Source organism: Streptomyces sp. NPDC001668 (genome assembly GCF_042893155.1).
GTDB lineage: Bacteria > Actinomycetota > Actinomycetes > Streptomycetales > Streptomycetaceae > Streptomyces.
The window spans coordinates 608211-664300 of record NZ_JBIAUQ010000003.1; the positions used below are offsets into that span (position 1 = coordinate 608211).

The following is a 56090-nucleotide window of genomic DNA, read 5'->3' on the forward strand; positions in this document are numbered from 1 at the left end:
AGCCATTATCCCGCATCTCAGGACCCGATGACCAACATCAGTCGGCATCGCTTGGGCAACGCGCGCGAGCAAAACCACTCAATTCGCCGATGTGGCTGCGATACTCCGCCACCGCGCGGATCCCGGTCGCCCATAAACCCTTCAGAATTCTTTGACGCAGGTCACACGTCCGGTCCGGCCCCCGGACGGCGATCTCCGCCATGCTGTCCTTCGGACATCGATACGGACATCAATACAGGCAGCGATACAGGCATCGCATGCAGCGGACACACCGGAGGGGATACGCCATGGCCGACACCGTGCTCTACGAGGTGCACGACGGGCTCGCGACGATCACGCTGAACCGGCCGGAGGCGATGAACGCGCTCGACATCGCCACGAAGGTCGCGCTGCGGGAGGCCGTGGAATCGGCGGCCTCCGACGACGCCGTACGGGCGGTGCTGCTCACCGCCGCCGGGGAGCGGGCGTTCTGTGTGGGGCAGGACCTCAAGGAGCACATCGGGCTGCTCGCCGAGGGCTCGGCGAAGGTCATGAGCACGGTCAAGGAGCACTACAACCCGGTCGTGCGCGCGCTGACGGAGATGCCGAAGCCGGTGGTGGCCGGGGTGAACGGGGTCGCGGCGGGCGCCGGCTTCGGCATCGCGCTGGCTGCGGACTACCGGGTGGCGGCGGACACGGCAGCGTTCAACACGTCGTTCGCGGGGGTGGCGCTGTCCGCGGACTCCGGGATCTCGTGGACGCTGCCGCGGGTGGTGGGGCCGGCGCGCGCCGCCGATCTGCTCCTCTTCCCGCGGACCATGTCGGCTCGGGACGCGCATGAGCTCGGCATCGTGAACCGTCTCGTGCCGTCGACCGAGCTGCCCGCCGAGGCGGAGAAGGTGGCGCGGGCGCTGGCCTCGGGGCCGACGGTGGCGTACGGGGCGATCAAGGAGTCCCTCGCGTACGCGCTGTCGCACAGTCTGGCGGAGACGCTGGAGAAGGAGGACGAGCTGCAGGCGCGGGCGGGGGCCTCCGAGGACCACGCGATCGCCGTACAGGCGTTCGTGAACAAGCAGGCGCCCGAGTACCTGGGCCGGTAGGCCTCAGCCCGTTCTCGCGACGCAGGTCTCCAGGTGGTCGTTCACCAGTCCGCAGGCCTGCATCAGGGCGTACGCCGTCGTCGGGCCCACGAAGCGCAGGCCGCGCTTCTTCAGGGCCTTGGACAGCGCCGTCGACTCCGGGGTGACCGCGGGAACGTCCGCCAGGGTCCTCGGGACCGCGGGCGCGGTCGGGGCGTGGGACCAGATCAGCTCGTCCAGCTCGCCCGGGGACCATTCGGCCAGCACGCGCGCGTTGGCCAGCGTCGCGTCGATCTTGGCGCGGTTGCGGATGATCCCCGGGTCGAGGAGCAGGCGGTCGCGGTCGGCCTCGCCGAAGGTCGCCACCTTGGCGATCTCGAAGCCCGCGAAGGCCGCCCGGAAGCCCTCGCGGCGGCGGAGGATGGTGATCCAGGACAGGCCGGACTGGAAGGCCTCCAGGCTGAGCCGCTCGTAGAGGGCGTCGTCGCCGTGGACCGGGCGGCCCCACTCCTCGTCGTGGTAGGTCACGTAGTCCGGCGTGGACAGGGCCCAGGGGCAGCGCGCGGCGCCGTCCGGGCCGGCCAGGGCGGTGCCGTCGCTCACTGCTGCTCCCCGTGGCCGTGGTCCGGCTTCTCCATGGAGACGTGGGCCGCCTGGGCGCCGGCCAGCGCGGACTCCAGGTCGGCGATCCTCGCGTCCCGCTCGGCCAGCTCCGCGCCGAGGCGGCTGAGCGCGTCGTCGACGTCCGCCATGCGGTAGCCGCGGGCGGTCAGCGGGAAGCGCAGGGCGTCGATGTCCGCGCGGTTCACGGGACGGTCCAGCGGCAGAGGGTCCTGGAGCCGCTCGGGGGCGACGTCCGGCAGCGGGCCGTCGCTCTCCCCGCCGCCCACCACGGCGAGCGTCACCGCGGCGACCACGACCGCGAGCGCGATGACCAGGAACAAGAACATAACCATCGCTGAGGTCCCCATGGTCCCTGCCGGCGGCCGGCCGCCGGCGTCGAATGTGTCAGGGTCCGATCGTGCCATGCGAGTCTGACAGTTAGGGTCGCAGGCGGCCGCAGACGCCGAACACATGGACGTACGAAGTGAGGTCACAGGGGATGCTCAGGCTGGGCAGGCGTGAATTCGACGCGCACGAGCCGGTGATCATGGCGATCGTGAACCGGACCCCCGACTCCTTCTACGACCAGGGCGCCACGTTCCTCGACGAGCCCGCCCTCGCGCGCGTGGAGCAGGCGGTCGCCGAAGGGGCCGCCATCATCGACATCGGCGGGGTCAAGGCCGGTCCCGGCGAAGAGGTGTCGGCGGCGGAGGAGGCACGGCGGACCGTCGGGTTCGTCGCGGAGGTGCGGCGGCGGTTCCCGGACGTGGTCATCAGCGTCGACACCTGGCGGGCGTCGGTCGGCGAGGCGGTGTGCGAGGCGGGGGCGGATCTGCTGAACGACGCGTGGGGCGGGGTGGATCCCGGGCTCGCCGAGGTCGCCGCGCGGTACGGGGTGGGGCTGGTGTGTACACACGCCGGGGGCGCGGAGCCTCGTACCCGGCCGCACCGGGTGACGTACGACGACGTCATGGCGGACATCCTGCGGGTGACCGTGGGGCTGGCCGAGCGGGCGGTCGCGCTGGGGGTGCCCCGGGAGTCCGTGTTGATCGATCCCGGGCACGACTTCGGGAAGAACACCCGGCACAGTCTCGAGGCGACCCGGCGGCTCGGGGAGATGGTGGAGACGGGCTGGCCGGTGCTGGTGTCGTTGTCCAACAAGGACTTCGTGGGCGAGACCCTGGACAAGCCGGTGAAGGAGCGGGTGGTGGGGACGCTGGCGACGACGGCGGTCTCCGCCTGGCTGGGGGCTCAGGTGTACCGGGTGCACGAGGTCGCGGAGACGCGGCAGGTGCTGGACATGGTGGCGTCGATCGCCGGGCACCGGCCGCCGGCGGTCGCTCGCCGGGGGCTGGCGTAGGGAGTCCTTCGCCCCCGCCGCCCGCCGCCCCTACCCGTCCCGTCCCGTCCCGTCCCCAGGGGGCTCCGCCCCCTTCGACCCCCGCTCCTCAAACGCCGGAGGGGCTGGATGACCAGCCCCTCCGAAGTCCCGTTCGAGCCCAGCGCTAGCGTCCCGCCTCCTTGGACACCAGTGCCACGGCCTCGTCCACGTCGTCCGTCACGTGGAACAGCAGCAGGTCCTTCTCCGACGCCTTGCCCTGGGCGATCAGGGTGTTCTTGAGCCAGTCGACCAGGCCGCCCCAGTACTCCCTGCCGAAGAGGACGATCGGGAAGCGGGTGACCTTCTGGGTCTGGACCAGCGTCAGCGCCTCGAACAGCTCGTCCAGCGTGCCGAGGCCGCCCGGCAGGACCACGAAACCCTGCGCGTACTTCACGAACATCATCTTGCGGACGAAGAAGTAGCGGAAGTTGAGGCCGATGTCGACGTAGGGGTTGAGCCCCTGCTCGAAGGGGAGCTCGATGCCGAGGCCGACGGAGGTGCCGCCCGCCTCGCAGGCGCCCTTGTTGGCCGCCTCCATGGCGCCGGGGCCGCCGCCGGTGATCACGGCGAAGCCGGCCTCCACCAGGCCCCGGCCCAGCCGCACGCCCGCCTCGTACTCCGGTGAGTCCGCCGGTGTCCGTGCCGAGCCGAACACGCTGATCGCGGGCGGGAGTTCGGCGAGCGTGCCGAAGCCCTCGATGAACTCCGACTGGATGCGCAGGACGCGCCAGGGGTCGGTGTGGACCCAGTCCGAGGGGCCGCCCGCGTCCAGCAGGCGCTGGTCGGTCGTGCTCGACGTGACCTGCCCCCGCCTGCGGAGGACAGGTCCCAGGCGCTGCTCCTCCGGCGGCTGCTTCTTGCCCTCGGGGTTCCCGGTAGCCATGTGCGCTCCCTCCGCTTGCCTGGTTTTCCGTCTCAGCGTAGATCTACGCGGGTTACGGAGGGGGGACGTAGGCGTGTCCGCCATGAAGCGCCACGGCACAAACCGCCGTCACGCCGTCAGCCACGCCCGCAGCTTCTCCTCCGCCTCCGGGATCAGCGACGCCTTCACCCGCTCGTCGACCTTGTGCGCGAGCAGCGGCTGACCGGGGCTGTAGTTCACCGCGGGCACGCCCAGCGCGCTGAAGCGGGACACGTCCGTCCAGCCGAACTTGGGGCGGGCGACGCCCCCGACCGCGGCCATGAAGGCCTGGGCGACGGGGTGGTTGAGGCCGGGGCGGGCGCCGCCGGTGTGGTCGTCGACGGTGAACTCGTCGACCCCGCAGTCCGCGAAGAAGTCCCGCACGAAGGCCTCCGCCTCGGCCTCGCTGCGGTCCGGGGCGTAACGGAAGTTGACCGTGAGCGTGCAGGAGTCGGGGATGACGTTCGTCGCCACGCCGCCCTCCACCCGCACCGCGTTGAGGCCCTCGTGGAACTCGAGACCGTCCACCACCGGCTTGCGCGGCTCGTAGGCCGCCAGCTTCGCGAGGGCGGGCGCGGCCTTGTGGATCGCGTTGGACCCCATCCACGCGCGCGCGGAGTGCGCACGCTCTCCCTTGAACGTCAGCAGCACCCGCAGGGTTCCCTGGCAGCCGCCCTCGACCTGGTTGTCCGTCGGCTCCAAAAGGACCGCGAAGTCGCCCTCCAGCCACTCGGGGTGGGCCTCGGCCACATGTCCCAGGCCGTTGAGGTGGGCCGCGACCTCTTCGTTGTCGTAGAAGATGAAGGTGAGGTCGCGGTTGGGCTCGGGTAGGGTCGCCGCGATCCGCAGCTGTACCGCGACCCCGGACTTCATGTCGCAGGTGCCGCAGCCCCACAGGTAGCCCTCGTCGTCGAGCCGGGAGGGCACGTTGCCCGCGATGGGCACGGTGTCGATGTGGCCGGCGAGGATGACGCGTTCCGGACGGCCGAGGTTCGTGCGGGCGACGACGTTGTTGCCGTGACGGTCGACCGTCAGGTGCGGCAGGGCACGCAGGGCGGCCTCGATCGCGTCCGCGAGGGGCTTCTCGGTACCGCTCTCGGAGGGGAAGTCGACGAGCTGCGCGGTGAGCTGGGCTGCGTCCAGCGAAAGGTCAAGAGGGGTGTCGGCCATGCTCCCGACCCTAGCGCCCCCGCCGGAAGCGCTCACTGTCCCCATCGGGCGCGGACGTCTCAGTACTCTCCAGTATCTTGTCCGGATGCCAGAGCCGTTGCCCCCTACTCGCAAGCGCCGTGGCCGCCTCCTCCGTTTCGCGGCGGCCCTCGTGGTCCTGTGCGCGGTCGCCGGTTACCTCGTGGTGCAGTACGTCACCGGAGGCTCGGGCGGTCCGGTCTGCAGAGTCGTCTCGGGCAAGGCGGACGGGCCGTCGTACGAGTTCACGCCCGAGCAGGCGGTGAACGCGGCGACGATCACCGCCGTCGGCACCGGACGCGGGCTGCCGGAGCGGGCCGTGACGATCGCGCTCGCCACCGCGCTCCAGGAGTCGGGGCTGCGCAACATCTCGCACGGCGACCGTGACTCCCTCGGCCTGTTCCAGCAGCGGCCCTCGCAGGGCTGGGGCACCCCGAAGGAGATCCTGGACCCGGCGTACGCGGCGGGCGAGTTCTACAAGCACCTGGTCAAGGTGAAGGGCTACCAGGACCTCCCGCTGACCGTCGCCGCCCAGCGCGTGCAGCGCAGCGGCTACCCGGAGGCGTACGCCAAGCACGAGCCGGACGCCACCGTGCTCGCCGCCGCCCTCACCGGCGCCTCCGCGGCCTCCCTGACCTGTGACGGCCGCCAGGACACCGCCCGGACCGCCCAGGCCGCCACTGCGGGCACGCAGCCCACCGCCACCGGCCCCGACGCGGTGCGGTCGGCCCTGGTACGGGACTTCGGACGGGACGCGCTGGAGACCACCGCCGCGGAGGTGGGCGGCAAGGCCGAGCCGAGCCCGACGCCCACCGAGGGCGACGCGCGCACCGTGACCCTGCCCGTGCGCGAGGCCACCGGCCCGGGTTCCGGCCGCAGCGTCACCGAACGCGGCTGGCAGCTCGCGCACTGGGCCGTCGCCAACTCCTCGGCCCTGCGCATCGAGCAGGTCTCGTACGCCGGGCGGCGGTGGACGGCCGGGACCACGGACAGCGAGTGGCGGACGGTGGAGGGCGAGGGCGGCACGGGCTCGGTGCGGATACGGACGGCACGGTAGTTCGGAAGATCACCTGGAAGGGTCACGTCCGGCCACCGCGGGAGCGGGTGTGCGCAGGTTTTCGCCGCGTCACCCCCGTATCCGCCAAAACCCTTGAGAACAAAGGGCCGCGAGGATTCGACGGACTTTCGCACCGGAAGCCTTTTGCCCGTTTTTATCCGCAGGCGATAATGCGACGCATTGCCAACTCTTTACGTTGCGCGTCCGCAACCTTCGTCGGCTTCGAGCGGTAGTCACGGCGTCCTAGCAACGTTTCCTCCGTCGAAGGAGCAACATGTCCCTCCCCCTGACCCGCAGGATCGCCCGTGCCGCGCTGCTCGTCGCTGCCGGAGCGGCCGCCGGGGTCGGTGCGGCCGGCTCGGCCGGTGCGGCCCCCGCCGCGCTGCCCGCCACTCCGAACCTCGGCGGTCTGACCGCTCTGGACGGGGCGCACGTCGGCAACACGGTGGACGGCGCGGCGCAGAACCTGGCCGGGACCGCGGGCAAGACCGGTGGCAAGACGGTCGAGAAGGCCGTGCCGTCCGCGGGCAAGGTCGGCGGCAAGGCCGTGAAGAAGGCGACGCCGGTCGCGCAGAAGACGGCCGGCGAGGCCGCGGGCTCCGCCGGGGGCCTCCTCGGCGACACGACGTCCACGGCGACGAAGGGCGGCCTGCCGACCGGCTCCCTCGCCAAGGGCGGCGGCCTGCCGTCGGCGGACACCCTGCCGGTGAAGAGCCTCCCGCTCGGCTAGTACCTCGCGGACGCGGCGAAGGGGCCCGGGGAGTTCCCCGGGCCCCTTCGCCCTGTCCGCAGCGGGTCACGCCAGGCGCTCGACCGCCGCCCGCACCCGCTCGTCCGTCGCCGTCAGCGCCACGCGCACGAACCGCTCGCCCGCCACGCCGTAGAAGTCGCCCGGCGCCACCAGGATGCCCAGGTCGGCCAGGTGGGCGACGGTCGCCCAGCAGGACTCGTCCCGCGTGGCCCACAGATAGAGGCTGGCCTCGCTGTGCTCGATGCGGAAGCCGTGCTTCACCAGGGCCTCGCGCAGCAGCGTCCGGCGGGCCGCGTACCGCTCGCGCTGCTCACACACGTGCGTGTCGTCGCCCAGGGCCGCCACCACCGCGGCCTGGGTCGGCGCCGACGTCATCATGCCGCCGTGCTTGCGGATCTCCAGCAGGGGCGCCAGGACCGCCGGGTCGCCCGCCAGGAAGGCCGCGCGGTAGCCCGCGAGGTTGGACCGCTTCGACAGGGAGTGGACGGCCACGATGCCGTCGTAGGAGCCGCCGTTGACGTCCGGGTGCAGGACGGAGACCGGGTCGGCCTCCCAGCCCAGCTCCAGGTAGCACTCGTCGGAGAAGACCAGGATGCCGTGCGACCTGGCCCAGGCGACGATCCTCGTCAGCTCGTCCTTGGCCAGCACCTTGCCGGTCGGGTTCGACGGGGAGTTGAGCCACAGCAGCTTCAGGCCCGCCGGGTCCAGCTCGGTCGGGTCGTCGTACACCTCGTAGTCGGCGCGGGCGAGGCGGGCGCCGACCTCGTACGTCGGGTAGGCCAGGCGCGGGTACGCCACCCTGTCCCCCGGGCCCAGGCCCAGCTGGGTCGGGAGCCAGGCGACGAGTTCCTTGGAGCCGACGATCGGCAGGACGTGGCGGTGGGTGACCTCGCGGGCGCCGAGACGGCGTTCGACCCAGCCGGTGATCGCGTCGCGCAGCGCCGGGGTGCCCCAGACCGTCGGGTAGCCCGGGGAGTCCGCCGCGCCGATCAGGGCCTTCTGGATCAGGTCCGGCACCGGGTCGACCGGGGTGCCGACGGACAGGTCGACGATGCCTCCGGGGTGCGCGGCGGCCGTCTTCTTGTACGGCTCCAGCTTGTCCCAGGGGAAGGTGGGAAGGCGGTCGGAGACTGCGGACACGGCTTTCGGGCTCACTTTCGGGTCGTACGGCAAACGCCTCGGTCCCGTACGGCCGCGATCGGAGGTGATCAGGCCGTACGGGACCGAGGCGGCACGAGGTGCGGGCCGCTGATGCGGACGACTATGCCTGCGGCGGCAACGCGGCGATGAACGGGTGGTCCCGCTCGATCAGCCCCAGCTTGCTGGCGCCGCCGGGCGAGCCGAGCTCGTCGAAGAACTCGACGTTCGCCTTGTAGTAGTCCTTCCACTCGTCCGGAGTGTCGTCCTCGTAGAAGATCGCCTCGACCGGGCAGACCGGCTCACAGGCACCGCAGTCGACGCATTCGTCCGGGTGGATGTACAAGGACCGGGAGCCCTCGTAGATGCAGTCGACCGGGCACTCCTCGATGCAGGCCTTGTCCTTCACGTCGACACAAGGCTGCGCGATGACGTAGGTCACGCTGTCGTTCCTCCTCCATAGGGCGCTGGCGGGCCTCCTCAGGCTCCGCCGCCTGGCGCGCGGGAGCGCGGCGTCGTCGATGCCCGCCCCTAGTATCTCCGTTCCTGGGCATGATCCGAACAGGAGGGGTGAACTGACCTGTGGAAATCTCCGCCGCGGGACGTCTCGTCGTCCGTATCTCCGCAGCTGACGTGGGAAAACGGGTATCCGTACGGCACCTGAACGAAACCGGCGTCACGCAGGAGAAGTTCACCGACACGGTGGGTGTTCTCACATCATGGGACGGCGGTGTGCTGATGATCACGCGCCGGGACGGCGAGAGCGTCCGCATTCCGGAATCCGCGCTGGTCGCGGGCAAGCTGGTGCCCGCCGAGCCGGCCCGTCGGCGGGGCCCGGCCGCCTCGTACGAGGAACTGGCCCGGATCACCGCGCGCGGCTGGCAGCCCGTGGAGAGCGAGCGGCTCGGCGAGTGGGAGCTGCGCGCCGCCGCCGGCTTCACCCGCCGCGCCAACTCCGTCCTCCCGCTCGGCGACCCCGGCCTGCCGCTCGACGAGGCCCTGGCCGCCGTACGACGCTGGTACGGCGAGCGCGGTCTGCCGGCGTACGTCCAGACCGCGACCGGCGCCGCGGGCACCCAGGAGGTGCTGTGCGCTCAGCTGGAGGCGCGCGGGTGGACGCGGGAGGTGACGGCGGAGTTGTGGACCGGGGCGCTGGCACCGGTCGCGGACGCTTCCCAGGAAGGCGTGGCCCTGTCCCGGGAGGCCGACGAGGGCTGGCTGGCGCGTTATCAGCGCAAGGGGGTGAGCGAAGTGGCCCTGCGGGTGCTGGGCAGCGGCCCTTCGGTGTGGTTCGCGACCGTCCCCGGTGAGGGAGCGCCCGCCGCGATCGGGCGGTGTGTCGTCGACGGGCGGTGGGCCGGGTTCGCGGCGGTCGAGGTGGATCCCGCGCTACGGCGACGGGGGCTCGCCTCGGCCGTGATGGCCGCGCTGGCCCAGCGCGCCCTCGACGAGGGGGCGTCGGCCGCGTGGCTCCAGGTCGAGTCGGACAACACCGGTGCGCGGGCGCTGTACGGCCGGATGGGGTTCACCGCGCACCACGCCTACCACCACTACCGCGAGCCGGACGTCTCCGGCGGGGCGCGGTAGTAGCGATCGCCGCGAAAGGGCACGAGCCAGCTATGCGTCCCCCGAATCCTCCTTGTCCGCCCTCGCCCGAGCGTTCCGCCGAGCTCCGGAGGCGGTTCGCCGAAGAGGCGCGGTCCGAGCGGCCCGATCTGTCCGCGCTGTGCCTGCTCGTGGGCGCGCAGGCCGACGGGACGCTCGACGAGGCCGGCATCGACGCGGCCCAGATCGAACTGGACGAACTCGCCGGGCAGTTGCCGTTCCGGCCGGGCGGCCCGCGGTCATGGGCGGTGTCGCTGAGGGAACTGCTGGGCGACCGGCGGGGGTTCCGGGGTGCGGCTGTCGACTACCAGCGGCTGGAGTCCTCGTTGCTGCACGAGGTGCTGGGGCGGCGGCGTGGGCTGCCGATCCTGCTGTCCGTGGTGTGGATGGAGGTGGCCCGGCGGGCGGGAGCTCCGGTGTACGGGGTCGCTCTGCCGGGGCACTTCGTGGTCGGGTTCGGGCCGCCCGAGGAGCAGGTGCTGGCCGATCCGTTCGACGGGGGGCGGGTGCTGGCGGGGGCCGACGCCGAGCTGCTGGTGGCCGGGGCCACGGGAGGCTCGTTGGAGCCGTCGATGCTGGTGCCCGCGCGGACCCTGGACGTGGTGCAGCGGATCCTGAACAACGTGCGGGCGTGGGCGGCGGCCCGGCCGGAGCGGTCGGATGTGGGGCTGTGGGCTGTGGAGCTGGCCTTGCTGTTGCCTTCACATCCGGCGCGACTGCGGTACGAGCGGGCGCAGTTGCTGGTGCAGCGGGGGGACTTCGTCGAGGGGGCCGGGGAGTTGGAGGCGTATGCGGGGGTGGTGGCTGCGGTGGATGAGGCGGCGGCGGGGCGTCTGCGACAGCAGGCGCGGGCCGCGCGAGCGAGGTTGAACTGACCGCTGCACGGCGCCTGCGGCCGGGTGGGGGCTTGCCGCGCCCGCGCGGCGGAGCCGCATATTGACACAGCCCCGCGCCCCTGAAGGCCCTTACAGCCAGCCCTTCTCTCTCGCGATCCGGACTGCCTCCGCCCTGTTCCGTACCGCCAGTTTTTGAATCGCCGTCGAGAGGTAGTTGCGGACCGTGCCCTGGGAAAGGTGGAGGGTCTGCGCCAACTCCGCGTTCGTGGAACCGTCCGCCGCTGCCCGCAGGACCTCTTTCTCCCGGTCCGTCAGCGGGTTCGCGCCCTCCGCCAGTGCCGCTGCCGCCAGCGTGGGGTCGATGACCCGCTCCCCCGCGAGCACCTTGCGTACCGCGTCCGCGAGTTGGGCCGCGGGGGCGTCCTTGACCAGGAAGGCGTCCGCGCCGGACTCCATGGCACTGCGGAGGTAGCCGGGGCGGCCGAAGGTCGTGAGGATGACCAGCTTGACGGCCGGGAGTTCCTTGTGGAGCTGTGCCGCCGCCTCTATGCCCGTGGCGCCCGGCATCTCGATGTCCATGAGGGCCACGTCGATGTCGTGGGCGCGGGCCGCCGCCAGAACCTCGTCGCCGCGCGCCACTTGGGCGACGACCTCGATGTCGTCCTCCAGGCCGAGCAGGGCGGCCAGGGCCTCGCGGACCATCGACTGGTCCTCGGCGAGCAGGACCTTGATCGTGCGGCTCGTCATGAGGCGGATCCTACGTCGGCCGCGGAACCGGCGGGCACACGGGCGACCAGCCGGAAGCCGTGCCGGGTGCCGCCGGCCTCCAGGGTGCCGCCGGCCTTCTCCAGGCGTTCGGTGAGACCGGTCAGGCCGTTGCCGGGGGCGTTGCCCGCGCCGCCCGAGCCGTCGTCCTCGACGGTGAGTTCGAGCCGCGGCCCGTCGAGGGTCTGGCGGCGCAGCAGCTCGACCGTGCAGCCGCGGGCGCCGCTGTGCCGTACGACGTTGGTGACCGCCTCGCGCAGGGCCCAGGCGAGGGCCGCCTCGCTCTCCTCGGAAACGCCGGTGAGGTCGGGTTCGGCGGGCAGCGTGGCGGTGACTCCGGCGGCCGTCAAGGCGACCTGGGCGCCCGCGAGTTCCGCGGCGAGCCGGGGGCGCCGGTAGCCGGAGACGGCCTCGCGGACGTCCACCAGGGCCTGGCGGCTGACCTGTTCGATGTCGGCGACCTGCTGGGCCGCCTTGTCGGGGTGGGCGGGGAGCATCCGGCCCGCCAGCTCGCTCTTCAGGGTGATGAGGGACAGGGAGTGGCCGAGGAGGTCGTGCAGGTCGCGGGCCAGCCGCAGCCGCTCCTCGTTGGCGGCGAGCTGGGCGACCCGTGCCCGCGCCTCGCGCAACTCGATGGCCGTACGGACGAGTTCACGTACCCCGGTCATCGCGAAGCCGCCGAGCAGGGCCGGGATGAGCAGGGCGCCGATGTAGTCCGAGCCGTCGGCGACGACCAGGGCGAGGCCCGCCATCAGGGCGGACGCGGCCGGGATGCTCCAGCGGGCGAGCCGCAGCGGCAGGGCCGCGCCGGACGCGATCGACACGTACACGAACAGGACGAGCCACTCGCGGCCCAGGGTGAGGACGAGCAGGGTCGACTCGGCGGAGAGGACCGCGAGGGAGACGAGCACGAAGTCCTGGGCGTTGCGGCGGCCGGTCCTGAACAGCAGGGCCAGGTACCAGGCGACGAATCCCGCGAGGCCGAGCCATCCCAGCACCACGGCCGTGACGCCGTGGCCGCCGTGCAGGAGGTCCGAGACGGGCGCGCTCAGATAGACCAGCCAGATGCCCGTCCACAGCATCTTGACCATCATCTGCTTGCGGGTCTCCGGGCGCTGCCCGATCCCGACGCCGGTGCCGCTCACGCCTTCAACGTGTCCTTCCGGTACAGCCAGGCCGCGCCGCCCGCGAACAGGGCGAAGGAGACGGCCAGGATGGCGATGTCCTGTGCGTGCGGGGCGCGGCTCTGTTCGATGGCCTGCCCGAGGGCAGCGTACGCGTGCGTGGGCAGCCACTTGGCGATGTCCTGGAGCCACTGCGGGAAGGTCGTCGCCGGCATCCACAGGCCGCCCAGCATCGAGAGCCCGAAGTAGGTGATCATCGTGATCGGGCGGACCGCGTCCCCGGTGGCGAGGTAGCCGATGGCCACGCCGAGCGCGGCGAACACGAGGCTTCCGGCCCAGATCGCGCCGGTGAGGGCGAGCCACTGCCAGGCGTCCAGGCGTACGTCCTTCACGACCGCGGCGACGACGAACACGACCACGATCGAGGGCAGGCTCACCACGGCCGCGCTCGCGGTCTTGGCGAGGACGTAGCCGCGGCCCGGGAGCGGGGTCAGCCTCAACTGCCGTACCCAGCCGCCTTCCCGTTCCTTCGCGATGCGCTCGCTGTTGCCCATCAGGACGGCGGTCAGGGCGCCGAAGGAGGCCATCGAGACCATCATGTAGGTCGCGACCGTCAGGCCGGTCCCGTCGACCTTGTCGGTGGTCCCGGAGCCGCCCGCGATGATCAGGAACAGCAGCGACGGGTACAGCACCGAGAAGAACAGGAACTTGCGGTTGCGCAGGGCGCGGACGAGTTCCAGCTTGATCAGGCTGTTCATGACTGCTTGGCCTCCTCGGCCTCGGTGATGGCGACGAAGGCCTGCTCCAGGCCGAGCCCGGCGACTTCGAGGTTGCGGGGGTAGACGCCGAGGCCGTAGAGGGCGTGGACGGTCGCGTCGGCGTCGGTGGACTGGATGCGGACGGTCTGGCCGGAGATGTCCACGGAGGTGAGGAAGGGGAGGTCGCGCAGCGGCCCCTCGTCGATCGTGCCCTCCAGGTCGAAGGCGATCCTGCGGGCGCCCGCCTTGGCCTTGATCTCGGCGGCGGTGCCGTCGGCGAGCAGGCGGCCCCGGTGCAGCACCAGCACCCGGTCGGCGATCGCGTCCGCTTCCTCCAGGTAGTGGGTGGCGAAGAGGACCGTACGGCCCTGGTCGGCCTGTTCGCGCATGGTGGCCCAGAATGCCTGGCGGGTGGTGACGTCCATGCCGGTCGTCGGCTCGTCCAGGACGATCAGGTCGCTGTCGCCCGCGGTCGCGAGGGCGAAGCGGACCCGCTGGGCCTGGCCGCCGGAGAGCTTGTTGACCTTGCGGTCGGCGATCTGGGCGATCCCGGCGCGGGCGAGGACGTCGTTCGGCTTGTACGGCTTCGGGTGCAGATCGCAGGCGAGGCGGACCAGCTCGGCGACCGTGACCTCGTCCATCAGTCCGCCGCTCTGCAGCATCGCGCCCACGCGTCCGGCGACGATCGCCTCACGCGGGGTGGTGCCGAAGAGCCGGACGCTGCCGCTGTCGGGCTGCTTGAGGCCGAGCAGCAGATCGAGGGTGGTGGACTTGCCGGCGCCGTTGGGGCCGAGCAGCGCCACGGTCTCCCCCGGGCGCAGGGTCAGGGCCAGTCCGTCCACGGCGCGTACCTCGCCGTATGCCTTGCTCACCTGGTCGAAGGCGACCACCGGGGCTGTCGTTGTCATGCGCCCATGGTGGCTTCGCGCGCACGGTGGCGGGCAGTGTCGGCCGTCCGGAGTGCCGCATGACAGATGTCATGTCTGCGGCACTCCGGGGCGCGGTGCTCCGAGCGGTCAGCTCGGGTTCGTGTCGATGGCCACGATGCGCTCGGCCGGCGTCTTGCCGCGCAGGGCCTTGCGCAGGGCGGAGGCCACGTCCTCGGGCAGGACGTCGCGCTTGCCGCTCGCGCCGTTGATCTGCACGCCCGCGAAGGTGGTGCCGTACGCCTCCTTGAGCGCTTCGAGGTTGTACGTCTCCACGAGCTTGCCGTCGACCGCCTTGAAGCCCAGGATCTTCGGCAGGGACAGCGAGCCGAACTTGATGCTGTGCGTCGCGTCGGTCTTGATGATGACGATCTCGGACATCGCGGGCTCCGCGAAGTCCTTCATCATCCGGTCGACCTCGGCGTTCGAGATCGTCGGCTGCTTGGTCGTCGTCGGGAGCGTGACCGAGCCGGCGGTGCCGGTCTCCACCTGGGTGCGGTACGCCTCCTCGACCGCGGTGGTCGACCTGGCGACGTCGATGCCCTTGCCGGCCTTGCCGTACACGGCGACGGCCTTGCCGCCCACGAACTTGATCGTGCCGTCGGTCGCCGAGCCGGTGCCGCCCGAGGCGTTCTGCAGGGCCGCCTGGAGCTTCTCCTCGTCGACCGGCATGACCGGGTCGACGACCCGGTGGTTGCCGAAGAGGGAGCCGATGACGGAGACCGGGTTGTAGTCGCTCTTCGCGGCCGCGGCGACCGTGGCCTGGTCGTCGAGCTGGAGCCCCGCCTGGTCCGGCCTGAGCGAGACGGTGTCACCGCCGACCGACAGCTTCAGCGGCGCGTCGATCCGCTTGCCGAGGGCGTCGTCGAGCTTCTTGACGGCGTCGTCGCGGGTCCCGCCGCCGATGTCCACGCCGAGCACGGTGGTGCCCTTGGGGACGTCGGAGCGGTTCATCAGCAGACCGGCTCCGTAGGCGCAGGCGCCGAGGAGGACCACGGTGCCGCCGACCATCGCCAGCTTGCTGCGGCCCTTCTTTTTCTTCTTCTTCGACGAGGCGGCCGGAGCCTCCTGCGACCCGGTGTCGGGCAGCTTCGGGGGCGTACGGCCTTCGGTGCCCGGCCCGGGGGCGTTCTGGGTGCCTGACGGGACGACCGGCATACCGCTGGTGACGGTGTGCCCGGAGACGTTGTCCGGGGTGCCGTAGCCGGGAGCGCCCGGTCCGGGGGCCGGCTTCTGCGGGGTGAGGATCGCGGTGTCGTCGCTCAGACCGCCGCCGGGCCCGAAGCCCGCGCCGGGAGCGCCGCCGAGTGTGCCGCCGGGGGTGGCGGCGCCGGGGCCGCCGAGGGTGCGGGGGCCGCGCTGAGCGGACCGGCCGGGCTGACCGCCAGGGCCTCCGGGGGCACCGGGGGCACCGGGGGCACCGGGGGCACCGGAGCCTGCGAGGCCGCCGGAGATTCCGGGGCCGCCCGGGCCGCCGAGGGTGCCGGGAGCGCCGGAACCGCCGGGGCCACCCGGGCCGCCGCCCGGGCCGCGGGAGCCGCCCGGGCCGCCGGGGCCGCCCGCGCCGCGTGTGCCGTTGCCCGGGCCGCCGGGACCGCCCTGGCCGCCGAAGCCGTCGGGACCGTTGAACGATTCGCCGCCGAAGGACTCGGCCCTGGCGAAGGGGTCCGCGGGCGGCACGACCGGGCCGTCGCCGGTGACCGGGCCGCCGGTCGGGCCCGCGGGCCCCTGGGGCCCACCCGGGCCGCCGGGGCCCTGCGGTCCGCCGTAGCCACCGCCGTAGTCGATCTGGCCGCCGCCCTGGCCGCCGTAGTCGATCTGGCCGTTCTGCCCGCCGGGACCGCCGAGGTCGCCCTGCGTGCCGAAGCCGCCGTGCGTGTTCGGGCCGTCCTGGCCGCCGAAGCCGCTCTGACCGTTCGGACCGCCGGGGTCGCCGTAGCCGGCCTGGCCGTCCGGCCCGGCGGTGCCGTTGCCGTTCTCCGCGAAGTACGGGAGGTCGTCGCGGCGGGGTTCGGTGCCGCGCTGGCCGGCGTTCAGGGCCTCGGTGACGTCGAAGGAGCCCGTGCCGCCGCCGTGGCCGGGGGCGACCGGACCGCCGGTGGCGCCCGGGAGCCCGGCGCCGTTGGTGCCGCCGCCGGAGCGGGAACCGCCCGGCACGCTCATCGAGCCGACCACACCACCGGGCCGGCCGGCCCCGTGACGCCCCCCACCAGAAGCGGCCGCACCGGGACCAACGGCACCCGGACGCGCACCGCCCGCGCCGCCGTCCGCACCCGGCGTCCCTGCTGATGAACCGCCCGGCAGACCTGCCCCGTTGGTCGCGCCGCCACCCGGACCGCCCTTGGCGGGGCCGGACTTGCGTGGCGCGAACCAGTCGCTCGCCTTCTCCTCGGCGGCGGGCGCCGCGGGGTCGGCGGGCAGTTCGACGGTGCCGGTGGTCGAGGAGGGACTCGGCGTCGGCGCCTCGGGCTCGGGACCGCTGTCGGCGGAACTCTCCGTCTCCGCGACGGGCTGGCGCACGACGACCGGCGGAATGGGCCGCGATCCGGGGATGTTGATCCGGATCCGGGTCGTCAGCGTGGTCTCGGTCTTGCGCTCCTCCGGCCGCGCGGCCGAACGGCCCGCGTCCGGACCGCCGTCGGAAGCCATGGGCGTCCCGTACGGCGGCGTGCCCGAGGGGTAGGCGGCTCCGCCGCGCCCGTTGGGCCCGGAGGACGGACTGTCAGTTTCACGACTCAAGGCAGGTTCTCCCGGTTGGCTCCGCCGCCCGTTTCGACCTCACTGCTTCGGGCGTCGGCGGCGCGCACCACCATACTGGCCACTTCTGGCCTGTATCCCACGACCGCTGGGGAAACCCACACGGGACTCGCACGCGCGCGATGCGGAGAAGTGGTACGTCACTTGCCAAGTCGGACGGCGTCGCCGCCCGGTTGCCGCCCCTGCCCAAGGGTGGCGCAGATCACAGCCAGAGCCATGCCACCGAGCAGGAAGAGATAGGAGCCGCTTCCTGCGGCGAAGACGAAGTCGCCTTCCGGACGGCTGGTGGTGAGGAAGATGACGGCGATCATCCAGCCGCCGGCGGGCGCCACGGCTCCGGCGCGGCTGCCGGCGGCGCGTGCTCCCCCGAGCAGCAGTCCGGCCTCGCCGAGCAGCGCCAGCAGCAGTCCGCCCGGGAACCAGCCGCCCTGCACCAGCGCTCCGGCGGCTCCCACCACCGCGCCGAGCAGGAAAAGGCCGAGGTAGGCGGCGGCCCGCCCGGCCGAGGGGCGCTGCAGGGGCTGGGCCAGCATCGACGTACGGTCGCTCATGACGCGCCCTCGATCCCGGAGAACAGGTCGCTCTCCCTCGTATCCCCGTGTTCCCCTCTCACCAATTCGTAGTACTCGGTGGTGAAGAGGGGTTGCGCGAGTTCGTTGGAGAGCGCGAAGTACGCCCCCGACACGTCGATCTGGGTCGCGTGCGCGGTCATCGCGGCGCTCTTGGCGGCGGCGTACGCCGTGCCGTCGATCTGCGTGGTGATCCGCTCGTCGTCCACCACTCCCGGTACGTCGCCGAGGGCGGCGGCCTTGGCGAAGGGGAGTCCGGACAGGTCGTCGTGGAGGCGCGCGAAGGCCCGCTCGCCGACCGTGCGCGGTACGCGGTTCCAGTAGACCTTCCGGATCTCCCACCCGGCGTCCGCGGCGAGCTCGACGGCCCGCATGGCGACGCGGTGGGCCTGGATGTGGTCGGGGTGGCCGTAACCGCCGTGGTCGTCGTAGGTGACGAGGACCTGGGGGCGGACATCGAGGATCACCTCGACGAGATGGCGGGCCGCCTCGTCGACGTCGGCCTGCCAGAAGCACGCCGGGTCGTCGTTCTCCGGGAGGCCCATCATTCCGGAGTCCTGGTAGCGTCCGGCGCCGCCGAGCAGGCGGGCGTCCTCGACGCCGAGTGCCCGCAGGGCCGCGGTGAGCTCGCCCAGCCGGTACTGGCCCAGGGCGGCGCCGGTCAGGTGCCGCAGCCCGGGCGGGATGACCTCGCCGAGCTCACCGAGGGTGCAGGTGACCAGGGTCACCCGGGCTCCTTCGGCCGCGTACCTGGCCATCGTCGCGCCGTTGTTGATCGACTCGTCGTCCGGGTGCGCGTGCACCAGGAGAAGGCGCCGAGCGGGCTGTTCCGTCATGGCCCCACCTTACGAGGAGCCACCGACAGTCCCGCTCAGCCCGTGTCAGAACTTGATACTGCCGATCATGCCCGCGATGTTCGTCGTCAGCTCGCTGATCGTCGGGGCGATCGAGGAAGCCGCGAGATAGAAGCCGAGCAGGATGCAGACGACCGCGTGACCGCCCTTCAGACCCGACTTCTTGATCAGCAGGAAGACGATGATCGCCAGCAGCACCACCGCCGAAATCGAGAGTGCCACGGCGGCTCACCTCCAAAGAACCCAGGGACGTGGGGGGTCGGACGGGAACGGAACTATGGGGGCAGATAAATCCATACAGCAGCCAGCGGATTCATACCCACTATGCGGTAGTGATCATAACTATCCGGGCCTGCGCATCCGTCGGCGCACGGCCGCACAAGGGGGCGCATGGCCAATATGGTCAGGGCATGACGACCGAGCCTGACTCCTTTCCCCGCCGGCACGCCCGTACCCAGCGCTTCACGCTCGGCGCGCCGCGCGCGTTCAGCGTGGCGCCCGACGGATCGCGTGCCGTGTTCCTGCGCTCGAACTCCGGCACGGACCGGGCCAATTCACTGTGGGTGCTCGACATGCCGGACGGCGGGGAGCGCGTCGCGGCCGACCCGCGCGCCCTCCTGGGCGGCACCGAGGAGCGCCTGTCGCCCGAGGAGCGGGCGCGTCGCGAACGCAGCCGCGAGGGCGGTGCCGGCATCGTCGGCTACGCCACCGACACCGCCGTCGAGTTGGCCTCTTTCGCCTTGTCAGGGCGGCTTTTCGCAGCGGAGCTGCGGGCCGGCACGGCACGTGAACTGCCCGTCCCGGGACCGGTGATCGACCCGCGTCCCTCCCCCGACGGACGGCACGTCGCGTACGTCGCCCAGGGGTCCCTGCGGGTCGTGGGCGCCGAGGGCGAGGGCGACCGGGTGCTCGCCGCCCCGGAGTCGGATCAGGTCACCTACGGACTCGCGGAGTTCATCGCGGCCGAGGAGATGGGCCGGTCACGGGGTTTCTGGTGGTCGCCGCGGTCGGACCGGCTGCTGGTCGCGCGCGTGGACGACACGCCGGTGCGGCGCTGGTGGATCTCCGATCCGGCCCACCCGGAGCGTGAGCCACAACACGTCCCGTACCCGGCGGCGGGCACCCCCAACGCGGACGTACGGCTGTTCGTGGTCGCTCTGGACGGGGTGCGCACGGAGGTCTCCTGGGACCGCGTGCGCTATCCGTATCTGGCCCATGTGCACTGGTCAGCGGCGGGTGCCCCGCTGCTGCTCGTACAGGCGCGCGACCAGCGCAGTCAGCTGTACCTGGCGGTGGACCCGGAGTCCGGCGCGACCCGGATGGTGCACGCGGACGAAGATCCAATTTGGCTGGATCTTTTCCCTGGAGTGCCCTGCTGGAGCCCTTCGGGACAGCTCGTGCGGATCGCCGACGAGGGCGGTGCGCGGGTGCTCGCGGTGGGCGAACGGCCGCTGACCGGACCGCAGTTGCACGTCCGCGCGGTGCTGGACGTCGGCGCGGACGACGTGCTGGTCTCGGCGTCGGCCGGTACGGCGACCGAGTCCCCGGAGACCGGCGAGGTGCACGTCTACCGGGTGAACGAGCTCGGAGTGGAGCGCGTGTCGCAGGAACCCGGCGTGCACTCGGCGGTGCGCGCCGGGGGCGTGACCGTGCTGGTGTCGGCGGCGCTCGACCGGCCGGGCGCCCGAGCGCGGGTTCTGCGCGACGGCAAGGAGACGGCGACCGTCACGTCGTACGCAGAAGATCCCGGTTTGACCCCGCGCGTGACCCTGACCGAGGGGGGCGCACGGAGGATTCCGTGCGCCGTGCTTATGCCGCAGGACTACGCCGGTGACAGCCCCCTTCCGGTTTTGCTCGACCCGTACGGGGGTCCGCACGGGCAGCGGGTGGTCGCCGCGCACAACCCGCACCTCACCTCGCAGTGGTTCGCCGACCAGGGCTTCGCGGTGGTCGTGGCCGACGGCCGGGGCACCCCGGGCCGCTCCCCCGCCTGGGAGAAGGCCGTCCGGGACGACCTCGCGGCGGTGGTCCTCCAGGACCAGGTCGACGCGCTCCAGGCGCTCGCCGCGGACTTCCCGCTCGACCTGTCCCGGGTCGCGATCCGCGGCTGGTCCTTCGGCGGCTATCTGGCCGCCCTCGCGGCACTGCGCCGTCCGGACGTCTTCCACGCGGCGGTGGTCGGCGCCCCGGTGACCGATCTGCGCCTGTACGACACCCACTACCAGGAGCGCTACCTCGGCCACCCCGACGAGCAGCCGGAGTCCTACCGCCGCAACTCCCTGGTCGGCGACGAGGGCCTGGTCGACGCGGTCGAGCCGCACCGGCCGATGATGATCATCCACGGCCTCGCGGACGACAACGTCGTGGTCGCCCACTCCCTGCGCCTGTCCTCGGCCCTGCTGGCCGCGGGCCGCCCGCACGAGGTGCTGCCGCTGTCCGGGGTGACCCACATGACCCCGCAGGAGACGGTCGCGGAGAACCTGCTGCGGCTTCAGCTGGACTTCCTGAAGCGGTCGTTGGGGATGGCCTAGGCACGGCAGCGGGCCGGGACGACATGGCGCGTCCCGGCCCGCTTACGGCACCCGCACGGCCGTACGCTCTAGAGACTGACGCGTCCGTATATCGGAACCGGGTCAGCCAAGTTGCCGCCGTGTTACTCCGCCCCCTCCACCGGCACGACCTGCTTCTCCTCCGCGAAGTGACAGGCCGAGTCGTGCGCGGCCGGGCTGTCCAGGAGCCGGAACTCCGCCGGCACCGCCAGCGCCGGGACCTCAAGGGCGCAGCGCTCCCGCGCCTTCCAGCAGCGGGTGCGGAAGCGGCACCCGGACGGGATGTTCGTCGGGGACGGGACGTCACCGGCGAGGATGATCCGCTCGCGGTGTTCGCGGGCCTCCGGGTCGGGCACCGGCACGGCGGACAGCAGCGCCTGGGTGTAGGGGTGGGTCGGATGGTCGTAGATCTCCGCGTCCCGGCCGATCTCGACGATCCGTCCGAGGTACATCACCCCGACCCGGTCCGAGATGTGCCGCACGATCGACAGGTCGTGCGCGATGAAGAGGTACGACAGCTCGAACTCGCTCTGCAGCCGGTCCAGGAGGTTGATCACCTGGGCCTGGACGGAGACGTCTAGGGCGGAGACCGGTTCGTCGGCGACGATCACCTCGGGGCGCAGGGCCAACCCGCGCGCGATGCCGATGCGTTGGCGCTGGCCGCCGGAGAACTGGTGCGGATAGCGGTTGATGTACTCGGGGTTGAGGCCGACGACGTCCAGCAGGTCCTGGACCTTCCTGCGCCGGTCGCCCTTGGGAGCCACCTCGGGGTGGATGTCGTACGGCTCCCCGATGATGTCGCCCACCGTCATACGGGGGTTGAGCGAGGTGTAGGGGTCCTGGAAGACCATCTGGATGTTGCGGCGGACCGACTTGAGCGCCTTGCCGGACAGCTTGGTGATGTCCTCGCCCCTGTACTTGATCAACCCTTGCGTGGGGCGCTCAAGATTGACGAGCAGCTTGGCGACGGTTGACTTGCCGCAGCCGGACTCCCCGACGATGCCGAGGGTCTCTCCCTTGGCGAGCGTGAAGTCCACACCGTCCACGGCCTTGACGGAACCGACCTGTTTCTTGAACAGGATGCCCTGGGTCAACGGGTAGTGCTTGACCAGTCCACCCACTTCCAGGATCGACTCAACCATGGAGGCACTCCGTCCAGAAGTGACAGGCACTGGTCCGTCCGTCGTCAACGTCGTACAGAGGGGGTACGTCGGTGCGGCAGACGTCCCTGGCCATCGGGCAGCGGGGGTTGAAGGCACACCCCGGCGGGATGTTCATCAGGTTGGGCGGCAGTCCCTTGATGGCGTACAGCTCCTGCCCCTTCTGGTCGAGACGGGGGATGGAGTCGAGAAGGCCGCGCGTGTAGGGGTGGGCCGGTGCCTTGTAGATGTCGTGGACGGGGGCCTGCTCGACGATCCGGCCGGCGTACATCACGGCGATCCGGTCGGCCACGTCCGCGACGACACCGAGGTCGTGGGTGATGAGGATGAGCCCCATGTTGTACTCGCGCTGGAGCTCGGCCAGCAGGTCCATCACCTGGGCCTGGACGGTGACGTCGAGGGCGGTGGTGGGTTCGTCGGCGATGATCAGCGCGGGTTCCAGGGCGAGCGCCATCGCGATCATGATGCGTTGGCGCATGCCGCCGGAGAACTGGTGCGGGTAGTCCTTGACGCGCTCCCTGGCGGCCGGGATACGCACCCGGTCCATCAGCTCGACGGCCCTGGACCGGGCGTCCTTCTTCGACATCCCCCGGTGCACGACGAACATCTCGCCGAGCTGGTCGCCGACGGAGAGCACGGGGTTGAGGGAGGACAGCGCGTCCTGGAAGATCATCGCCATCTCGGCGCCGCGGACCCTGCGCCGCTCGTCCTCCTTCAGCTTCAGCAGATCCTGGCCCTGGAAGACGATCTCGCCCCCGGTGATCCTTCCTGGAGGCATGTCGAGGATCCCCATGATCGCCTGCGCGGTGACCGACTTCCCCGACCCTGACTCCCCGAGCACCGCGAGCGTCTCGCCCGCGTCGACCCCGTAGTCGACCCCGTTGACCGCCTTGGCCACTCCGTCCCTGGTCCTGAACTCCACATGCAGATCACGCACTTCGAGCAACACGGCGACTCACCTCAGCTTCGGGTCGGGGCGTCGGCGGTGGCGCCGCGGGTGGGAGGGACGGGGCGGGGTCGGCCGAGCGGGCCTGGCGCGCTGAATCCCGGGGCGTCCGTCCCCGCCGCACCGGCAGACGCCCCGGCCGACCACCTCCCTTCCGGAGCTCGCACCGGGTACGGCGGCGCCGCCCAGGGCGAACAGGAGCGAGCGGGGCGCCCGTCGGCGACAACACCACGGACACGACGACGCGGCGCGGGCCGTCGGCAGAGCCGGACATGCCGCGCCTGCCGGCCCGGGCCTTCCCGCACGGACCGTCCGCAGCGCACCCCGGCCGCGCGCCCCCGCGCCCGCCGGGACGACGGCGAAGCCGATCCCGCCGGACTCCGCACCCACGTCCGCTCACCTCAGCTTCGGGTCGAGGGCGTCGCGGACCGCGTCGCCGAGCATGATGAAGGCGAGGACCGTGACCGCGAGGGCTCCGGCCGGCCACAGGAGCATGTGGGGGGCGTTGCGGATGTAGGCGGAGGCCGCGGAGATGTCGATGCCCCAGCTGACCGTGGGGGGCTTCAGGCCCACGCCGAGGTAGGAGAGGGTGGCCTCCAGCGAGATGTACGTGCCGAGCGCGATGGTCGCGACGACGATCACCGGGGCCACCGCGTTCGGGGTGATGTGGCGCAGCAGCAGGCGGGAGTTGGAGGCGCCCAGGGCCCTGGCCGCCTGCACGTAGTCGTTCTGCTTGGCGGTGATGACCGAGCCGCGCGCGATGCGGGAGATCTGCGGCCAGCCCAGCAGCACCATGAACCCGATCACCGGCCACACCGTGCTGCTCGTGACGACCGACAGGAGCACCAGGCCGCCGAGGACCACCGGGATCGCGAAGAAGATGTCGGTCGTGCGGGACAGGATCGAGTCCCAGAAGCCGCCGAAGAAGCCCGCCAGGCCGCCGAGGACCGACCCGAGGAGGGCGACGCCCAGCGTGGCGCAGACGCCGACCGTCACCGACGTACGGGCGCCGTACACCGTGCGCGTGTAGACGTCGCAGCCCTGGCCGTCGTAGCCGAAGGGATGGCCGGGCTGTGAGCCCTCCTGGGCCTTGGACAGGTCGCACTTCAGGGGGTTCCCCGAGGCGATCAGCGACGGCCACAGGGAGATGACGACCAGGAAGAGGATCACCAGGGCGGAGATGATGAAGACGGGGTTGCGGCGCAGGTCGCGCCAGGCGTCGGACCACAGGGAGCGGGGCTTGTCGGAGGGGCCGCCGCCGTCCGGGCCCGCTGCCTTCTCCAGCGTCGCGCCCTCCGACGTCGCGAGGTCCATCGCGCCGCCCATTCCGGTCGCGGCGATCGCGCCCTCCGGCTGCTGGGGCTCAGGCATAGCGGATCCTGGGGTCGAGGACGGCGTACAGGAGGTCGACGAGCAGGTTGGCCACCAGGAACACCAGGACCAGGACGGTGACGAAGCCGACCACGGTCTGGGTGTTCTGGCGCAGGATGCCCTGGTAGAGCTGGTAGCCGACGCCGTGGATGTTGAAGATGCGCTCGGTGACGATCGCGCCGCCCATCAGGGCGCCGATGTCGGTGCCGATGAAGGTGACGACGGGGATGAGGGAGTTGCGCAGCAGGTGGCGCGTGATGACCCGGCTGCGGGGCAGCCCCTTCGCCACGGCCGTGCGGACGTAGTCGGAGCGGCGGTTCTCCGCGATGGACGTACGGGTCAGCCGGGTCACGTACGCCAGCGACACGGAGGCGAGGACCAGGCCGGGCACGATCAGCTCGTCGAAGCCGGCGTCCGTGGACACCGACGGTTTGATCCAGCCCCACTGGACGCCGAGGAGCAGCTGGAGCAGCAGACCGGTGACGAAGGTGGGGATGGAGATCACGACGAGGGTGAGCAGGAGGACGCCGGTGTCGACGGGCCGGCCGCGCTTGAGCCCGGTGATCACGCCCAGCGTGATGCCGACGACGATCTCGATGAGGATCGCGACGATCGTGAGCCGGATGGTGACCGGGAACGAGGTCGACATCAGCTCGGTGACCTTCTGGCCGTTGAAGGCGGTGCCGAAGTCGCCGGTGAAGACGTTCCCCATGTAGGTCAGGTATTGCTGCCAGACCGGCTTGTCGAGGCCGAACTCCTTCTTGAGCTGGGCGGCCGTCGCCGCGTCGCACTGTTTGTCGCCGCACAGGCCCGCGATGGGGTCGCCCATCACGTTCACCATGAGGAAGATCAGCAGGGTCGACCCGATGAACACCGGGATCATCTGCAGCAGGCGGCGGACGACGTACCGTCCCATGGCGGGGTCAGCCGACCTTGATCTCGTTGTAGACGGGGACGCTGAACGGGTTGAGCTTCACGTTCGAGAGCCGCTCGGAGTAGCCCGCGCTGCCGTTCTGGTACCAGAGCGGGATGGCGGCCATGTTGTCCCGTACGACCTTCTCGGCGTCCTGGAACTTCCCGATGGCCTTCGCGGTGTCGGTCTCGGCGTTGGCCTCGTTGACGAGCTTGTCGAAGTCCTTGTTGGACCACTTGCCGTCGTTGGAGGAGGCGTTGGTGTAGTAGAGCGGCTGGAGGAAGTTCTGGATGAGCGGGTAGTCCATCTGCCAGCCCGCCCGGAAGGGGCCGCTCATCTTCTTCGCGGTGATCTGGCTGCGGAAGTCGGCGAAGGTGCCGACGGGGTTGCCGACGCAGGCCTTGTCGTTGTCGAGGGCGTTGTTGATGGAGTTGCAGACGGCGTCGACCCACTGCTTGTGGGAGCCGGTGTCCGCGTTGTAGGTGATCTTGATCTTGCCACCGGGGAGGCCGCCCCCCTCCTGGATGAGCTTCTTGGCGGCGGCGGGGTCGTAGTCGCAGGCGTCCCCGCACAGACCGTCCTGGAAGCCGCCTTCCTTGCCGAGCACCGGGGAGGTCCAGTCGGTGGCGGGGGTGCGGGTCTTCTGGAAGATCGTCTCGGTGATCTGGTCGCGGTTGATGGCCCGGGAGAGACCGGTGCGGACCTTCTCCATGCCGGCCTTGTCCCAGTTCTTGTCGTAGAACGGGAAGGCGAGGGTCTGGATGATGCCGGCCGGCGTGTTGATGTAGCGGTCGCCGAGGTCGCTGCCGACGTTCTTGAGCTGGGCGGCCGGGATGTCGTCGACGAGGTCGAGGTTGCCGGCCATGAGGTCGGTGTAGGCGGTGTTGTTGTCGGTGTAGACCTTGAGGGTCACCCCGCCGTTCTGCGCCTTGTCCGGGCCGGTGTAGCCGTCCCACTTCTTCAGGGCCATCTGCGAGCCCTTGGTGTACGAATCGATGGTGTACGGCCCGTTGCCGACCGGCTTCTTCAGCCAGCCCGCGTGGTCCTTGAAGAACGCCTGCGGGAGCGGGGCGTAGGCGGGGTAGCCGAGGGTGTCGGGGAAGGTCGAGAACTTCTGGTTGAGCTTGACGGTGAAGGTCCTCGGGCCGGTGACCTTGAGGCCGGACAGGGTGTCGGCGGTCTGCTTGCTGCCGTCCTCGGGGTGCGTCTTGTCGTAGCCGTCGATGTAGCCGAAGAAGTAGGCGTTCTTCTGGTTGTTCTTGAGGGAGGCCCCGTAGTTCCAGGCGTCCACGAACGACTGGGCGGTGACCTTCTCGCCGTTGCTGAAGGTCCAGCCGTCCTTGACCGTGATGGTGAAGTTCTGCGAGTCGCTCGTGTCGATCTTCTCGGCGAGCATGTCCTCGGCCTTGCCGGTCTCCGGGTTGTACTTCTTCAGGCTGCGGAAGATCATGTCGAGGACCTTGCCGCCCTGCACCTCGTTGGTGTTGGCCGGCTCCAGCGGGTTCTGCGGATCGCCCCAGGACGAGCTCAGCACCGCGCCGGCGTCACCGCTGCCACCGCTGTCGCTGCCGTTGTCCCCACCGCCGCAGGCCGTCGCCGCGAGGGCTACCGCCGCCGCGCAAGCGGCCCATCTGGCGTGTGTGGCTCCACGCATGGAGTGCCTCCTCCTGAGTGCGCTGTGCGTCGCGCAGTGCCGCGGCACCGAAGTGCCGAGTCTTTGCGCCAAATATCCACACCGTGACGAGGTGCCACCTGTTCTCGGCACCCGTCCGGGGCACCGGTCCCCCATCCGGGTGGCGCCCGTCCGCGAACGCGGCCGACGCGGCTCGCCCCTTCCGCCACCGGCGTCGCCAGGGCTCCACCAGCGGCTCTTCACCGGTGTGGACCATTGGCTGATTCGCGACCCTCAGCTGGTTGTTTCCGCAGGCCACACGGGCTTTCACGCGCCGTTGACGCGCGCAGACGACCGCTGGTAGACACACTCATCAATTGAGCAGACGTCACCCGGTCAAGTCCTTTGACGCAGTCCAACAAGCCGTCCCTGTGCGAGCGATGACGCGAGGTCACGACCATGAGCACACAAGTCCACGGCAGGGGGCTCTCGGGCCCGAGGAGAGCACGCCCCCGTGTGGCCCGACTCGTCGCCGTCGGTTCCGCCGCGCTGGTGCTGTCGGCCGGGCTCGCGACCCCCCTGAGCCCGGCGCCGCAGCGAGCCGAAGCCGCGCAGGACGACAGAGTCCTGACCGTCGCGGTCGCGCAGAGCGTGGACTCGCTGAGCCCGTTCCTGGCGCAGCGGCTGGTCAGCACCAGCATCCACCGGCTCATGTACGAGTACCTGACCAACTACGACCCCAAGGACAACCACGCCATCCCCGGCCTGGCCACGCAGTGGAAGTCGTCCCCCGACAAGCTGACCTGGACCTACACGATCCGCTCGGACTCGAAGTGGTCGGACGGCCGGCGGGCCACCGCCGAGGACGCGGCGTGGACGTTCAACAAGATGATGACCGACGAGGGCGCCGCCACCGCCAACGGAAGCTTCGTCGGCAACTTCAAGAAGGTCACTGCCCCCAGCCCCACTCAGCTGGTCGTCCAGCTGAAGAAGCCGCAGGCCACGATGACCGCCCTCGACGTGCCGATCGTGCCCAAGCACGTCTGGGAGAAGGTCGACGACTTCTCCGAGTTCAACAACGACAAGAGCTTCCCGGTCGTCGGGAACGGCCCGTTCGTCCTGGAGGACTACAAGCCCGACAGCTACGTACGGCTCAAGGCGAACAAGGACTTCTGGCGGGGTGCGCCGAAGTTCGACGAGCTGGTCTTCCGCTACTACAAGGACCAGGACGCCGCCGTGGCCGCCCTGCGCAAGGGCGAGGTCTCCTTCGTCGCGGGCTCCCCGTCGCTGACGCCCGCGCAGGCGGCCTCCCTGAAGGGCGAGAAGAACATCCACGTCAACGACGCCCCCGGGCGCCGCTTCTACGCCCTCGCCACCAACCCGGGCGCCAGGGCGAAGAACGGGCAGAAGTTCGGTGACGGGGACCCCTCCCTGCTGGACCAGCGGGTGCGGCACGCCCTGTTCATGGCGGTCGACCGCAAGACCATCATCGACAAGGTGTTCCAGGGCCATGCCGCCGAGGGCGAGGGCTACATCCCGCCACGCTTCTCTCAGTACTTCTGGAAACCCTCGGCGAGCCAGGAGCTCGGCTACGACCCCGGGAAGGCGTCCCGGCTTCTCGACCAGGCGGGCTACCGGAAGAACAGCGCGGGCAAGCGCCTCGGCAAGGACGGCAAACCGCTCACGTACCGGGTCCTGTGCCACGCCACCGACCCGAACGACAAGGCGGTCGGCCAGTACCTGACGGAGTGGTGGGGCAAGCTCGGCATCGGCGTCACCCTCGACTGCCTGGACAACGTCACCGACCCCTGGCTCGCCGGCACCTACGACCTCGCCTTCGACGGCTGGTCGGTCAACCCCGACCCGGACTTCGTCCTGTCCATCCACACCTGCGCGGCCCTGCCCGCCACCCCGAAGGACACCGGCGCCACCGACAACTTCATCTGCGACCAGCGCTACGACGACCTGTACGCACGCCAGCTCGCCGAGTACGACCCCGCCGAACGGGCCACGATCGTCAAACAGATGGAGTCGCGGCTGTACGACCTGGGGTACATGAACGTCATGGCGTACCCGAACGCCGTCGAGGCCTACCGGACCGACCAGATCAAGTCGATCCGGACGATGCCGAGCGCGGCGGGCAACATCTACGGCCAGGACGGCTACTGGAGCTGGTGGTCGGCGGTCCCGGCCGCCTCGGACGGGTCCTCCGACGACTCTGGCTCGACCGGTCTGGTCATCGGCGGAGTGGTGGTCGCCGTGCTCCTGGTGGGCGCCGGGGTGCTCTTCGCGGTGCGGCGCCGGTCCACGGCCGACGACCGTGAGTAGCGCCGGGAGAACCGCCGGTCCGGCACTGGCCGGGCCGGCGGTCCGAGTCCGCAGCCCACGGGCCCGCACCACCGCGGCATATCTCCGCTACGGTGCCGGGAAGCTGGGGGGTGCCGCCGTCTCGCTGCTCGCGGTGCTGATCACCGGCTTCTTCCTGTTCCGGCTGATCCCGGGCGACCCGGTCCGGACCATGACCGGCGGCCGCCCGGTGTCCGCCGAGCAACTGGCCGTGTACCGGAGGGAGTTCGGGCTGGATCTGCCGGTGTGGCAGCAGTTCACGGACTACTGCGGCAAGGCGCTCACCGGCGACCTCGGCACCTCGTACCAGTTCCGCGCCCCGGTCGTCGACAAGATCGGCGAGGCGCTGCCGAACACCCTGCTGCTGACCGGTACGGCGTTTGTCCTCTACACCGCGCTCGGCATCTTCCTCGGTACCCGCGCGGCCTGGCGCCACGGCCGGCTCGGGGACCGGCTGAACACCGGTCTGGCGCTGACGCTCTACTCCATCCCGTCGTTCTGGCTGGGCCTGCTGCTCATCATCGTGTTCTCGGTGGGTGTCGGCCCGATCCCCGGGTTGTTTCCCACCGGCGGCATGGAGTCGGGGGGCGAGGAGGGCTTCGCGTACGTCATCGACGTCGCCCACCATCTGGCCCTGCCGGTGATCACGCTGGTCGCGGTGGAGTACGGCCAGACCCTGCTGGTGAGCCGCTCGGCGCTGCTGGACGAGATGGGCAGTGACTATCTGACCACCGCCCGGGCCAAGGGCCTCAGGGACGACCTGGTCCGGCGCCGGCACGCGGTGCCGAACGCGCTGCTGCCGACCGTGACCCTGGTCTTCGTCAACCTCGGCCGGACGGTCGCGGGGGTCATCCTCGTCGAGACGGTGTTCTCCTGGCCGGGTCTGGGCGGGCTGTTCTACCAGGCCCTGAGCGTGCCGGACCTGCCGCTGGTCCAGGGTCTGTTCCTCTTCTTCGCCGCGGCGGTGATCATCATGAACACGCTGGCCGACCTGGTCTATCCCCTGCTCGACCCCCGGGTGGGACGATGACGGCCGAGACCCCGGCGCGGGCCGACGAGGTCAGCCCGCGCAAGCTCGCCCGGCAGCGCCGCCGGCGGTCCGCCGCGCGGTTCTGGGCGCAGTACCGCACCCACCGCGCCGGGCTGGCCGGCCTGGCCGTGCTCACCCTGCTCGCCCTCGTCGCGCTCACGGCACCGCTGACGGTCGGCTCCGACGTGGCCGGCGTGACCGACGCGCCGGGGCAGCCGATGGAGAGTCCGAGCCCGGAGTTCCCGCTGGGCACCGACCGGTTCGGGCGTGACCTGCTGGGCCTGGTGGTGTGGGGCTCGCGGGTCTCGCTGCTGGTGGGCCTGCTGGCGGCGGTGCTGTCCGTGACGATCGGCACGCTGGTCGGCGTCACGTCCGGGCACTTCAAAGGGGCGTACGCGACCGTGCTGATGCGGGTCACGGACTGGTTCCTGGTGATGCCGACGCTGGTGCTGGCCATCGCGCTGGCCACCGTGATGTCCCGCTCCCTGGGCACGGTGGTCCTGGCGATCGGCGTGACCACCTGGCCGACGACCGCCCGGCTGGTGCGGGCGCAGACGCTGGCGGTGGAGTCACGGCCGTACATCGAACGCGCGAAGGCGCTCGGCGGCGGGCACGGACACATCATGTCCCGGCATGTGCTGCCCAATGTGATGCCGCTGGTGCTGGCGCAGGCGACCCTGATGGTGTCCGCCGCGATCCTCGCCGAGGCCACGCTGGCGTTCCTCGGGCTCGGTGATCCGACAGTGGTGTCGTGGGGCGGCCTGCTCCAGGAGGCGCGGGAGGCGGGTGCGGTGAGTTCCGGGGACTGGTGGTACCTGGTGCCGCCCGGCATCGCGATCGTGGTGGTCGCGCTGGCGTTCACCCTGTGCGGCCGTGCGGTGGAGTCGGTGCTCAATCCCATGCTGGGGGTGGACCGTTGACGCTGCTGGAGGTGCGGGGCCTGGAGGTGACCTACCCGGGCGGGGCCGCCGCCGTGCGGGGTGTGGACCTGTCCCTCGCGGCGGGGCAGAAGCTCGGTATCGCGGGCGAGTCGGGTTGCGGCAAGTCCTCGCTGGCGCTCGCGCTGCTCAGGCTGCTGCCCGCCGGGGCCCGGGTCACCGGGGAGGTGCTGCTGGACGGCGAGGACGTGCTGACCATGCGGTGGGGACAGGTGCGCGCGGTCCGCTGGGCGGGGGCCTCGATCGTCTTCCAGGGCGCGATGCACTCGCTGAACCCGGTGCACCGCGTGGGCGACCAGATCGCCGAGCCGATCCTGCTGCACCGCAGGACGACGGCGTCGGCGGCGAGGAAGCGGGCCGGGGAGCTGATGGAGCAGGTGGGTCTGCCGGCGGCGCGGGCGGCGGCGTACCCGCACGAGCTGTCCGGCGGACAGCGCCAGCGGGTGATGATCGCCATGGCGCTGGCCTGCGCACCGCGCCTCATCATCGCCGACGAGCCGACCACCGCGTTGGACGTGATGATCCAGGCACAGATCCTGCGCCTGATCGAACAGTTGGTCAGCGAACAGGACCTCGGCCTGATCATGATCAGCCATGATCTGGCGGTCCTGGCCGACACCTGTGACCGGCTGGCGGTGATGTACGCCGGCCGGGTGGTCGAGGAGGGGCCCGCCCGGGAGGTCCACGAGGACGCCCGGCACCCCTACGCCAACGCCCTCTCGGCCGCGTTCCCGCGCATCGGTGACCCGGCCTCCCGGTTCGCCCCGCGCGGCCTGGCCGGTGACCCGCCCGATCCGGCGGCGCTGCCCTCCGGCTGCACCTTCCATCCGCGGTGCCCGGTCGCGCTGGACTCGTGTGCCGCCCATGACCAGGAGCTGCGGGAGGCCGGGCCGGAGCGGCGGGCGGCCTGTGTGCACGTGGGGACGACGGTGCCGGGTCCGGCCACGGCCACGGAGGACGCGAGGACATGACGTTGCTGACCGCTGAAGGGCTCCATGTCACCTACCCCGGCCGGCACGGCGACCCGCCGACCCGCGCGGTGGACGGTGTCGAACTCGAAGTGCGGGCCGGGGAGATCGTGGCGCTGGTCGGCGAGTCGGGCTGCGGCAAGACGACCCTGGCCCGCGCCCTGCTGGGCCTGGTCCGGCCCAGCGAGGGCCGCGTCAGCTTCGGCGGGCGGCCGCTGGCGTACTCCTCCCGGGCGCTGAAGGCGTACCGCAAACGCGTCCAGCTGGTCCTCCAGGACCCGACGGGGTCACTCAACCCACGGCACACCGTGTACGACGTGGTGGCGGAGGGGCTGCGGATCCACGGGTACGGCGGGAACGAACGGGAAGCGGTGGCCGGAGCGCTGTCCCGGGCGGGGCTGCGGCCCCCCGAGCGCTTCTTCCTGCGCTACCCGCACGAGCTGTCCGGCGGCCAGCGCCAGCGGGTCGTCATCGCCGGCGCGCTGGTCCTGGAGCCCGAACTCCTCGTCGCCGACGAGCCGGTGGCCTCACTGGACGCCTCCGTACGCGGCGAGATCCTGAGCCTGCTGCTGCGCCTGCGCGCCGAACTGGGCCTGTCCGCGCTGGTGGTGACGCACGACCTGGGCCTGGCGTGGAACATCGCCGACCGGGTCGCGGTCATGTACCTGGGCCGGATCGTGGAGACGGGTGAGGTCGAGCAGGTGCTGACGAACCCCCGTCACCCGTACACCCAGGCCCTGTTGTCGGTCCTTCCGGACGCCCCCGGCGACCCGGTCGTCCTCACCGGCGAACCGCCGGACCCGTCCCACATCCCCTCCGGTTGCCGCTTCCACGCCCGCTGCCAGATCCTGGCGAGCGGGGAGGCGGAACGGGCGGGGGTCGCGGGGGCGTGCCGGGGAGAGGATCCCGGGGTGCTGGACGGGCGTGAGGAGGGGCAGGTGGCGTGTCACTGGGCGCGGGCGGGGATCACCGCCTGAGGCCGGGCCGGCGGGACCGGGGACCGGTCCACCACGAGACACGCGGGCCCGCCCGCCGGCTCCCGGCAGCCCCGTGAGGATGCCGGGACCGGGGCGCGTCAGGCCGCGTGCACGACGTCCTTCTCCTCGGCGAAGTGGCACGCTGACTCGTGGGCCGCCGGGGTGTCCGCGCCCTTGAAGCGCTCGGGGACGGCCAGCAGGGGGACCTCCTCGGCGCACTTGTCCTGGGCCTTCCAGCAGCGGGTGCGGAAGCGGCAGCCCGAGGGCGGGTTGGCCGGAGACGGCACGTCACCGGTGAGGATGATCCGCTCGCGGCCCTCACGGGCGTCCGGGTCCGGCACCGGGACCGCCGACAGCAGCGCCTGGGTGTACGGGTGCGTCGGGTGGTCGTAGATCTGCTCGTCCGAACCGATCTCGGCGATCTTGCCGAGGTACATGACCCCGACCCGGTCCGAGATGTGCCGGACGATCGACAGGTCGTGCGCGATGAAGATGTAGGACAGGTTGAACTCGTCCTGCAGCCGCTCCATCAGGTTGATGACCTGCGCCTGGACGGACACGTCCAGCGCCGACACCGGCTCGTCGCAGACGATGACCTCCGGGTTGAGGGCCAGACCGCGCGCGATGCCGATGCGCTGGCGCTGTCCGCCGGAGAACTGGTGCGGGTACCGGTTGATGTATTCCGGGTTCAGGCCCACCACGTCGAGGAGTTCCTGCACCTTGCGGCGGCGGTCGCCCTTCGGCGCCGCCTCCGGGTGGATCTCGAAGGGCTCGCCGATGATGTCGCCCACCGTCATACGCGGGTTGAGCGAGGTGTACGGGTCCTGGAACACCATCTGGATGTTGCGGCGGACCGCCTTCAGCGCACGCCCGGACAGCTTGGTGATGTCCTGGCCCTTGTAGAAGACCTCACCGGCGGTCGCCCGCTCCAGGGTCATCAGGAGCTTCGCCACCGTGGACTTGCCGCAGCCGGACTCGCCCACGATGCCCAGGGTCTCGCCCTGGTACAGGTCGAAGGAAACCCCGTCGACGGCCTTGACCGCGCCGATCTGCCTCTTGAAGAGGATGCCCCGGGTGAGCGGGAAGTGCTTCACCAGGTTGCGCACCTGGAGGATCGGCTCGCCCCGTTCGACGGGCGCCTCGATCGCGGCGACCGCCTCCGTCTCGGAGTGGGCGTCCACGACCTCGACGTCGGAGACGTTCGGCGTGGCGTCCTGCGGCTCGTCGTTCTTGCTGAGCTCAGCCATGGATCGTCTCCTTCCAGAAGTGGCACGCAGAGGCGCGGCCGGGCAGCTCGCCACCGTCCGGCTCGCTGACCGGGAACAGGTCCGGGACGTCCGTACGGCAGATGTCCTGGGCCTTGGGGCAGCGCGGGTTGAAGGCGCAACCGGTCGGGATGTGCAGCAGGTTGGGCGGCAGGCCCTTGATCGCGTACAGCTCCTGGCCCTTCTGGTCCAGGCGCGGGATGGAGTCCAGCAGACCCCGCGTGTACGGGTGCGCCGGACGCTTGTACAGCTCGTGCACCGGGGCACGCTCCACGATCCGGCCCGCGTACATCACCGCGATCTTGTCCGCGACGTCGGCGACCACACCGAGGTCGTGGGTGATCAGGATGAGACCCATGTTGTACTCGCGCTGCAAGTCGGCGAGCAGGTCCATGACCTGCGCCTGGACCGTCACGTCGAGAGCCGTGGTGGGCTCGTCGGCGATGATCAGGTCCGGCTCCAGAGCCAGCGCCATGGCGATCATGATGCGCTGGCGCATACCTCCGGAGAACTGGTGCGGGTAGTCGTTGATCCGGGCAGCGGCGGCCGGGATCTTCACCCGGTCCATCAGCTCGATCGCCTTGACCTTGGCGTCCTTCTTGGACAGGCCCTGGTGGACGCGGAACATCTCGCCGAGCTGGTAGCCCACGCTGAGCACCGGGTTGAGCGAGCTGAGCGCGTCCTGGAAGATCATGGCGATCCGGCGGCCGCGGATCTTGCGGCGCTCCTCGGCGGACATCCTCAGCATGTCCTGGCCGCGGAAGAGGATCTCGCCCTGCGGGATCTGCGCCGGCGGCATGTCGAGGATGCCCATGACCGCCTGCGCGGTGACGGACTTCCCGGAGCCGGACTCGCCGAGCACGGCGAGCGTCTCGCCCGCGCTCACGCTGTAGTTGACGCCGTTGACGGCCTTGACCACACCCTCGCGGGTGTGGAACTCGACGTGCAGGTCACGCACTTCGAGCAGCGGCCCGTCGTCGCCCTCGCGCGGCGAGGGCACGGCTGCTTCTTCGATGATGGTCACGTACGCCTCCCTCAGCGCATCTTCGGGTCGAGGGCGTTGCGTACGGCCTCACCGAGCATGATGAACGCCAGCACCGTGATGCTGAGCATGATCGACGGATAGAGCATGATCCACTGGGCCACGCGGATCGAGTTGCCGCCGTCGGAGATGTCGTTGCCCCACGACACGCCGCTGAGGCCGAGCCCCAGGAAGGACAGCGTCGCCTCGGCGGCGATGTAGACGCCGAGCGAGATGGTGGCCACGACGATCACCGGGGCGAGGGTGTTCGGCAGGATGTGCCGGAACATGATCCGCGGGGTGCCCGCGCCCAGCGCCTTGGCGGCCTGTACGTAGTCGGCCTGCTTGGTGGTGATGACCGCACCGCGCATCACGCGCGATATCTGCGTCCAGCCGAACAGGGACAGCGCTCCGATGACGATCCAGGTCGTGCGGTCCGGGAAGGAGTTCAGCACGACCATGGTGCCGAGCAGGAACGGGATGCCGAAGAACACATCCGTCAGCCGCGACAGCACCGAGTCGACGATCCCGCCGAAGTATCCGGAGATCATGCCCACCAGGCTGCCGAGCAGCGTGACGGCGACGGTGGTGCCGAAGCCCACGGCGATGGAGGCCCGGGTGCCGTAGATGACACGGGCGTACACGCTGCGGCCCTGCTGGTCGTAGCCGAGCCAGCCGGCCGATCCGACATCGCCCAGCTTGGGCTTCTGCAGGTAGTGCTTGGACAGGTCGCCGAGGATCGGTTCCGCGCTGGTGAACCAGCCCGGGAAGAAGGTGATCAGCATCAGGATGAAGATCAGCACGCTGGAGACGATGAAGATCCAGCTGCGACGCAGGTCGGCCCAGGCGTCGCCCCACAGACTGCGGGCCTTCTCGGGCTTGTTCTCCAGGGCCGTCACCGCGGGCGTGCCGCCCACCGGGTCCAGGGCGCCGGTCTTCACGTCGGTCTTGGTCACATCAGGCATAGCGAATCCTCGGGTCAAGGACCGCGTAGAGCAGGTCGACGAGCAGGTTGGCGACGAGGTAGATGAGCACGAGGACCGTCACCAGGCCGACCAGGGTGGTGCCTTCGCGGCGGACGATCGACTGGTAGATGGTGAGGCCGACGCCCTGGATGTTGAACAGCCCCTCGGTGACGACGGCGCCGCCCATCAGCGCGCCGATGTCGGTTCCCAGGTAGGTGATCACCGGGATGAGCGAGTTGCGCATCAGGTGGACGCCCACCACACGCTGCATCGGCAGGCCCTTGGCGATCGCGGTGCGGATGTAGTCCGCGCGCCGGTTCTCGGCGATGGAGGTCCGGGTCAGCCGGGTCACATAGGCCAGTGACGCGGTCGCCAGGACGATCGCCGGCATCAGCAACTGACCGTAGTTCGTCGAGTCGTTGACGTTTGGGTCCAGCCACTGGAGCTGCTCGGCGAAGACCAGCTTGCAGATGAAGCCGAGGACGAAGACCGGGACCGAGATGAACAGCAGCGTGATCACGAGGACCACGTTGTCGGTGAGCCGGCCGGCGCGCAGGCCCGCCACCACACCGAGGGCGATCCCCAGGACGACCTCGATGGCGAAGGCCAGGGAGGCGAGGCGCAGGGTCACCGGGAACGCGTCACCCAGTACGTCCGTGACGGGACGGCCGCTGGCGATCTGCGTGCCGAAGTCCCCGTGCAGGATCATGTCCTTCATGTAATGCCAGTACTGCACCAGGATCGGCTGGTCCAGGCCGTACTCATGTCTCAGCGCCGCGATCACCTGCGGGCTGCCGGCCTTGTCGCCGAAGAGGCCGCGCACGGGGTCACCGGGCAGGGCGTAGACCATGAGAAAGATCAGCAAAGTTGTCCCGATGAACACCGGGATCATCTGGAGCAGTCGTCGTGCGACGTAGCGCCCCATCGTGCCTCCATGTCAGTCACGGCGGCAGCCGACGGGCCCTTTCCCCGCGCATCACCTGAAGATGCGGGTGGAAAGGGCCCCCCGGCCGCTGCCGTTCCCCGGGCGGGGCTCACCACGCCCGGGTCTACGGTCCGTTGCGGTTACTTCTTGACCTGAACGCCGGTCAGGATCGGGTCACCGTCCTGGGCGTACTTGACGCCGCTGACCTTCTCCGAGTAGCCCGCGTTGACCTTGTAGTACCAGAGCGGGATGCTCGGCATGTAGTTCGGGAGCACCTTCTCGACCTGCTGGTAGAGCTTCTCCGACTCGTCCAGCGACTTGGCGGCGTCGGCCTGCTTGATCAGGTTGTCGATCTCCTTGCTGGAGAAGCCACCCTGGTTGCCGTCCGAGTGCGTGCCGAACAGGTCGCGGATGAAGTTGGCGATGAACGGGTAGTCGAGCACCCAGCCGGAGCGGTACAGCGACTTGACCTCGTGCGCGTCACGGGCGTTGAGGTCCGCCTGGAAGTCCGCCTTGGAGTCGCCGGTGCAGGCCACGCCGACGGCCTTGGTGATGGAGTTGCAGACCGCCTCCACCCACTCCTTGTGACCGCCGTCCGCGTTGTACTGGATGGAGATCTTGTTGCCCGGGACGCCGCCACCCTCCTTGATGAGGGCCTTGGCCTTGGCCGGGTCGTACTTGGTGATGTCACCGGCGGCGTTCGGCTGGTAGCCGAGGACGCCCTTGGCGACCCAGCCGGTGGCGGGCTCACGGGTGCCCTGGAGCACCGTCTTGGTGATGGTGTTGCGGTCGATCGCCATCGACAGGCCCTGGAGGACCTTCGGGTTGATGCCCTTCCACTGCTTGGTGTAGAAGGCCACCGCGATGCTCTGGATCGCGGAGTAGGACTGGTCCACCGCGCGGTCGCCGAGGTCCGCCTTGTAGACGGGCAGGTCGCGGGGCGCGAGCTGGCGCAGGACGTCGACGTTGCCGGACTTCAGGTCCTCGTAGGCCGTCTCCAGGTTGGTGTAGTTCTTGAAGATCACACCACCGTTCTTGGCCTTGTTGGGACCCTGGTAGCCGTCGAAGCGGGCGACCTCGATCGACTTCTTGTGGTTCCAGCTGACGAACTTGTAGGGGCCGTTGCCGACCGGCTTCTCACCGGCGGCCTTCGGGTCCTTGTAGAAGGACTCCGGCAGCGGCGAGAAGACCTCGTAGCCCAGCTTGTACACGAAGTACGGGATCGGGCTGTTCAGCGTGATCGTGAAGGTGTTGTCGTCGACGACCTTCAGACCGGACATCTCGGTGGCCTTCGGCTTGCCCTTCTCGGGCGCGACGTCGGAGTAGCCCTTGATGTCCGAGAACCAGAAGCTGTTGGTCTGCTTGTTCGCCGGGTTGGCGGCCCAGTTCCACGCCTTGACGTAGGACTCGGCGGTCACCGGGGTGCCGTCGTGGAACTTCCAGCCGGGCTTCAGCTTGACCGTGAAGGTCTTGTTGTCCGTGCTGTCGACCGACTGGGCGTTCATCATGACGATCTTGCCGCTGGAGTCATAGTCGACGAGCCCGGTGAACAGGGCCTTCGTGACGATGCTGCCGTTGGACTCCATGGTGTTCGCCGGCTGCAGCGGGTTCTGCGGCTCACCGACCTCGATCGAGAACTTGCCGTTCGGGTCGATCGCGGCCTTGCTCTTGCTGTCGCCGTCATCACTGCCACCACCACAGGCGGTCGCGCCCAGCGCCACAACCGCGGCTATCGCGACCCACTTGGCGCTCTTGGCACCGCGCATGGGTTCCTCCTCATGAGTCCATTTGTTCACCGCATGGGGGAGCACATGACACACAACCATCACCGTCTCCGGTGTCGGAATAGTCAGATGCCCCCGCGCTCGTAAGTCGGCGCAGTCTGCCGCGCGTGACCCGTTGATCCGAGCTCTACGCGCCTAACTATCTGCCATGCGCCATGACCGAACCACATCCCTGAGGTCTCGGTTCGATCACACCTGACGCTCACATCTTCCAAAATCCGGACAAACAGTTTGCCGAAAGATGCCTGCGAAACGGACTTGTTACACATCTATCGGAAGTAAGTGTCCGCATTCCGGACGCCCGGCAGCTGAAAAGCGATTGCGTGTGCCCGGCTCTCCGTGCAAGGGGCCCTGGCGTGCCCGCGCGCCGCGGGCGAGAGAAGCGGCAGATCTTGACGTTCCGCCAATTGCCCTTCACAGCAAGGGCGTTGAGGCGAGCCGGACCGCATGCCCGCGGACGCACCACAGGCGGCTTCAGTGCCAGGGTAGTGGGAGCCACCGCCCCACAACGGCTTCCGCCTCCAAATCGAGGGTTTTCCCTGTGCCCCCAGACGGCGCCGGGCACCCCCGCCTGAGGCGGGGGTGCCCGGTGTGCCGATGGTGCGGCGGGGTCAGCCGTGCTTGGCGCGGCTCGCGGCGCGGGCGCGCTCGCGGGCGTCCAGGTTGACCTTGCGGATGCGGACCGCTTCCGGGGTCACCTCGACGCACTCGTCGTCGCGGCAGAACTCCAGGGACTGCTCCAGGGAGAGCTTGCGCGGCGGGACGATCGACTCGGACACGTCGGCCGTGGACGACCGCATGTTGGTGAGCTTCTTCTCCTTGGTGATGTTGACGTCCATGTCGTCGGCGCGGGAGTTCTCGCCGACGATCATGCCCTCGTACACCTCGGTACCGGGCTCCACGAAGAGCACACCGCGCTCCTGGAGGTTCGTCATCGCGAAGGCGGTGACGGCGCCCGCGCGGTCGGCGACCAGCGAACCGTTGTTACGGGTCTGCAGGGTGCCGAACCAGGGCTCGAAGCCCTCGTGGATGGAGTGTCCGATGCCGGTGCCGCGGGTCTGGGTCAGGAACTCGGTCCGGAAGCCGATGAGACCGCGCGAGGGCACCACGAACTCCATGCGGACCCAGCCGGAGCCGTGGTTCGACATGTTGTCCATACGGCCCTTGCGGACGCCCATGAGCTGCGTGACCGCGCCCATGTGCTCCTCGGGCACGTCGATGGTCATGCGCTCGACGGGCTCGTACACCTTGCCGTCGACGTCCTTGGTGACCACCTGGGGCTTGCCGATGGTCAGCTCGAAGCCCTCCCGGCGCATGGTCTCGACCAGGATGGCGAGCGCGAGCTCACCACGGCCCTGGACCTCCCAGGCGTCGGGGCGCTCGGTGTCCAGGACGCGCAGCGAGACGTTGCCGATCAGCTCGCGGTCCAGGCGGTCCTTGACCTGACGGGCGGTCACCTTGCGGTCCTTGACGGCCGCCTTCGCGTCGGCGCCCTTGCCGGTGCCGCCGCGGCCGACCAGCGGCGAGGTGTTCGTACCGATGGTCATGGAGATCGCCGGCTCGTCGACCGTGATCAGCGGGAGCGGGATCGGGTTCTCGGGGTCGGCGAGGGTCTCGCCGATCATGATGTCCGGGATACCGGCGACCGCGCAGATGTCACCCGGGCCGGCCTTCTCGGCGGGCTTGCGGGTGAGCGCCTCAGTCATCAGCAGCTCGGAGATCCGCACGTTGCTGACGGTGCCGTCGCGCTTGATCCAGGCGACCGTCTGGCCCTTGCGCAGCTCGCCCTGCTCGACGCGGAGCAGCGCGATACGGCCGAGGAAGTTGTCGGCGTCCAGGTTGGTGACGTGCGCCTGGAGCGGGGCCTCCTCGTCGTAGGTGGGGGCCGGGATGTGCTGCAGGATGGTGGAGAAGAAGGGCTCCAGGCTGTCGCTGTCCGCCGGGACCGTGCCGTTCTCCGGCTTGGTCAGCGAGGCGACGCCGTCACGGCCGCAGGCGTAGACGATCGGGAACTCGATCTGCTCCTCGTCCGCGTCCAGGTCGAGGAAGAGGTCGTAGGTCTCGTTGACGACCTCGTCGATCCGGGAGTCGGGCCGGTCCGTCTTGTTGATGCACAGGATGACGGGCAGCCGCTGCTGGAGCGCCTTGCGCAGCACGAAGCGGGTCTGCGGGAGCGGGCCCTCGGAGGCGTCGACGAGGAGGACGACACCGTCCACCATCGACAGACCGCGCTCGACCTCGCCGCCGAAGTCGGCGTGACCGGGGGTGTCGATGATGTTGATGGTGATGACGTCCCCCCCGTCCTTGGGGTGGTACTTCACCGCCGTGTTCTTGGCGAGGATCGTGATGCCCTTCTCACGCTCCAGGTCGTTCGAGTCCATCATGCGGTCGTCGACGCCTTCGAGCTGGTGGGCGGCGAAGGCACCGGCCTGCTTCAGCATGCCGTCGACGATGGTCGTCTTGCCGTGGTCGACGTGGGCGACGATGGCTACGTTGCGGATGTCGTGGCGCGTGGCCATGAAGGCGTACTCCCGGAGTGTGAGGAAGGCCGACGCGTACGTCTGTGTTACGCGGACCCTGCCGGGCTGAACACGCCACGGCCTCACCCCATCGTACGGTGCCTGCCGGGCAGGGGCTCGCCGGGCTCAGTCCCCGGACGGACTCGCCGACGCCTTCGCGCCTTTCTTCAGGAAGCCCATGTCCTCGAAGACGGGCGTCTGGAAGCCGAAGGCACCCGCGTTCACCACGTCCTTCTTCGCGGCCGTCAGCTGGGGCCGCTGGTACAGCGGGATGGAGCCGGCGGCGGCCCAGATCCGGGAGTCGGCCTTGCGGATCAGGCTCCGGCTCTTCCCCTCGTCGAGCGTGCTGACGGCCTGGTCGAAGAGCTGGTCCACCTGGTCGGTGCCGACCCGGGTGTAGTTCTGCTCGACGTTCAGCGACCCGTCGGCGGCCGGCACCGGCTTCGCGAAGATGGGGCGGGCGTCGGTGGCGGGGAAGGCCGACGCGGGCCAGGAGTACAGCGCGAGGTCGTACTGCCCGGACGCGATGTGGTCCTTGAAGTAGCTCTCGTCGGAGACCTTGGAGATCTCGGTCCGGATGCCGACGTTCTCCAGCATCGAGGAGATCCGCCCGGCCACCGTGCGCAGGCTCTGGGAGCCGGGCCCCGACGGGAGCACGAACCGCAGGGTGAGCGCCTTGCCGTTCTTGGCCAGCACCTTCGTCGCCGCGTCGGCGGGGGCCGCCGTGCCCTTGGGCGCGTACGCCCCGGGCGCGCCGCCCTGCTTGAGCGTGTTCGCGTACTGCTTGCCGTCCTGGGCGAGGTGCCGTGGGCCGTCCGCGCCGTCGCGGTGGTCCTTGGGGTCCTTGTCGTCGCTCGTGTGGTTGTTCTTGTCGTCCTCGCCGACGACGTACGTCCCCTCGTCCCCGTCCTCCCCGTCGTCCGAGTCCCGACCGGCCTTCTTGCCCTCGGTCCCCGCCGCCTTGCCGCCCTTCTTCTTCTCCTTGTCGACCGGGCCGCCGGGCACCCACCCGGCGTCCGCGAGGAGCGCCCGTGCCTCCTTGGCGTCCTGGCCGCCGAGCGCGCCGCTGTTGTCGGCGTAGGCGTCCTGGCCGGAGAGCGCGAGATGGCTGCCGACGGGCACCGCGGGCAGCCCGAGCGGGGAGAGGACGACCCCGGCCAGCGCCTTGCGGTCGATGGCGCGGGCCACGGCCCGGCGCACCCGCTCGTCGGCGAGCGGGCCCGAGGCGCCGTTGAGGGCGAGCTGGGTGTAGGCGGGCTCCAGGGACCTGCGGACCTCGAAGCCCTTCAGGGCCGCCTGCTCGCGCCGGTACGCGGCCAGTGCCCTGCGCTCCTTCTGCCGGGCGCTGACCTCCTCGTCGGCGGCCTCCTCGTCGTCCCCGTGGGCCTCGGCCCAGGAGCGCAGCGCGTCGGCCGCGCCCAGGTTGCTGCCGGAGCCGTGGGCGGGAAGCCCGCCGGGGCCCGCCACGGGGCTGCTGCCGGACCTGGTCGCCGCGCGGGCGGCCAGGCTGATGCGGCCGAGCGCCTCGGGGTCGATCTCGGCGAGTTCGATCTCGCCGGCGGCCAGCGCGGCGGTCCGCTTGTCGCGCGGTACGGCGCGCAGCACGATCTCGTTCAGCTTGGCCGGGTGGCCCCACCAGCGCGGATTGCGGGTGAGGGTGACCTCGTCGTCCTTGCGGTCGACCTTCTTCAGCTGGAAGGGACCCGCGGTGACCTTGAGCTTCTTGCGCGCGGAGTCGTTGAAGGAGTCCGGGGTGCCCATGACGTCCTTGGGGTACAGCGGCGAGAACAGCGAGCGCCAGTCGGCGTACGGCCGCGCGAAGGTGACCCGGACCTCCAGGTCGTTGGCCCCGCGCTCGATCTTCTCGATGCGCTCGTAGCCGGCGTTGCGGGCGGTCCAGTACGCGGAGTCCTTGCCTGACAGGGCGCGCCACTGGGCGGCGAAGTCGGCGGCGCCGATCTCCCGGCCGTCGCTCCACACGGCCTGCTGGTTCAGCTTGTACAGCACGACCTGCTTGGGCTCGGTCTCGACGACCTTGGCCGACTCCAGGTAGTCGGGGTTGACCTGCGGACGCCCGTTCGCGTCGAGCCGGTACATCGACGGCAGGACCGCCTGGGCGACGGTGGTGGTGGTCGCGTCCGCGTCCGCCTGGAAGGTGTTCAGGGTCTCCGGTACCGCGTCGACGGCCCAGTGCAGGGTGCCGCCGTCGGCGACCCGGTCGCGGGCCGCGGGTGCGATGTCCTGTTCCGCGAGCGGTTTGCTCGCCTCGTCCCCGGAACCGCACCCGGCCAGCGTGGGCACCGCGAGCGCACCCGCGGTGAGGAAGGCGACCGAGCGCATGACCGCGCGCAGTCCGACGCCGTTGTGGGACATCTCTGCTTACCTCCGGGAGCCGCGGGCGTTATGATCACTTTTGGCGGTATATGGTGCTGATCACATCTATGCGGTCACTGAAGAGGAAAGGGTTCGGCAACGGACGGCGACACGGCGACGACGGCCGGGAAGCCCACCCGTGCGGCGCAATCGACGGCGCACGAGGGGCGCGCACGGAGGCACACGATCCGCCAATCCATGCACGTCCCTTCACACCGGCAGGTGTGACGCGCAACACTCGCAGGCGCATGACCGTTCCCGTCCAGGGCAACCCCGCCCACGGAAGTGAGGTCACGTCATGTCCGTGCACGACGAACTGGCAGCGGCCCAGCGCTCGCTCGACGAGGTGCTCAGGTATGTCAAGCGCCTGGAGCAGCAGCTCGGCAGCGGCAGCCTGGAGATGCGCCGCGTGCGCATCGACGCCGACCGGCTGCGCGAGAGCCTCGCGCTGCTGAGGGAGACCGACCCGGCGCTGGCCAAGGCCCGCCGTCCGGATCTCGTCGCCATCTCCGACACCCCGTACGACAACACCCTGTGGACGGACTCGGACGACGAGGGACTCGGCGCCCGCGACCGCCGAGCCCCCTGAACCCGACCGGAGTCAAGCGTTGGCCACTGGTACGGAACCTCCCGACACCGAATCCCATCCCGTCCGCGGCGGCGTACGCACCGGTACGCGCGCCGCGATCGACGCCCCGCACCTGCGCACCGACCGCTGGTGGCTGGCGCCGGCGGCCACGGCCGCGGGGCTGCTCGCCTTCATCGTGTACTCGACCTGGCGGGCCTTCGCCGACACGGACTACTACGCGGCCCCGTACGTCTCGCCGTTCTACTCGCCCTGTCTGGCCGAGCGCTGCGCGCCCATGCGCCACGGCCCCAACTGGGAGCTCTTCGGCGGCTGGTGGGGCATCTCCCCCGCGATCATCATCCTGATCTTCCCGCTCGGCTTCCGCCTGACCTGCTACTACTACCGCAAGGCCTACTACCGGGGCTTCTGGGCGTCCCCGCCGGCCTGCGCGGTGGCCGAGCCGCACAAGAAGTACACCGGTGAGACCCGCTTCCCGCTGATCCTGCAGAACATCCACCGGTACTTCTTCTACGCCGCGATCCTGGTCGCCGGGATCCTGACCTACGACACCGTGCTCGCCTTCCGCAACGAGAAGTACGAGTGGGGCCACATGGGCCTCGGCACCCTGGTGTTCCTGGTCAACATCGTGCTGATCTGGGCGTACACGATCTCGTGCCACTCCTGCCGGCACATCGTCGGCGGCAAGCTCAAGCACTTCTCCAGACATCCCGCGCGCTACCGGGCCTGGCAGTTCGTCGGGAAGCTCAACGCCCGCCACATGCAGCTGGCCTGGGCCTCACTGGTGAGCGTGGCGCTCGCCGACTTCTACGTCTTCCTGGTCGCCTCCGGCGCCTTCGACGATCCGCGCTTCTTCTAGATTGAGGGTGCCTTCTGATGTCCGTGGTCGACCGGCAGGAATGGGACGTCGTCGTGGTCGGCGCCGGAGGGGCCGGTCTCCGCGCCGCCATCGAGGCCCGCGAGCGCGGCGCCCGCACCGCGGTGATCTGCAAGTCCCTGTTCGGCAAGGCGCACACCGTGATGGCCGAGGGCGGCATCGCGGCCAGCATGGGCAACGCCAACGCGAACGACAACTGGCAGGTCCACTTCCGCGACACCATGCGCGGCGGGAAGTTCCTCAACCAGTGGCGGATGGCCGAGCTGCACGCCCAGGAGGCCCCGGACCGGGTCTGGGAGCTGGAGACCTGGGGCGCCCTGTTCGACCGTACGAAGGACGGCCGGATCTCCCAGCGCAACTTCGGCGGCCACGAGTACCCGCGCCTCGCCCACGTCGGCGACCGCACGGGCCTCGAACTGATCCGCACGCTCCAGCAGAAGATCGTGTCCCTCCAGCAGGAGGACAAGAAGGAGACCGGTGACTACGAGTCGCGCCTGAAGGTCTACCAGGAGTGCACGGTCACCCGGGTACTGAAGGACGGATCGCGGGTCTCGGGTGTCTTCGCCTACGACCGTGAGACCGGCCGTTTCTTCGTCCTGGAGGCGCCCGCCGTCGTGATCGCGACCGGTGGCATCGGCAAGTCCTTCAAGGTGACGTCGAACTCGTGGGAGTACACCGGCGACGGTCACGCGCTGGCCCTGCTCGCGGGCGCGCCCCTGCTGAACATGGAGTTCGTCCAGTTCCACCCGACCGGCATGGTCTGGCCGCCCTCCGTGAAGGGCATCCTCGTCACCGAGTCGGTGCGCGGCGACGGCGGGGTGCTGCGCAACTCCGAGGGCAAACGGTTCATGTTCGACTACGTCCCGGACGTCTTCAAGGAGAAGTACGCCGAGTCGGAGGAGGAGGGCGACCGCTGGTACGAGGACCCGGACAACAACCGGCGCCCTCCCGAGCTGCTCCCCCGTGACGAGGTCGCCCGCGCGATCAACTCCGAGGTGAAGGCCGGCCGCGGCTCCCCGCACGGCGGGGTCTTCCTGGACGTGTCCACGCGTATGCCCGCGGAGGTCATCCGCCGCCGGCTCCCCTCGATGTACCACCAGTTCAAGGAGTTGGCGGACGTCGACATCACGGCCGAGCCGATGGAGGTCGGGCCGACCTGTCACTACGTGATGGGCGGGATCGCGGTCGAGTCGGACACGGCGGCGGCACGCGGGGTGCCGGGGCTGTTCGCGGCCGGTGAGGTCGCGGGCGGCATGCACGGCTCGAACCGCCTCGGCGGCAACTCCCTGTCCGACCTGCTGGTGTTCGGGCGCCGGGCGGGCTGGCACGCGGCGGAGTACGCGACCTCGGCTCAACGGCCTCCCGTGGACGAGGCCCAGGTCGACGCGGCGGCCGCCGAGGCGCTGCGACCGTTCTCGGCGGAGGGCACCGAGCCCGCCGAAGGGCCTCCGGAGAACCCGTACACCCTGCACCAGGAGCTCCAGCAGGCGATGAACGACCTGGTCGGCATCATCCGCCGCGAGGCCGAGATGGAGCAGGCCCTGGAGAAGCTCGCGGATCTCCGGGTACGGGCCCGGCGGGCCGGGGTCGAGGGGCACCGGCAGTTCAACCCGGGCTGGCACCTCGCCCTGGACCTCAGGAACATGCTGCTGGTCAGCGAGTGTGTGGCGCGGGCCGCGCTGGAGCGGACCGAGTCGCGCGGCGGCCACACCCGCGAGGACCATCCGGCGATGGACCGCGAGTGGCGCAACGTCAACCTGCTGTGCCGACTGACCGACCCGACGGGCGGGTTGGCGGCGACCGACCCCGTCCGGGGCCAGATCGACCTGACCCGTGAGACCACCGACCCCATCCGCGCCGACCTGCTCGCCCTCTTCGACAAGGAGGAGCTGGTCAAGTACCTCGCCGAAGAGGAGCTGTACGAATGAGCGGCTACACGGCCCACTTCAAGGTGTGGCGCGGTGATGTGAAGGGCGGCGGCCTGGAGGACTTCAAGGTCGAGGTCAACGACGGCGAGGTGGTGCTGGACATCATCCACCGCCTCCAGGCCACCCAGGCGCCCGATCTCGCGGTCCGCTGGAACTGCAAGGCGGGCAAGTGCGGTTCGTGCTCGGCGGAGATCAACGGGCGGCCGCGGCTGATGTGCATGACCCGCATGTCGGTGTTCACCCCGGAGGAGACGATCACCGTCACCCCGCTGCGGGCCTTCCCGGTGGTCCGGGACCTGGTGACGAACGTCGGCTTCAACTACCAGAAGGCGCGCGAGGTCCCGGCGTTCGTGCCGCCGGCCGACCTCGGTCCCGGCGAGTACCGGATGATGCAGGAGGACGTGGACCGCTCGCAGGAGTTCCGCAAGTGCATCGAGTGCTTCCTGTGCCAGGACACCTGCCATGTGGTCCGCGACCACGAGGAGAACAAGACGGCGTTCGCGGGCCCGCGCTTCCTGATGCGGGTGGCGGAGCTGGACATGCACCCCCTGGACGCGGCCGAGGACTCCGGCCTGGACCGCAAGAAGACCGCCCAGGACGAGCACGGGCTCGGCTACTGCAACATCACCAAGTGCTGCACGGAGGTCTGCCCCGAGGGCATCAAGATCACGGACAACGCCCTGATCCCCCTGAAGGAACGGGCAGTCGACCGCAAGTACGACCCGCTGGTGTGGCTGGGGTCGAAGATCAGGAGGAGGTCTTCCTAGCAGGCGCATGCTGGGCGAGCCGCTGGAGAACGCTCCCGCCGACGAAGGACAGCGCCAGACCGAGCAACGGGACGTACACGTCCTGTGTGGGCGGGCTCCCCAGCGGCCCCAGGAACAGGAACACACCCAGCCCCACCGCGTGCAGCAGAGTGCCGCACCCGGACAGCCTCGGCCGCAGGACCGAGTTCCGGAGCCAGGGCGGCACCCAGCCCGTCGCGAGCTGCACGGCACCGAGCACCGACAGCGCGCCCACCACCACGGCCGCCACGACCACCAACACCGAGTTCACGCGCTCACTTTCGCACGAGCTCCAACACCCTGACCAGGTTGTGTTCCGCGATCTCCCGCATCCCCTCCGGGTGCGGGAAGTCGCCCTCGATCAGGCGCAGGGGTCCTGCGACCAGGGAGACGTGCATGGCGAGGCGGTAGAGGCGCATGCGGTCCTCGTCCAGGTCGGGGACGCGCAGGACGTCGTAGTGGGGGCCGAAACGGATCCGCAGGAAGACGTGCTCCCACTCGACGTCGAAGTACATGAGCCCTTCGATGTCGATGAGGGCGGGCCTGCCCCGGTGGTCCAGCAGGACGTGGTCGGCGCCGAGTTCGCCGTGGATGAGGGTGTGCCGGTCGCGGGGCCGGACGGCCGCCGCGAGCCGCCGTACGGCATCTTCGAGGTCATCCCGTACGACGGCGATCCGCTCGTCGCGTACGGCGGTCTCCTCGATGTCGCGCAGGGCGCCCTCCGTGACGCGCCGGGCCGCCGAACTCGACGACGAGGTACCGCCGTTGTCGACGAGGCCGACCTTGCCGAAGGCGGGGCCCTCCTGCGAGTGCAGGGTCGCGAGTTCTGCGGCGAACCCCGCCAGCGCTGCGCGTCCGGCGACCGGGTCCCGCTCCAGGGCGTCCTCCAGGCTGCCGCCGCGCATGTCCTCGACGACCACGGCGTTCATGGTGGTGTCCGAGTACAGGAGGCGCGGGGTGCGGACGCCGGCCGCGGCGAGCCGGTCGTGGGCCGCGGTGAACACGTCGAGGCTCGTGCCCGCGGAGAAGGGGTCGCGGGGGTCGGAGGGGCCGGCGTCCCAGTAGTCCTCGTCCGGCGACCAGACGTAGGCGACGACGGTGGTGCCGTCGTCGAGGGCGAGCCGGTAGACGCCCTTCTTCGTACCGCCGCGCAGGCGGGCCACGGCGGTGAGCGAGCGACCGGTCGCCGCCCGGGCAAGAGGCGCGAGGTCGTCGCGGGTGAGGTGTCTGCGGGTGCTGGTCACCGGGCAGATCGTCGCAGCGCGGGGCACCGGACCGCAGGTGGTTTTCTAGCGGACCCAGTCCCGCTCGTACGCCGTCCAGTCCGCTTCCGTGGCCGCGAAGTCGACGTACAGCGCCACCCCGAAGTTCGCCCGGTCCGCGTCGGTGCGGGAGAGGCCGAGGCGGACGCCCCGGACGGCCGCCGGGACGGTCTCCGCGAAGGACCAGTGGTCGAAGTTGTCCTCCCGGTAGAAGGGCAGGCCCATCAGCAGGTCGGTGGAGTCCGGGGTGACCTCCAGGGCCAGTGAGGTCTGCTGGGCGACATAGCCGCCGTAGAGGCTCTGAAGCGGTGTGCTCGTGTCGTACGACATCACCGCGATCTGGTCGACACGCCGCGCGACCTGCCCGAAGTAGGCCTGCGACCACCACTTGGGGTGCCCGGCGAGCGCGCCCGCGACGGAGTGCAGCGCGGGCAGCGGGTCGATCTGGTGGGCGGCGACCGAGAGGGGGACGCCACGGGCGCGGGTGACCTGGCGGAGGGTGTCGAGGAGGTCGAGGTAGTCCTGGTCGCCGGAGTGCAGGGGCTCCAGGTCGAAGTGGGCGCCGTCGAACCCGGCGGCGAGGATCTGGCGGGTCGAGCGGACGACGGCGGCCCGGGTGTCCTTCTCGGTGAGGCGCATGCCGTCCGGGCTCTCAGTGGCGAGCTTGTCGCCGAGCCAGGCCTGGACGCGGATGCCGGGAGCCGCCTTGTGCACGGCGCCGATCAGCCAGCCCGCCTTCGGATACGCCGACGCGGGCAGCGTGCCGTCGTGCTCCAGGGGACCCGCGTGGACGTACAGGTCCCGGATCCCGGTGTCCCGCAGGCGCCGGGCGAGGGCGGTGACGTCGGCGTCGGTCCTGCGGCCGTCCACCCAGGCGTGGCCGAGCCAGATCGCGTCCTTGTCGCGGGTCCGGGTGCCGTCGGCGGGGTCGCCCGCGTAGTTGAGGCGCAGCGCGACGGCGACGGTGAGGAGGGGGAGGAGGACGACGAGCGCGAGCGCGAGAACACCTCGGCGGAGCCGGCGGCGGCGTCTCGGCTTCGGCGCCAGTGCCTCCTTCTCCGTCTCGTCGTCCCCGTCGGCCGGTATGTCCGGCGTCTCTGCCATCCGCTTCCCGTCCCCTCGTGTACCCCCGCCCGTCCCACCCCGCTCGCGCCCCCGCATTGCGGCCCATACGCTCCGAAATGTGACGCCATCCTTGATACGGGGCCGCCCCCGGCGCGGCCGCTCGCACATATCCGCGCGGGTGGCGCACGCCCTGCTGGGCGTGGTGGCCGGGGTCGTGTGGCTGGTGTTGCCATGGATGACGATCAACGACGACGCTCCGGTTGCGGGCGCCCGGGTCAGCGCCGCCGCCCCGGCCGAGGAGGAGTCCTCCGGCACCGACCTCGTCCTGCCGGTGGCCGCCCTCGTCGTGGTGGTGGTCCTCGCCGCCTATGGCTCCGTCCGCCGGATACGACGCACCCGCGGCCGTACGACACCTGCGCCCGCCGGCACGACGCACGTCGGCGCGTACCCCTCCCCCGCGGCCGCGGCCCCGCTCGCCGGCCTCGACGAGCGCTCCCGGGCCGCGCTGGTCGGCGCCGACAACCTCCTCCGCGCCTTCCGCGAGGAACTCGTCTTCGCCGCGGCCGGGTCCGGCCCCGGGGAGCTGGCCCCGTTCGCCGAGGCGGCCGACGCGGCGGAGGCCGAGCTGGCGGCGGCGTGCGCGATCCGGCGGCGCTACGACGAGGGCGTGCCGGAGGAGGCGGCCGCTCTCGCCGGAGTCGTGGGCCGCTGCGAGGAGGCCGAACGGCGCCTCACGGCCGCGTCGGAGAGCCTGCGCGCCCTGCGGGCGCTGGACCGGGACCCCGCCGGGGCCCTGGCCGCGGCCGAGACCCGCTTCCGCGAACTGACCGCCCGCACCGCGGAGGCGGAGAGCGGGCCCCCGGGTTCTGGCGACGCGGTCACCGGGTACATCGAGTCGGCCAAGGACAGCCTGGTCACCGCCACCGTCCACCTCAACCGGACCCACCAGGCCACCGCCTCCGGCCGGCCCGGCGAGGCGGTCCAGCAGCTCCGCGCGGCCGAGACCGCGATCTCCCGTGCGGATGCGCTGGTGACGGCCGTGACCCGGCTGCGTGCGACGCGCACCGAGGCCGCCCGGCTGATCCCGCCCGCCCTCACGGGCGCGGAGGCGGAGCTGGCCCCCTTCCGCGACGGCACCACCCGCGGGGGCGAGACCCACGCGCGCCTCCTGCACGCCGACGCGGTCCTGGCCGCCGTACGGCAGGAGACGACGTCCGGGCACCCCTACGACCCGCTCGGCGTCCTGCGCCGGATCGTGCACGCGACCGCGCCGCTCGCGACCGGCCGGGCCGCGGTGCTCGGGGCGGCCGCGCTGCTGGTGGCCCGGGAGTCCCTGGCCGCGGCGGACGACTACGTCACCGTCCACCGCGAGGCGGTCGGTGCCGCGGCCCGGGTGCGCCTGTCGGAGGCCCGCACGACCGAGGATCTCCCGCGGGCGGACGTCCTGGCCCGCGAGGCGCGTGACCTCGCCGAGCGGGACGTACGCCTGCGCGGGCACCCCGCCTAAGGACAGGCGCGGGACTCAGAACAGGCTCAGCAACGCCTCCGCCGGGTCCACCATGCCGTTCTCCCCGTCCGGCAGCGGCAGTTCGAACCACACCGTCTTGCCGCGCGGGGTGCGCCGGGAGCCCCAGGCCGCGCTGAGGAGGCCGACCAGTTGCAGGCCCCGGCCGCCCTCGTCGGTGTCCCGGGCGCGGCGGCGGCGCGGCTGGACGAGGCCGGAGTCCCAGACCTCGCAGACCAGGGTGCGGTCGAGGAGGAGGCGTAGCCGGATGTCGCCCTCGCCGTACCGGAGGGCGTTGGTGACCAGTTCGCTGACCAGGAGTTCCGTGGTGTCGACGAGGGGTTCGAGGTCCCAGCTGAGCAGCTGGCCGCGGGCGTACTCGCGGGCCCGGCCCACGCTGCGGGGCTCGCGCGGGAGGGTCCAGTCGCCGACGGAACCCGCGGGCAGGCCCTGGACACGTGCCATCAGCAGCGCGATGTCGTCCTCGCCGTGGTGGGTGTCGAGGGTGTTGAGGACGTGGTCGCAGACGTCCTCCAGGGGGGCGGAGGGGTCGGTGAGCGCGCCGACGAACGCCTGGAGTCCTTCGTCGAGGGGGTGATCGCGGCTTTCGACCAGTCCATCCGTGTAGAGCGCGAGCAGGGCGCCTTCGGGCAGTTCGACCTCGACCTCCTCGAAGGGCTCGCCGCCGACGCCGAGCGGCATGCCGGGCGGCACGTCGAGCATCAGCGCGTCCTCGCCGGGTTCGACCAGCACGGGCGGCAGATGACCCGCGTTGGCGAAGGTGCAGCGACGGGTCACCGAGTCGTAGACGGCGTAGACGCAGGTCGCGAGGTACACCTCGGACAGGTCCGCCTCACGGGGGCGGCGGGCCGCCCGGGTGGCCTGCTGGACTCCGCCGGGGGCGCCGAGCCCGCGCGCGATCTCGTCCAACGCGCTGAGCACCTCGGCCGGTTCGAGGTCCAGCAGGGCCAGGGTCCTGACGGCGGAGCGGAGTTCGCCCATCGCCACCGCGGCGCGCAGTCCGCGGCCCATCACGTCACCGACCACCAACGCGGTGCGGTGTCCGGGCAGTTCGATCACGTCGAACCAGTCGCCGCCGACCTCGCTGGGGCGGTCCGCGGAGGAGTTGCCGGGCAGATAGCGGCAGGCGATGTCCAGGCCGGAGGCGACCGGGTCGCCTGGCGGCAGCAGGGACCGCTGCAGTATCAGGGCCCGCTCGTGTTCCCGCCGGTACAGGCGCGCGTTGTCGATACAGACCGCGGCCCGCGCCGCCAGTTCCACCGCGAGGTCCCGGTCCCGGTCCCCGAAGGGCTCGCTGCCTTTGGTCCTGGCGAACTGCGCGAGTCCTACGACCGTGTCGTGGGCGACCATCGGCACCGCGAGCGTGGACTGCACGAGCCCGCCCTCCTCGGCCGGGATGTACTGCGGGCGTGCGGTGCGCAGGGCGTCCGCGCAGGGCGAGTTGAAGGGGTAGTGGTGGACCGCGCCGACCGAGACGGGAGCCCCGGAGCCGATGAAGGGGGCGTCGGAGACCGCGCTGGCGAAGGCGACCCGGCGCAGTTCCGCGCTGCCGTCGGCGAGCCCGGGCGGGGTCTCGTCGCCGGCCAGCAGGCCCTGGTAGAGGTCGACGGTGGCCAGGTCGCAGAAGCCGGGGACAACCACGTCGAGGAGTTCGCGGGCCGTGGTCTCCAGGTCGAGGGAGTTCCCTATGCGGGCGCCGGCCTCGTTCAGGAGGGCGAGATTGCGGCGGGCGGCGGCGGCCTCGCGGGCGGCGGCGCGGCGGGCGGTGATGTCGGTTCCCAGCCAGGCGATCCCGATGGGCCGCCCGGACCCGCTGCGCACCCGGTACAGGTTGATGGACCAGTGGCGGCGCTCGTCGGAGCCCGGCAGGAAGCCGGTGACATGCATGTCGGTGATGGAGTCGCCGGTCTCCAGGACCCGGCGCAGGGTCGCGCTGACCCGCTCGGCCTCGGGGCGCGGCAGATAGTCGTGGACGCCCTTGCCCCGGTGGTCGTCCGGGTCACCGCCGAAGAGGGAGGCGAAGCGGTAGTTGACGCGGCGGACCCGCAGGTCGGGGTCGATCAGTACAAATCCGAAGGGAGATTGACCAAAAATCGCCTGCGAGGCGGCGAGGTCGGTCTCGATGCTCCTGAGGGTGCGCACGTCGACGACGATGCAGACGGCGGCCTTCTCGCCCTCCTCGGTCCGCGTCGGCATGACGTAGACCTCGGCGAGGCCCTCCCGGCCGCACTCGCCCTCGGTCTGCGCGGGCACCCGGAAGGGGACCACGCCGGTCCACTCGCGGCCGTCCAGGATCTCCGCCATCTTGCGCTGGCCCTGCACGTGCAGGTCCGGGTCGATGAACGCCTCGATGGGGTCCATGCCGACGGCGTGCTCGGCGGCGATGCCGAAGAGCTGCTCGGCGCGCAGGCTCCACTGGTCGACCAGTCCGTCGGGACCGATGGAGAAGGAGGCGACCTTGATGTAGTCGTAGATCGAGCCGGGTGGGCTGCTCTGCCACATGGCGTCACCGGACGGCCCGTCACCGTGACGGACATGTGCCACGGCAGCGTCCGTGGCCTCCGCCCTCGCGCCGCCCGACGGGTCCTTCGACTCCGTGGCCTTCGCTGGTATCTCGCTCACGCGAACCGTCCCCTCCAGCTCACCGCGTCCGGTACCGGTCACCGGGGGCGGCTGCCCGCAGTATCCAGCACTACGGCGCCGCACAACACGGTGTTCACGATCACAGCACGATCCCGACGGTTTTCGGTCCGGGCTGCGACAACACTTCCAGTCTTCTAACCAGCGGACACGGCGTCGAACCACGTCTTTCGGCAACCGCCACCGGCCTGGTCCACCCGATGGACAGCAGACGGAGTGTCGTACACGTGTTCTTCACCGCGCTCAGGTCCTGTTCATCCCGGTGCCGAGAGCTCGAACCAGACCGTCTTGCCGGTTGCGCCGGGGCGGGTACCCCAGCGACGGGCGGCATGGGCGACCAGTTGCAGGCCGCGGCCGCTCTCGTCGTCCAGCTCCGCGACGCGCTCGCGGGGCGGGTCGGGCAGCGGGTCGGAGACCTCCACCAGGAGGACGCCGTCGACGGCCCCGGGACGGACCAGGCGGACGCCGATGGGGCCGGTGGCGTGCCGCAGCGAGTTGGTCACCAGTTCGCTGACCAACAGGGCGGCGATGTCGGCGAGACTGTCGAGGTCCCAGGCGGTCAGCCGGTTTCTGACAGCCGCGCGAGCCGCGCGTACGGCACCCGGGTCCGCCGGGAACGTCCACTTGGCGCAGTCGCCTTCGGTGTCGATCACGCCGATCACATCCCGGGCCAGCCCATGTCCGCTTTCGTGGGGTTAAGGGGCACATACCCGATATTGCGGGTGCGGTACCGTGCCGAACGGCGTAAGCAGGGGGCGCGATGTGCTCGGCGGGTGGATCCGGGGCGCGCCGCACACCTACTGGAGCCCCGCGCCCCTGAGGAGCTTCAGTGCGCCGACGGCTTCCACGTCCTGGTCGAGCCAGTCGACGTCCCCGAGCTCGTCCGGCGTCAGCCAGCGCAGTTCGTCGTGGTCCTGCAGGGGCTCGGGGTCCGGGGATCCGGGGAGAAGGCGGGCCCTCCACGCCTGAAGGACGTACGGGGGCTTCAGGGGCCACTCACCCGGGACGCGCTCCCCGACCTCCGCGGCCACGCCCAACTCCTCGCGCAGTTCGCGGGACAGCGCCTGCTCCGGTGTCTCGCCCCGCTCCACCTTGCCGCCCGGAAGTTCCCAGCGGCCCGCCAGTTCGGGGGGCACGCTGCGGCGGGCGGCGAGGAGGCGGTCACCGTCGTAGAGGGCGGCCGCCACCACCACGATCCGTTCCGTCATGCGCCGGAGCCTACGGGAGGCTCCGTCAGTCGGCCGAACTCGCGCCGTTGGCGCCGATGCGCTCGACCCAGTAGAGCTGCTTGTGGCCGCGGGCGTCGAGGCTGTCGGCGATCTTCTGGGCCTCGGCCCGGGTCGCGTACCTGCCCACGCGGTAGCGATTGCCGTTGTCGTCCTGCCGTATGACGAGCCAGGGAAGAGTGATCGTGCCGTCGTTCACCGCGCTCCACCGCCCCTTCCCGGCCTGCGCCGAGCCCCACCCGATAAGGAAACCGCGATCCGCAT

At 70.8% G+C, this 56090-nt stretch carries 51 protein-coding genes; 17 read left to right on the forward strand and 34 right to left on the reverse strand.

The annotated features are described in order from the left end of the window. Window positions 1-37: 37 nt before the first annotated feature. A complete protein-coding gene (locus ACFYZ8_RS12455; RefSeq protein ID WP_359030202.1) occupies window positions 38-202 on the reverse strand; it encodes a hypothetical protein in 165 nt (54 codons plus the stop codon). Window positions 203-287: 85 nt separating this feature from the next. On the opposite strand from ACFYZ8_RS12455, the gene ACFYZ8_RS12460 reads away from it, so the two are divergent. Then, window positions 288-1079 (forward strand): enoyl-CoA hydratase-related protein, encoded by a 792-nt coding sequence (locus ACFYZ8_RS12460; protein ID WP_359030201.1) that lies wholly within the window; start codon window positions 288-290, stop codon window positions 1077-1079. A gap of 3 nt (window positions 1080-1082) precedes the next feature. Here ACFYZ8_RS12460 and ACFYZ8_RS12465 read toward each other — a convergent pair whose 3' ends face one another. Together ACFYZ8_RS12465 and ACFYZ8_RS12470 are read right to left on the reverse strand one after the other, a co-directional pair. Then, window positions 1083-1661: a DNA-3-methyladenine glycosylase I gene (locus tag ACFYZ8_RS12465; RefSeq protein WP_388534773.1), complete on the reverse strand. Its 579-nt coding sequence runs from the start codon at window positions 1659-1661 to the stop codon at window positions 1083-1085. Further along, window positions 1658-2014, reverse strand: a complete 357-nt coding sequence (locus ACFYZ8_RS12470) for a DivIVA domain-containing protein (protein ID WP_359030199.1) — start codon at window positions 2012-2014, stop codon at window positions 1658-1660. The genes ACFYZ8_RS12465 and ACFYZ8_RS12470 overlap by 4 nt, the downstream gene beginning before the upstream one ends. A gap of 146 nt (window positions 2015-2160) precedes the next feature. Between ACFYZ8_RS12470 and folP the strand changes: the two genes are divergently transcribed. Next, window positions 2161-3021 (forward strand): dihydropteroate synthase, encoded by an 861-nt coding sequence (folP, locus tag ACFYZ8_RS12475; protein ID WP_359030331.1) that lies wholly within the window; start codon window positions 2161-2163, stop codon window positions 3019-3021. Window positions 3022-3166: 145 nt separating this feature from the next. On the opposite strand, the gene ACFYZ8_RS12480 is transcribed toward folP, so the two are convergent. Next, window positions 3167-3925 carry a TIGR00730 family Rossman fold protein gene (locus tag ACFYZ8_RS12480; protein WP_359030198.1) on the reverse strand — a complete coding sequence of 253 codons (759 nt, stop codon included), beginning with the start codon at window positions 3923-3925 and terminating at the stop codon, window positions 3167-3169. A 108-nt stretch (window positions 3926-4033) separates the two neighbouring features. Then, entirely contained in the window at window positions 4034-5113 is a 1080-nt protein-coding gene (dapE, locus tag ACFYZ8_RS12485; RefSeq protein WP_359030197.1) for a succinyl-diaminopimelate desuccinylase, read from the reverse strand. An 85-nt stretch (window positions 5114-5198) separates the two neighbouring features. On the opposite strand from dapE, the gene ACFYZ8_RS12490 reads away from it, so the two are divergent. Together ACFYZ8_RS12490 and ACFYZ8_RS12495 are read left to right on the forward strand one after the other, a co-directional pair. Further along, window positions 5199-6188, forward strand: coding sequence for a heavy metal transporter (locus ACFYZ8_RS12490; RefSeq protein ID WP_359030196.1), 990 nt, complete (start codon window positions 5199-5201; stop codon window positions 6186-6188). A gap of 274 nt (window positions 6189-6462) precedes the next feature. Continuing rightward, complete coding sequence (locus ACFYZ8_RS12495) at window positions 6463-6918, forward strand: ATP-binding protein (protein WP_359030195.1); 456 nt, start codon at window positions 6463-6465, stop codon at window positions 6916-6918. A 66-nt stretch (window positions 6919-6984) separates the two neighbouring features. Here the strand turns inward: ACFYZ8_RS12495 and ACFYZ8_RS12500 are convergent, their stop codons facing one another. Next, window positions 6985-8079 (reverse strand): bifunctional succinyldiaminopimelate transaminase/glutamate-prephenate aminotransferase, encoded by a 1095-nt coding sequence (locus ACFYZ8_RS12500; protein ID WP_388534778.1) that lies wholly within the window; start codon window positions 8077-8079, stop codon window positions 6985-6987. Window positions 8080-8200: 121 nt separating this feature from the next. Beyond that, a complete protein-coding gene (gene fdxA, locus ACFYZ8_RS12505) occupies window positions 8201-8518 on the reverse strand; it encodes a ferredoxin (RefSeq protein ID WP_007384503.1) in 318 nt (105 codons plus the stop codon). Between the two features lie 140 nt (window positions 8519-8658). On the opposite strand from fdxA, the gene ACFYZ8_RS12510 reads away from it, so the two are divergent. After that, window positions 8659-9663, forward strand: a complete 1005-nt coding sequence (locus tag ACFYZ8_RS12510) for a GNAT family N-acetyltransferase (RefSeq protein WP_388534781.1) — start codon at window positions 8659-8661, stop codon at window positions 9661-9663. A gap of 32 nt (window positions 9664-9695) precedes the next feature. Further along, window positions 9696-10556, forward strand: a complete 861-nt coding sequence (locus ACFYZ8_RS12515) for a transglutaminase-like domain-containing protein (RefSeq protein WP_388534784.1) — start codon at window positions 9696-9698, stop codon at window positions 10554-10556. Between the two features lie 90 nt (window positions 10557-10646). On the opposite strand, the gene ACFYZ8_RS12520 is transcribed toward ACFYZ8_RS12515, so the two are convergent. The 8 genes from ACFYZ8_RS12520 to ACFYZ8_RS12555 all read right to left on the reverse strand — a co-directional run bounded on the left by ACFYZ8_RS12520 (window position 10647) and on the right by ACFYZ8_RS12555 (window position 18492). After that, window positions 10647-11264, reverse strand: a complete 618-nt coding sequence (locus tag ACFYZ8_RS12520; RefSeq protein ID WP_359030190.1) for a response regulator transcription factor — start codon at window positions 11262-11264, stop codon at window positions 10647-10649. Further along, on the reverse strand, window positions 11261-12427 hold the full coding sequence (locus ACFYZ8_RS12525) for a histidine kinase (protein WP_359030189.1): 1167 nt from the start codon (window positions 12425-12427) through the stop codon (window positions 11261-11263). Before ACFYZ8_RS12525 ends, ACFYZ8_RS12520 begins: the two co-directional genes overlap by 4 nt. Beyond that, window positions 12424-13164: an ABC transporter permease gene (locus tag ACFYZ8_RS12530; protein ID WP_359030188.1), complete on the reverse strand. Its 741-nt coding sequence runs from the start codon at window positions 13162-13164 to the stop codon at window positions 12424-12426. The genes ACFYZ8_RS12525 and ACFYZ8_RS12530 overlap by 4 nt, the downstream gene beginning before the upstream one ends. Continuing rightward, window positions 13161-14072, reverse strand: coding sequence for an ABC transporter ATP-binding protein (locus ACFYZ8_RS12535; protein ID WP_388534789.1), 912 nt, complete (start codon window positions 14070-14072; stop codon window positions 13161-13163). Before ACFYZ8_RS12535 ends, ACFYZ8_RS12530 begins: the two co-directional genes overlap by 4 nt. 108 nt (window positions 14073-14180) lie before the next feature. Continuing rightward, entirely contained in the window at window positions 14181-16829 is a 2649-nt protein-coding gene (locus tag ACFYZ8_RS12540) for a hypothetical protein (protein WP_389049802.1), read from the reverse strand. 158 nt (window positions 16830-16987) lie between these two features. Then, window positions 16988-17398, reverse strand: coding sequence for a DUF6113 family protein (locus tag ACFYZ8_RS12545; protein ID WP_359030185.1), 411 nt, complete (start codon window positions 17396-17398; stop codon window positions 16988-16990). Beyond that, the gene (mshB, locus tag ACFYZ8_RS12550; protein WP_388534795.1) at window positions 17395-18252 is read right to left on the reverse strand and encodes an N-acetyl-1-D-myo-inositol-2-amino-2-deoxy-alpha-D-glucopyranoside deacetylase; all 858 of its coding nucleotides are present in this window, start codon (window positions 18250-18252) and stop codon (window positions 17395-17397) included. The genes ACFYZ8_RS12545 and mshB overlap by 4 nt, the downstream gene beginning before the upstream one ends. A gap of 45 nt (window positions 18253-18297) precedes the next feature. Next, entirely contained in the window at window positions 18298-18492 is a 195-nt protein-coding gene (locus ACFYZ8_RS12555) for a hypothetical protein (RefSeq protein ID WP_031041890.1), read from the reverse strand. A 188-nt stretch (window positions 18493-18680) separates the two neighbouring features. Here ACFYZ8_RS12555 and ACFYZ8_RS12560 point away from each other — a divergent pair, with 188 nt between their 5' ends. Further along, window positions 18681-20801: a prolyl oligopeptidase family serine peptidase gene (locus tag ACFYZ8_RS12560; RefSeq protein ID WP_388534799.1), complete on the forward strand. Its 2121-nt coding sequence runs from the start codon at window positions 18681-18683 to the stop codon at window positions 20799-20801. 122 nt (window positions 20802-20923) lie between these two features. Here ACFYZ8_RS12560 and ACFYZ8_RS12565 read toward each other — a convergent pair whose 3' ends face one another. The 5 genes from ACFYZ8_RS12565 to ACFYZ8_RS12585 form a co-directional block, all read right to left on the reverse strand. Next, complete coding sequence (locus ACFYZ8_RS12565) at window positions 20924-21961, reverse strand: ABC transporter ATP-binding protein (protein ID WP_388534802.1); 1038 nt, start codon at window positions 21959-21961, stop codon at window positions 20924-20926. Then, the gene (locus ACFYZ8_RS12570) at window positions 21954-22928 is read right to left on the reverse strand and encodes an ABC transporter ATP-binding protein (RefSeq protein WP_359030181.1); all 975 of its coding nucleotides are present in this window, start codon (window positions 22926-22928) and stop codon (window positions 21954-21956) included. The genes ACFYZ8_RS12565 and ACFYZ8_RS12570 overlap by 8 nt, the downstream gene beginning before the upstream one ends. Window positions 22929-23321: 393 nt before the next feature. Next, window positions 23322-24296: an ABC transporter permease gene (locus ACFYZ8_RS12575; RefSeq protein WP_388534806.1), complete on the reverse strand. Its 975-nt coding sequence runs from the start codon at window positions 24294-24296 to the stop codon at window positions 23322-23324. Continuing rightward, the gene (locus ACFYZ8_RS12580) at window positions 24289-25212 is read right to left on the reverse strand and encodes an ABC transporter permease (protein WP_359030179.1); all 924 of its coding nucleotides are present in this window, start codon (window positions 25210-25212) and stop codon (window positions 24289-24291) included. Before ACFYZ8_RS12580 ends, ACFYZ8_RS12575 begins: the two co-directional genes overlap by 8 nt. A gap of 7 nt (window positions 25213-25219) precedes the next feature. After that, the gene (locus ACFYZ8_RS12585) at window positions 25220-26863 is read right to left on the reverse strand and encodes an ABC transporter substrate-binding protein (RefSeq protein ID WP_388534809.1); all 1644 of its coding nucleotides are present in this window, start codon (window positions 26861-26863) and stop codon (window positions 25220-25222) included. 417 nt (window positions 26864-27280) lie between these two features. Here ACFYZ8_RS12585 and ACFYZ8_RS12590 point away from each other — a divergent pair, with 417 nt between their 5' ends. From ACFYZ8_RS12590 to ACFYZ8_RS12610, 5 genes are read left to right on the forward strand one after another with little or no spacing between them, the layout of a single operon-like run. Then, window positions 27281-29149: an ABC transporter substrate-binding protein gene (locus ACFYZ8_RS12590; protein ID WP_388534812.1), complete on the forward strand. Its 1869-nt coding sequence runs from the start codon at window positions 27281-27283 to the stop codon at window positions 29147-29149. Then, window positions 29142-30197 carry an ABC transporter permease gene (locus ACFYZ8_RS12595; RefSeq protein WP_388534815.1) on the forward strand — a complete coding sequence of 352 codons (1056 nt, stop codon included), beginning with the start codon at window positions 29142-29144 and terminating at the stop codon, window positions 30195-30197. The genes ACFYZ8_RS12590 and ACFYZ8_RS12595 overlap by 8 nt, the downstream gene beginning before the upstream one ends. Continuing rightward, on the forward strand, window positions 30194-31117 hold the full coding sequence (locus tag ACFYZ8_RS12600) for an ABC transporter permease (protein ID WP_359030176.1): 924 nt from the start codon (window positions 30194-30196) through the stop codon (window positions 31115-31117). The genes ACFYZ8_RS12595 and ACFYZ8_RS12600 overlap by 4 nt, the downstream gene beginning before the upstream one ends. Beyond that, window positions 31114-32106 (forward strand): ABC transporter ATP-binding protein, encoded by a 993-nt coding sequence (locus tag ACFYZ8_RS12605; protein ID WP_388534818.1) that lies wholly within the window; start codon window positions 31114-31116, stop codon window positions 32104-32106. Before ACFYZ8_RS12600 ends, ACFYZ8_RS12605 begins: the two co-directional genes overlap by 4 nt. After that, window positions 32103-33080 (forward strand): ABC transporter ATP-binding protein, encoded by a 978-nt coding sequence (locus ACFYZ8_RS12610; protein ID WP_388534821.1) that lies wholly within the window; start codon window positions 32103-32105, stop codon window positions 33078-33080. Before ACFYZ8_RS12605 ends, ACFYZ8_RS12610 begins: the two co-directional genes overlap by 4 nt. Before the next feature lie 98 nt (window positions 33081-33178). Here ACFYZ8_RS12610 and ACFYZ8_RS12615 read toward each other — a convergent pair whose 3' ends face one another. From ACFYZ8_RS12615 to ACFYZ8_RS12645, 7 genes are all read right to left on the reverse strand, one after another. After that, the gene (locus ACFYZ8_RS12615; protein WP_359030173.1) at window positions 33179-34327 is read right to left on the reverse strand and encodes a dipeptide ABC transporter ATP-binding protein; all 1149 of its coding nucleotides are present in this window, start codon (window positions 34325-34327) and stop codon (window positions 33179-33181) included. Further along, a complete protein-coding gene (locus tag ACFYZ8_RS12620) occupies window positions 34320-35369 on the reverse strand; it encodes an ABC transporter ATP-binding protein (RefSeq protein WP_388534825.1) in 1050 nt (349 codons plus the stop codon). The genes ACFYZ8_RS12615 and ACFYZ8_RS12620 overlap by 8 nt, the downstream gene beginning before the upstream one ends. Window positions 35370-35380: 11 nt before the next feature. Then, entirely contained in the window at window positions 35381-36331 is a 951-nt protein-coding gene (locus tag ACFYZ8_RS12625) for an ABC transporter permease (protein ID WP_388534828.1), read from the reverse strand. Beyond that, entirely contained in the window at window positions 36324-37256 is a 933-nt protein-coding gene (locus ACFYZ8_RS12630) for an ABC transporter permease (protein ID WP_359030170.1), read from the reverse strand. Before ACFYZ8_RS12630 ends, ACFYZ8_RS12625 begins: the two co-directional genes overlap by 8 nt. Before the next feature lie 140 nt (window positions 37257-37396). Continuing rightward, on the reverse strand, window positions 37397-39022 hold the full coding sequence (locus ACFYZ8_RS12635; protein ID WP_359030169.1) for an ABC transporter substrate-binding protein: 1626 nt from the start codon (window positions 39020-39022) through the stop codon (window positions 37397-37399). Window positions 39023-39651: 629 nt separating this feature from the next. Beyond that, complete coding sequence (gene typA / locus ACFYZ8_RS12640) at window positions 39652-41559, reverse strand: translational GTPase TypA (protein WP_359030168.1); 1908 nt, start codon at window positions 41557-41559, stop codon at window positions 39652-39654. A 126-nt stretch (window positions 41560-41685) separates the two neighbouring features. After that, window positions 41686-43932 carry an ABC transporter family substrate-binding protein gene (locus ACFYZ8_RS12645; RefSeq protein WP_388534833.1) on the reverse strand — a complete coding sequence of 749 codons (2247 nt, stop codon included), beginning with the start codon at window positions 43930-43932 and terminating at the stop codon, window positions 41686-41688. A gap of 298 nt (window positions 43933-44230) precedes the next feature. On the opposite strand from ACFYZ8_RS12645, the gene ACFYZ8_RS12650 reads away from it, so the two are divergent. From ACFYZ8_RS12650 to ACFYZ8_RS12665, 4 genes are read left to right on the forward strand one after another with little or no spacing between them, the layout of a single operon-like run. Continuing rightward, window positions 44231-44521 carry a hypothetical protein gene (locus tag ACFYZ8_RS12650; protein ID WP_359030166.1) on the forward strand — a complete coding sequence of 97 codons (291 nt, stop codon included), beginning with the start codon at window positions 44231-44233 and terminating at the stop codon, window positions 44519-44521. A 19-nt stretch (window positions 44522-44540) separates the two neighbouring features. Further along, on the forward strand, window positions 44541-45377 hold the full coding sequence (locus ACFYZ8_RS12655) for a hypothetical protein (RefSeq protein WP_359030165.1): 837 nt from the start codon (window positions 44541-44543) through the stop codon (window positions 45375-45377). A gap of 17 nt (window positions 45378-45394) precedes the next feature. Further along, window positions 45395-47323 carry a fumarate reductase/succinate dehydrogenase flavoprotein subunit gene (locus tag ACFYZ8_RS12660; protein WP_388534836.1) on the forward strand — a complete coding sequence of 643 codons (1929 nt, stop codon included), beginning with the start codon at window positions 45395-45397 and terminating at the stop codon, window positions 47321-47323. Next, complete coding sequence (locus ACFYZ8_RS12665; protein ID WP_359030163.1) at window positions 47320-48090, forward strand: succinate dehydrogenase/fumarate reductase iron-sulfur subunit; 771 nt, start codon at window positions 47320-47322, stop codon at window positions 48088-48090. Before ACFYZ8_RS12660 ends, ACFYZ8_RS12665 begins: the two co-directional genes overlap by 4 nt. On the opposite strand, the gene ACFYZ8_RS12670 is transcribed toward ACFYZ8_RS12665, so the two are convergent. The 3 genes from ACFYZ8_RS12670 to ACFYZ8_RS12680 are packed head-to-tail and all read right to left on the reverse strand — an operon-like array spanning window position 48071 to window position 50474. Beyond that, the gene (locus ACFYZ8_RS12670) at window positions 48071-48379 is read right to left on the reverse strand and encodes a hypothetical protein (RefSeq protein WP_359030162.1); all 309 of its coding nucleotides are present in this window, start codon (window positions 48377-48379) and stop codon (window positions 48071-48073) included. The two genes, ACFYZ8_RS12665 and ACFYZ8_RS12670, sit on opposite strands and share 20 nt — an antisense overlap. Before the next feature lie 4 nt (window positions 48380-48383). Beyond that, window positions 48384-49352, reverse strand: a complete 969-nt coding sequence (locus ACFYZ8_RS12675) for a phosphotransferase (RefSeq protein WP_388534839.1) — start codon at window positions 49350-49352, stop codon at window positions 48384-48386. A 45-nt stretch (window positions 49353-49397) separates the two neighbouring features. Continuing rightward, on the reverse strand, window positions 49398-50474 hold the full coding sequence (locus ACFYZ8_RS12680; RefSeq protein WP_388534842.1) for a hypothetical protein: 1077 nt from the start codon (window positions 50472-50474) through the stop codon (window positions 49398-49400). A 79-nt stretch (window positions 50475-50553) separates the two neighbouring features. Between ACFYZ8_RS12680 and ACFYZ8_RS12685 the strand changes: the two genes are divergently transcribed. Continuing rightward, window positions 50554-51942: a hypothetical protein gene (locus tag ACFYZ8_RS12685; protein WP_388534845.1), complete on the forward strand. Its 1389-nt coding sequence runs from the start codon at window positions 50554-50556 to the stop codon at window positions 51940-51942. A gap of 15 nt (window positions 51943-51957) precedes the next feature. Here the strand turns inward: ACFYZ8_RS12685 and ACFYZ8_RS12690 are convergent, their stop codons facing one another. From ACFYZ8_RS12690 to ACFYZ8_RS12705, 4 genes are all read right to left on the reverse strand, one after another. After that, on the reverse strand, window positions 51958-54582 hold the full coding sequence (locus tag ACFYZ8_RS12690) for a SpoIIE family protein phosphatase (RefSeq protein WP_359030158.1): 2625 nt from the start codon (window positions 54580-54582) through the stop codon (window positions 51958-51960). Between the two features lie 272 nt (window positions 54583-54854). Further along, window positions 54855-55262 (reverse strand): ATP-binding protein, encoded by a 408-nt coding sequence (locus ACFYZ8_RS12695; RefSeq protein WP_359030157.1) that lies wholly within the window; start codon window positions 55260-55262, stop codon window positions 54855-54857. Between the two features lie 135 nt (window positions 55263-55397). Continuing rightward, complete coding sequence (locus ACFYZ8_RS12700) at window positions 55398-55808, reverse strand: (deoxy)nucleoside triphosphate pyrophosphohydrolase (RefSeq protein WP_388534849.1); 411 nt, start codon at window positions 55806-55808, stop codon at window positions 55398-55400. A gap of 25 nt (window positions 55809-55833) precedes the next feature. Continuing rightward, window positions 55834-56025 carry an SPOR domain-containing protein gene (locus ACFYZ8_RS12705; RefSeq protein ID WP_359030155.1) on the reverse strand — a complete coding sequence of 64 codons (192 nt, stop codon included), beginning with the start codon at window positions 56023-56025 and terminating at the stop codon, window positions 55834-55836. Window positions 56026-56090 lie beyond the last annotated feature (65 nt).

Bases quoted from the DNA above. Each gene is read 5' to 3' on its own strand.
- ACFYZ8_RS12515 (WP_388534784.1), top strand. From the start codon at position 9,696: ATGCGTCCCCCGAATCCTCCTTGTCCGCCCTCGCCCGAGCGTTCCGCC.
- dapE (WP_359030197.1), bottom strand. From the start codon at position 5,113: ATGGCCGACACCCCTCTTGACCTTTCGCTGGACGCAGCCCAGCTCACC.
- mshB (WP_388534795.1), bottom strand. From the start codon at position 18,252: ATGACGGAACAGCCCGCTCGGCGCCTTCTCCTGGTGCACGCGCACCCG.
- ACFYZ8_RS12615 (WP_359030173.1), bottom strand. From the start codon at position 34,327: ATGGCTGAGCTCAGCAAGAACGACGAGCCGCAGGACGCCACGCCGAAC.
- typA (WP_359030168.1), bottom strand. From the start codon at position 41,559: ATGGCCACGCGCCACGACATCCGCAACGTAGCCATCGTCGCCCACGTC.
- ACFYZ8_RS12645 (WP_388534833.1), bottom strand. From the start codon at position 43,932: ATGTCCCACAACGGCGTCGGACTGCGCGCGGTCATGCGCTCGGTCGCC.
- ACFYZ8_RS12535 (WP_388534789.1), bottom strand. From the start codon at position 14,072: ATGACAACGACAGCCCCGGTGGTCGCCTTCGACCAGGTGAGCAAGGCA.
- ACFYZ8_RS12460 (WP_359030201.1), top strand. From the start codon at position 288: ATGGCCGACACCGTGCTCTACGAGGTGCACGACGGGCTCGCGACGATC.
- ACFYZ8_RS12545 (WP_359030185.1), bottom strand. From the start codon at position 17,398: ATGAGCGACCGTACGTCGATGCTGGCCCAGCCCCTGCAGCGCCCCTCG.
- ACFYZ8_RS12580 (WP_359030179.1), bottom strand. From the start codon at position 25,212: ATGGGACGGTACGTCGTCCGCCGCCTGCTGCAGATGATCCCGGTGTTC.
- ACFYZ8_RS12520 (WP_359030190.1), bottom strand. From the start codon at position 11,264: ATGACGAGCCGCACGATCAAGGTCCTGCTCGCCGAGGACCAGTCGATG.
- ACFYZ8_RS12575 (WP_388534806.1), bottom strand. From the start codon at position 24,296: ATGCCTGAGCCCCAGCAGCCGGAGGGCGCGATCGCCGCGACCGGAATG.
- ACFYZ8_RS12560 (WP_388534799.1), top strand. From the start codon at position 18,681: ATGACGACCGAGCCTGACTCCTTTCCCCGCCGGCACGCCCGTACCCAG.
- ACFYZ8_RS12480 (WP_359030198.1), bottom strand. From the start codon at position 3,925: ATGGCTACCGGGAACCCCGAGGGCAAGAAGCAGCCGCCGGAGGAGCAG.
- ACFYZ8_RS12470 (WP_359030199.1), bottom strand. From the start codon at position 2,014: ATGGTTATGTTCTTGTTCCTGGTCATCGCGCTCGCGGTCGTGGTCGCC.
- ACFYZ8_RS12455 (WP_359030202.1), bottom strand. From the start codon at position 202: ATGGCGGAGATCGCCGTCCGGGGGCCGGACCGGACGTGTGACCTGCGT.
- ACFYZ8_RS12630 (WP_359030170.1), bottom strand. From the start codon at position 37,256: ATGGGGCGCTACGTCGCACGACGACTGCTCCAGATGATCCCGGTGTTC.
- ACFYZ8_RS12495 (WP_359030195.1), top strand. From the start codon at position 6,463: ATGTCCCTCCCCCTGACCCGCAGGATCGCCCGTGCCGCGCTGCTCGTC.
- ACFYZ8_RS12530 (WP_359030188.1), bottom strand. From the start codon at position 13,164: ATGAACAGCCTGATCAAGCTGGAACTCGTCCGCGCCCTGCGCAACCGC.
- ACFYZ8_RS12585 (WP_388534809.1), bottom strand. From the start codon at position 26,863: ATGCGTGGAGCCACACACGCCAGATGGGCCGCTTGCGCGGCGGCGGTA.
- folP (WP_359030331.1), top strand. From the start codon at position 2,161: ATGCTCAGGCTGGGCAGGCGTGAATTCGACGCGCACGAGCCGGTGATC.
- ACFYZ8_RS12660 (WP_388534836.1), top strand. From the start codon at position 45,395: ATGTCCGTGGTCGACCGGCAGGAATGGGACGTCGTCGTGGTCGGCGCC.
- ACFYZ8_RS12590 (WP_388534812.1), top strand. From the start codon at position 27,281: ATGAGCACACAAGTCCACGGCAGGGGGCTCTCGGGCCCGAGGAGAGCA.
- ACFYZ8_RS12600 (WP_359030176.1), top strand. From the start codon at position 30,194: ATGACGGCCGAGACCCCGGCGCGGGCCGACGAGGTCAGCCCGCGCAAG.
- ACFYZ8_RS12565 (WP_388534802.1), bottom strand. From the start codon at position 21,961: ATGGTTGAGTCGATCCTGGAAGTGGGTGGACTGGTCAAGCACTACCCG.
- ACFYZ8_RS12650 (WP_359030166.1), top strand. From the start codon at position 44,231: ATGTCCGTGCACGACGAACTGGCAGCGGCCCAGCGCTCGCTCGACGAG.
- ACFYZ8_RS12635 (WP_359030169.1), bottom strand. From the start codon at position 39,022: ATGCGCGGTGCCAAGAGCGCCAAGTGGGTCGCGATAGCCGCGGTTGTG.
- ACFYZ8_RS12610 (WP_388534821.1), top strand. From the start codon at position 32,103: ATGACGTTGCTGACCGCTGAAGGGCTCCATGTCACCTACCCCGGCCGG.
- ACFYZ8_RS12625 (WP_388534828.1), bottom strand. From the start codon at position 36,331: ATGCCTGATGTGACCAAGACCGACGTGAAGACCGGCGCCCTGGACCCG.
- ACFYZ8_RS12700 (WP_388534849.1), bottom strand. From the start codon at position 55,808: ATGACGGAACGGATCGTGGTGGTGGCGGCCGCCCTCTACGACGGTGAC.
- ACFYZ8_RS12665 (WP_359030163.1), top strand. From the start codon at position 47,320: ATGAGCGGCTACACGGCCCACTTCAAGGTGTGGCGCGGTGATGTGAAG.
- ACFYZ8_RS12680 (WP_388534842.1), bottom strand. From the start codon at position 50,474: ATGGCAGAGACGCCGGACATACCGGCCGACGGGGACGACGAGACGGAG.
- ACFYZ8_RS12490 (WP_359030196.1), top strand. From the start codon at position 5,199: ATGCCAGAGCCGTTGCCCCCTACTCGCAAGCGCCGTGGCCGCCTCCTC.